The organism is Halopelagius longus (genome assembly GCF_900100875.1).
Lineage (GTDB): Archaea > Halobacteriota > Halobacteria > Halobacteriales > Haloferacaceae > Halopelagius > Halopelagius longus.
The window spans coordinates 1-54,350 of record NZ_FNKQ01000003.1 but is presented as its reverse complement, the minus strand read 5'-3'; the positions used below and the strand labels follow the sequence as shown (position 1 = coordinate 54,350).

The 54,350-nt window shown below is 68.1% G+C and carries 57 protein-coding genes and 1 pseudogene (1 of these 58 running past the window's edge); 26 read left to right on the top strand and 32 right to left on the bottom strand.

Features of this window, described 5'->3' with window-relative positions:
- Both BLS11_RS10945 and BLS11_RS10940 read left to right on the top strand, forming a co-directional pair.
- A protein-coding gene (locus BLS11_RS10945; protein ID WP_092537391.1) for a heavy metal translocating P-type ATPase crosses the window boundary here: on the top strand, nt 1–1,908 show its 3' portion. Its footprint begins 495 nt before the window's first position; the window shows 1,908 of its 2,403 coding nt (coding positions 496–2,403); the start codon falls outside the window, past its left edge; its stop codon occupies nt 1,906–1,908.
- Between the two features lie 87 nt (nt 1,909–1,995).
- The gene (locus tag BLS11_RS10940; protein ID WP_092537389.1) at nt 1,996–3,180 is read left to right on the top strand and encodes a 3-dehydroquinate synthase II; all 1,185 of its coding nucleotides are present in this window, start codon (nt 1,996–1,998) and stop codon (nt 3,178–3,180) included.
- Nucleotides 3,181–3,208: 28 nt separating this feature from the next.
- On the opposite strand, the gene BLS11_RS10935 is transcribed toward BLS11_RS10940, so the two are convergent.
- The 3 genes from BLS11_RS10935 to BLS11_RS10925 all read right to left on the bottom strand — a co-directional run bounded on the left by BLS11_RS10935 (nt 3,209) and on the right by BLS11_RS10925 (nt 5,584).
- Nucleotides 3,209–3,646, bottom strand: a complete 438-nt coding sequence (locus tag BLS11_RS10935) for a zinc ribbon domain-containing protein (RefSeq protein WP_092537387.1) — start codon at nt 3,644–3,646, stop codon at nt 3,209–3,211.
- A 26-nt stretch (nt 3,647–3,672) separates the two neighbouring features.
- Nucleotides 3,673–4,377, bottom strand: coding sequence for a type I 3-dehydroquinate dehydratase (locus BLS11_RS10930; protein ID WP_092537385.1), 705 nt, complete (start codon nt 4,375–4,377; stop codon nt 3,673–3,675).
- 154 nt (nt 4,378–4,531) lie between these two features.
- Nucleotides 4,532–5,584, bottom strand: coding sequence for a transcription initiation factor IIB (locus BLS11_RS10925; RefSeq protein WP_092537383.1), 1,053 nt, complete (start codon nt 5,582–5,584; stop codon nt 4,532–4,534).
- A gap of 217 nt (nt 5,585–5,801) precedes the next feature.
- Here BLS11_RS10925 and BLS11_RS10920 point away from each other — a divergent pair, with 217 nt between their 5' ends.
- Entirely contained in the window at nt 5,802–6,578 is a 777-nt protein-coding gene (locus tag BLS11_RS10920) for a helical backbone metal receptor (RefSeq protein ID WP_092537381.1), read from the top strand.
- A gap of 48 nt (nt 6,579–6,626) precedes the next feature.
- Nucleotides 6,627–7,136, top strand: a complete 510-nt coding sequence (gene yjjX, locus BLS11_RS10915) for an inosine/xanthosine triphosphatase (protein ID WP_092537379.1) — start codon at nt 6,627–6,629, stop codon at nt 7,134–7,136.
- A gap of 138 nt (nt 7,137–7,274) precedes the next feature.
- Here the strand turns inward: yjjX and BLS11_RS10910 are convergent, their stop codons facing one another.
- Entirely contained in the window at nt 7,275–9,125 is a 1,851-nt protein-coding gene (locus BLS11_RS10910; protein WP_092537377.1) for a flippase-like domain-containing protein, read from the bottom strand.
- A 229-nt stretch (nt 9,126–9,354) separates the two neighbouring features.
- Here BLS11_RS10910 and BLS11_RS10905 point away from each other — a divergent pair, with 229 nt between their 5' ends.
- The gene (locus BLS11_RS10905) at nt 9,355–9,597 is read left to right on the top strand and encodes a DUF7123 family protein (RefSeq protein ID WP_092537375.1); all 243 of its coding nucleotides are present in this window, start codon (nt 9,355–9,357) and stop codon (nt 9,595–9,597) included.
- Between the two features lie 123 nt (nt 9,598–9,720).
- On the opposite strand, the gene BLS11_RS10900 is transcribed toward BLS11_RS10905, so the two are convergent.
- The 8 genes from BLS11_RS10900 to BLS11_RS10865 form a co-directional block, all read right to left on the bottom strand.
- Nucleotides 9,721–10,344 carry a winged helix-turn-helix transcriptional regulator gene (locus BLS11_RS10900; RefSeq protein ID WP_092537373.1) on the bottom strand — a complete coding sequence of 208 codons (624 nt, stop codon included), beginning with the start codon at nt 10,342–10,344 and terminating at the stop codon, nt 9,721–9,723.
- A 94-nt stretch (nt 10,345–10,438) separates the two neighbouring features.
- The gene (locus BLS11_RS10895) at nt 10,439–11,665 is read right to left on the bottom strand and encodes an SPFH domain-containing protein (RefSeq protein WP_394327397.1); all 1,227 of its coding nucleotides are present in this window, start codon (nt 11,663–11,665) and stop codon (nt 10,439–10,441) included.
- 120 nt (nt 11,666–11,785) lie between these two features.
- The gene (locus BLS11_RS10890) at nt 11,786–12,370 is read right to left on the bottom strand and encodes an NfeD family protein (RefSeq protein WP_092537369.1); all 585 of its coding nucleotides are present in this window, start codon (nt 12,368–12,370) and stop codon (nt 11,786–11,788) included.
- Between the two features lie 95 nt (nt 12,371–12,465).
- On the bottom strand, nt 12,466–13,596 hold the full coding sequence (locus tag BLS11_RS10885) for a restriction endonuclease (protein WP_092537367.1): 1,131 nt from the start codon (nt 13,594–13,596) through the stop codon (nt 12,466–12,468).
- Nucleotides 13,597–13,693: 97 nt separating this feature from the next.
- Nucleotides 13,694–15,472 carry a DUF7282 domain-containing protein gene (locus BLS11_RS10880; RefSeq protein ID WP_092537365.1) on the bottom strand — a complete coding sequence of 593 codons (1,779 nt, stop codon included), beginning with the start codon at nt 15,470–15,472 and terminating at the stop codon, nt 13,694–13,696.
- A 143-nt stretch (nt 15,473–15,615) separates the two neighbouring features.
- Nucleotides 15,616–15,894, bottom strand: a complete 279-nt coding sequence (locus BLS11_RS10875; RefSeq protein ID WP_092537363.1) for a DUF7312 domain-containing protein — start codon at nt 15,892–15,894, stop codon at nt 15,616–15,618.
- Nucleotides 15,895–15,970: 76 nt separating this feature from the next.
- The gene (gene pyk, locus BLS11_RS10870; RefSeq protein WP_092537361.1) at nt 15,971–17,731 is read right to left on the bottom strand and encodes a pyruvate kinase; all 1,761 of its coding nucleotides are present in this window, start codon (nt 17,729–17,731) and stop codon (nt 15,971–15,973) included.
- Between the two features lie 121 nt (nt 17,732–17,852).
- Nucleotides 17,853–18,188: a hypothetical protein gene (locus BLS11_RS10865; protein ID WP_092537359.1), complete on the bottom strand. Its 336-nt coding sequence runs from the start codon at nt 18,186–18,188 to the stop codon at nt 17,853–17,855.
- A gap of 128 nt (nt 18,189–18,316) precedes the next feature.
- Between BLS11_RS10865 and BLS11_RS10860 the strand changes: the two genes are divergently transcribed.
- Nucleotides 18,317–18,547, top strand: coding sequence for a hypothetical protein (locus tag BLS11_RS10860; protein ID WP_139172795.1), 231 nt, complete (start codon nt 18,317–18,319; stop codon nt 18,545–18,547).
- Between the two features lie 33 nt (nt 18,548–18,580).
- On the opposite strand, the gene metG is transcribed toward BLS11_RS10860, so the two are convergent.
- The 5 genes from metG to mfnA all read right to left on the bottom strand — a co-directional run bounded on the left by metG (nt 18,581) and on the right by mfnA (nt 23,575).
- Nucleotides 18,581–20,650: a methionine--tRNA ligase gene (metG, locus tag BLS11_RS10855; protein WP_092537355.1), complete on the bottom strand. Its 2,070-nt coding sequence runs from the start codon at nt 20,648–20,650 to the stop codon at nt 18,581–18,583.
- Between the two features lie 257 nt (nt 20,651–20,907).
- Nucleotides 20,908–21,192, bottom strand: a complete 285-nt coding sequence (locus tag BLS11_RS10850) for a hypothetical protein (RefSeq protein WP_092537353.1) — start codon at nt 21,190–21,192, stop codon at nt 20,908–20,910.
- Nucleotides 21,193–21,367: 175 nt separating this feature from the next.
- Nucleotides 21,368–21,628: a hypothetical protein gene (locus BLS11_RS10845; RefSeq protein WP_092537351.1), complete on the bottom strand. Its 261-nt coding sequence runs from the start codon at nt 21,626–21,628 to the stop codon at nt 21,368–21,370.
- Nucleotides 21,629–21,792: 164 nt separating this feature from the next.
- Nucleotides 21,793–22,380 (bottom strand): YqaA family protein, encoded by a 588-nt coding sequence (locus BLS11_RS10840; protein ID WP_092538574.1) that lies wholly within the window; start codon nt 22,378–22,380, stop codon nt 21,793–21,795.
- Nucleotides 22,381–22,507: 127 nt separating this feature from the next.
- Nucleotides 22,508–23,575 (bottom strand): tyrosine decarboxylase MfnA, encoded by a 1,068-nt coding sequence (mfnA, locus tag BLS11_RS10835; protein WP_092537349.1) that lies wholly within the window; start codon nt 23,573–23,575, stop codon nt 22,508–22,510.
- Nucleotides 23,576–23,701: 126 nt separating this feature from the next.
- Between mfnA and BLS11_RS10830 the strand changes: the two genes are divergently transcribed.
- Nucleotides 23,702–24,274: a cupin domain-containing protein gene (locus BLS11_RS10830; RefSeq protein ID WP_092537347.1), complete on the top strand. Its 573-nt coding sequence runs from the start codon at nt 23,702–23,704 to the stop codon at nt 24,272–24,274.
- 99 nt (nt 24,275–24,373) lie between these two features.
- Here BLS11_RS10830 and BLS11_RS10825 read toward each other — a convergent pair whose 3' ends face one another.
- From BLS11_RS10825 to BLS11_RS10815, 3 genes are all read right to left on the bottom strand, one after another.
- Nucleotides 24,374–25,129, bottom strand: coding sequence for a CPBP family intramembrane glutamic endopeptidase (locus BLS11_RS10825; protein WP_092537345.1), 756 nt, complete (start codon nt 25,127–25,129; stop codon nt 24,374–24,376).
- Between the two features lie 62 nt (nt 25,130–25,191).
- Nucleotides 25,192–27,522 (bottom strand): phosphoenolpyruvate synthase, encoded by a 2,331-nt coding sequence (gene ppsA, locus BLS11_RS10820; protein WP_092537343.1) that lies wholly within the window; start codon nt 27,520–27,522, stop codon nt 25,192–25,194.
- Between the two features lie 104 nt (nt 27,523–27,626).
- Nucleotides 27,627–27,875: a DUF8075 family protein gene (locus tag BLS11_RS10815; protein ID WP_092537341.1), complete on the bottom strand. Its 249-nt coding sequence runs from the start codon at nt 27,873–27,875 to the stop codon at nt 27,627–27,629.
- 150 nt (nt 27,876–28,025) lie between these two features.
- On the opposite strand from BLS11_RS10815, the gene BLS11_RS10810 reads away from it, so the two are divergent.
- On the top strand, nt 28,026–28,634 hold the full coding sequence (locus tag BLS11_RS10810) for a J domain-containing protein (RefSeq protein WP_092537339.1): 609 nt from the start codon (nt 28,026–28,028) through the stop codon (nt 28,632–28,634).
- A gap of 7 nt (nt 28,635–28,641) precedes the next feature.
- On the opposite strand, the gene BLS11_RS10805 is transcribed toward BLS11_RS10810, so the two are convergent.
- On the bottom strand, nt 28,642–28,935 hold the full coding sequence (locus BLS11_RS10805; protein ID WP_139172794.1) for a hypothetical protein: 294 nt from the start codon (nt 28,933–28,935) through the stop codon (nt 28,642–28,644).
- Nucleotides 28,932–29,738, bottom strand: a complete 807-nt coding sequence (locus BLS11_RS10800) for a DUF7839 domain-containing protein (RefSeq protein ID WP_092537335.1) — start codon at nt 29,736–29,738, stop codon at nt 28,932–28,934. The genes BLS11_RS10805 and BLS11_RS10800 overlap by 4 nt, the downstream gene beginning before the upstream one ends.
- A gap of 123 nt (nt 29,739–29,861) precedes the next feature.
- Here BLS11_RS10800 and BLS11_RS10795 point away from each other — a divergent pair, with 123 nt between their 5' ends.
- On the top strand, nt 29,862–30,566 hold the full coding sequence (locus BLS11_RS10795) for a metallophosphoesterase (protein WP_092538573.1): 705 nt from the start codon (nt 29,862–29,864) through the stop codon (nt 30,564–30,566).
- Nucleotide 30,567: 1 nt separating this feature from the next.
- Here the strand turns inward: BLS11_RS10795 and BLS11_RS10790 are convergent, their stop codons facing one another.
- On the bottom strand, nt 30,568–31,845 hold the full coding sequence (locus BLS11_RS10790; RefSeq protein WP_092537333.1) for an NAD(P)/FAD-dependent oxidoreductase: 1,278 nt from the start codon (nt 31,843–31,845) through the stop codon (nt 30,568–30,570).
- A gap of 131 nt (nt 31,846–31,976) precedes the next feature.
- Here BLS11_RS10790 and BLS11_RS10785 point away from each other — a divergent pair, with 131 nt between their 5' ends.
- The 5 genes from BLS11_RS10785 (at nt 31,977) to BLS11_RS10765 (ending at nt 36,735) form a co-directional block, all read left to right on the top strand.
- Nucleotides 31,977–33,152, top strand: a complete 1,176-nt coding sequence (locus BLS11_RS10785; RefSeq protein ID WP_092537330.1) for a pyridoxal-phosphate dependent enzyme — start codon at nt 31,977–31,979, stop codon at nt 33,150–33,152.
- A gap of 88 nt (nt 33,153–33,240) precedes the next feature.
- Complete coding sequence (locus BLS11_RS10780; RefSeq protein WP_092537328.1) at nt 33,241–33,954, top strand: metal-dependent transcriptional regulator; 714 nt, start codon at nt 33,241–33,243, stop codon at nt 33,952–33,954.
- Entirely contained in the window at nt 33,951–34,655 is a 705-nt protein-coding gene (locus BLS11_RS10775) for a TMEM165/GDT1 family protein (protein ID WP_092537326.1), read from the top strand. Before BLS11_RS10780 ends, BLS11_RS10775 begins: the two co-directional genes overlap by 4 nt.
- Before the next feature lie 245 nt (nt 34,656–34,900).
- Nucleotides 34,901–35,578 carry a LysE family translocator gene (locus BLS11_RS10770; RefSeq protein WP_245698924.1) on the top strand — a complete coding sequence of 226 codons (678 nt, stop codon included), beginning with the start codon at nt 34,901–34,903 and terminating at the stop codon, nt 35,576–35,578.
- A gap of 110 nt (nt 35,579–35,688) precedes the next feature.
- A complete protein-coding gene (locus BLS11_RS10765) occupies nt 35,689–36,735 on the top strand; it encodes an NAD(P)-dependent glycerol-1-phosphate dehydrogenase (RefSeq protein WP_092537322.1) in 1,047 nt (348 codons plus the stop codon).
- A 205-nt stretch (nt 36,736–36,940) separates the two neighbouring features.
- On the opposite strand, the gene BLS11_RS10760 is transcribed toward BLS11_RS10765, so the two are convergent.
- Nucleotides 36,941–37,198, bottom strand: a complete 258-nt coding sequence (locus BLS11_RS10760) for a hypothetical protein (protein ID WP_092537320.1) — start codon at nt 37,196–37,198, stop codon at nt 36,941–36,943.
- 149 nt (nt 37,199–37,347) lie between these two features.
- Between BLS11_RS10760 and BLS11_RS10755 the strand changes: the two genes are divergently transcribed.
- The gene (locus BLS11_RS10755; protein ID WP_092537318.1) at nt 37,348–37,971 is read left to right on the top strand and encodes a DUF420 domain-containing protein; all 624 of its coding nucleotides are present in this window, start codon (nt 37,348–37,350) and stop codon (nt 37,969–37,971) included.
- Between the two features lie 95 nt (nt 37,972–38,066).
- Entirely contained in the window at nt 38,067–39,125 is a 1,059-nt protein-coding gene (locus tag BLS11_RS10750; protein WP_092537316.1) for a glycosyltransferase family 4 protein, read from the top strand.
- A gap of 229 nt (nt 39,126–39,354) precedes the next feature.
- Here the strand turns inward: BLS11_RS10750 and BLS11_RS10745 are convergent, their stop codons facing one another.
- Nucleotides 39,355–40,032 carry a plastocyanin/azurin family copper-binding protein gene (locus BLS11_RS10745; RefSeq protein ID WP_092537314.1) on the bottom strand — a complete coding sequence of 226 codons (678 nt, stop codon included), beginning with the start codon at nt 40,030–40,032 and terminating at the stop codon, nt 39,355–39,357.
- 205 nt (nt 40,033–40,237) lie between these two features.
- Here BLS11_RS10745 and BLS11_RS10740 point away from each other — a divergent pair, with 205 nt between their 5' ends.
- Nucleotides 40,238–40,861, top strand: a complete 624-nt coding sequence (locus BLS11_RS10740; RefSeq protein WP_092537312.1) for a DUF8071 domain-containing protein — start codon at nt 40,238–40,240, stop codon at nt 40,859–40,861.
- A 39-nt stretch (nt 40,862–40,900) separates the two neighbouring features.
- Here the strand turns inward: BLS11_RS10740 and BLS11_RS10735 are convergent, their stop codons facing one another.
- A complete protein-coding gene (locus tag BLS11_RS10735; protein WP_092537310.1) occupies nt 40,901–41,956 on the bottom strand; it encodes a M42 family metallopeptidase in 1,056 nt (351 codons plus the stop codon).
- 110 nt (nt 41,957–42,066) lie between these two features.
- Between BLS11_RS10735 and BLS11_RS10730 the strand changes: the two genes are divergently transcribed.
- The 7 genes from BLS11_RS10730 to BLS11_RS10700 all read left to right on the top strand — a co-directional run bounded on the left by BLS11_RS10730 (nt 42,067) and on the right by BLS11_RS10700 (nt 48,484).
- Nucleotides 42,067–42,330: an MTH865 family protein gene (locus BLS11_RS10730; protein WP_092537308.1), complete on the top strand. Its 264-nt coding sequence runs from the start codon at nt 42,067–42,069 to the stop codon at nt 42,328–42,330.
- A gap of 64 nt (nt 42,331–42,394) precedes the next feature.
- Nucleotides 42,395–42,649, top strand: a complete 255-nt coding sequence (locus BLS11_RS10725) for a DUF8151 family protein (RefSeq protein ID WP_092537304.1) — start codon at nt 42,395–42,397, stop codon at nt 42,647–42,649.
- Between the two features lie 58 nt (nt 42,650–42,707).
- Entirely contained in the window at nt 42,708–44,507 is a 1,800-nt protein-coding gene (locus BLS11_RS10720) for a S9 family peptidase (RefSeq protein WP_092537302.1), read from the top strand.
- Nucleotides 44,508–44,610: 103 nt separating this feature from the next.
- A complete protein-coding gene (locus tag BLS11_RS10715; RefSeq protein WP_092537300.1) occupies nt 44,611–45,834 on the top strand; it encodes a GAF domain-containing protein in 1,224 nt (407 codons plus the stop codon).
- A 42-nt stretch (nt 45,835–45,876) separates the two neighbouring features.
- A complete protein-coding gene (locus BLS11_RS10710; protein ID WP_092537298.1) occupies nt 45,877–46,308 on the top strand; it encodes a cobalamin B12-binding domain-containing protein in 432 nt (143 codons plus the stop codon).
- Nucleotides 46,308–47,426: a methylmalonyl Co-A mutase-associated GTPase MeaB gene (meaB, locus tag BLS11_RS10705; RefSeq protein WP_092537296.1), complete on the top strand. Its 1,119-nt coding sequence runs from the start codon at nt 46,308–46,310 to the stop codon at nt 47,424–47,426. Before BLS11_RS10710 ends, meaB begins: the two co-directional genes overlap by 1 nt.
- Nucleotides 47,427–47,554: 128 nt before the next feature.
- Entirely contained in the window at nt 47,555–48,484 is a 930-nt protein-coding gene (locus BLS11_RS10700) for an alpha/beta fold hydrolase (RefSeq protein WP_092537293.1), read from the top strand.
- Nucleotides 48,485–48,493: 9 nt separating this feature from the next.
- Here BLS11_RS10700 and BLS11_RS10695 read toward each other — a convergent pair whose 3' ends face one another.
- Together BLS11_RS10695 and BLS11_RS10690 are read right to left on the bottom strand one after the other, a co-directional pair.
- Complete coding sequence (locus tag BLS11_RS10695) at nt 48,494–48,880, bottom strand: Zn-ribbon domain-containing OB-fold protein (protein ID WP_092537292.1); 387 nt, start codon at nt 48,878–48,880, stop codon at nt 48,494–48,496.
- Nucleotides 48,877–50,043: a thiolase domain-containing protein gene (locus BLS11_RS10690; RefSeq protein ID WP_092537290.1), complete on the bottom strand. Its 1,167-nt coding sequence runs from the start codon at nt 50,041–50,043 to the stop codon at nt 48,877–48,879. The genes BLS11_RS10695 and BLS11_RS10690 overlap by 4 nt, the downstream gene beginning before the upstream one ends.
- Nucleotides 50,044–50,175: 132 nt before the next feature.
- Between BLS11_RS10690 and BLS11_RS10685 the strand changes: the two genes are divergently transcribed.
- Together BLS11_RS10685 and BLS11_RS10680 are read left to right on the top strand one after the other, a co-directional pair.
- Nucleotides 50,176–51,483, top strand: coding sequence for a M28 family peptidase (locus BLS11_RS10685; RefSeq protein ID WP_092537288.1), 1,308 nt, complete (start codon nt 50,176–50,178; stop codon nt 51,481–51,483).
- A 136-nt stretch (nt 51,484–51,619) separates the two neighbouring features.
- Nucleotides 51,620–52,423, top strand: a complete 804-nt coding sequence (locus BLS11_RS10680) for an NAD(+)/NADH kinase (RefSeq protein ID WP_092537286.1) — start codon at nt 51,620–51,622, stop codon at nt 52,421–52,423.
- Nucleotides 52,424–52,534: 111 nt separating this feature from the next.
- Here BLS11_RS10680 and BLS11_RS10675 read toward each other — a convergent pair whose 3' ends face one another.
- From BLS11_RS10675 to BLS11_RS10660, 4 genes and pseudogenes are all read right to left on the bottom strand, one after another.
- On the bottom strand, nt 52,535–52,981 hold the full coding sequence (locus BLS11_RS10675; protein ID WP_092537284.1) for a DUF7313 family protein: 447 nt from the start codon (nt 52,979–52,981) through the stop codon (nt 52,535–52,537).
- A 145-nt stretch (nt 52,982–53,126) separates the two neighbouring features.
- Nucleotides 53,127–53,402 (bottom strand): DUF7314 family protein, encoded by a 276-nt coding sequence (locus BLS11_RS10670; RefSeq protein WP_092537282.1) that lies wholly within the window; start codon nt 53,400–53,402, stop codon nt 53,127–53,129.
- Nucleotides 53,395–53,778, bottom strand: a complete 384-nt coding sequence (locus BLS11_RS10665; RefSeq protein ID WP_092537280.1) for a DUF7315 family membrane protein — start codon at nt 53,776–53,778, stop codon at nt 53,395–53,397. The genes BLS11_RS10670 and BLS11_RS10665 overlap by 8 nt, the downstream gene beginning before the upstream one ends.
- A gap of 215 nt (nt 53,779–53,993) precedes the next feature.
- Nucleotides 53,994–54,350, bottom strand: a pseudogene (locus BLS11_RS10660) (cytochrome bc complex cytochrome b subunit); the annotation flags it as partial.

Genomic DNA, 54,350 nt, shown 5'->3' with positions numbered 1-54,350 from the left:
ATCCCCGTCGTCCGAAGCGGCTACTACTCAGCGAAGAACCGGAGCCTCGACATCGACCTGCTGATGGGGACGGCCATCGTCGCCGCGACGGGCATCGGCTACTTCGTCGAGGCGGCGACGCTCGCCGTCCTGTTCAGCATCGCCGAACTCCTCGAAGACTACGCGATGGACCGGGCTCGGGACTCCCTGCGGGAACTGATGGAACTGTCGCCCGACGAGGCTACCGTCCGGCGCGACACCGGGTCGTCGGAGACGCCCCGAGGAGACGGCGAAGCCGTCACCGACGAGGAGGTGACCGTCTCCGCCGAAGACGTGGCCGTCGGCGAGACGGTCGTCGTCCGTCCGGGCGAGAAGATTCCGCTCGACGGGACGGTTCTGGAGGGGGAGTCTGCCGTGGACGAGTCGCCCATCACCGGCGAGAGCGTTCCCGTCGATAAGACCGCCGGCGACGAGGTGTACGCCGGCGCAATCAACGAGGAGGGGTACCTCGAAGTGGAGGTCACCTCGACGGCGGGCGACTCGACGCTCTCGCGCATCATCGAGATGGTGCAGGGCGCGCAGGCGAAGAAGACCGAAACCGAGCGGTTCGTCGACCGGTTCTCGGGGTACTACACCCCGGCCGTGGTCGCCTTGGCGATTCTGACCGCCGCCGTCCCGCCGTTCGTCGTCGGCGAGCCGATTTCGGTCGGCGCGGCGGGGTACGCGTTCACCTTCGCCGGCGATTGGCAGACGTGGTTCGTCCGCGGCCTCACGCTGTTGGTCATCGCCTGTCCCTGTGCGTTCGTCATCTCGACGCCCGTCTCCGTCGTCTCGGGCGTCACCAGCGCCGCGAAGAACGGCGTCCTCATCAAGGGGGGCAACTACCTCGAGGCGATGGGCGACGTCGACGCCGTCGCCGTGGACAAGACGGGGACGCTCACCGAGGGCGAACTCGCGGTCACCGACGTCGTCGCCCTCGGGCGGACCGACGAGTCGACGCTCCTCCGGCACGCCGCCGGACTGGAACGGCGCAGCGAGCACCCCATCGCCGCGGCGGTCCTCGCCCGCGCCGACGAGGCGGGCGCGGGCGACCCGCCCGAACCGACGGCGTTCGAGAGTCTGACCGGCAAGGGAATCCGCGGAGATATCGACGGCGAGACGTACTACGCCGGAAAGCCCGCGCTCTTCGAGGAGTTGGGATTCGACCTCTCGCGGACGCGCGCGGCGACCGACGGCGGTGTCGTCCCCGAGGACGCGGCCGGACCCGGCGGCGGCGCGTTCGCCGAGGATACCCTCGCCGCGTTGGAACGGGAGGGTAAGACGGTCGTTCTCGTGGGGACGGAGACCGAGCTTCTGGGCGCTATCGCCGTCGCCGACGAGGTGCGTCCGGCGTCGAAGCGGGCCGTCGAGCGTCTGCGGGAACTCGGCGTGGAGCGCGTCGTGATGCTGACGGGCGACAACGAGGGGACGGCGCGGGCCATCGCCGAACGGGTCGGCGTCGACGAGTACCGCGCCGAACTCCTCCCCGAGGAGAAGGTTGAGGCCGTCGAAACGCTGCAGGCCGAGTACGGCGACGTGGCGATGGTCGGCGACGGCGTCAACGACGCGCCCGCGCTGGCGACGGCGGAGGTCGGCGTCGCCATGGGCGCGGCGGGGACGGACGCGGCCCTCGAAACCGCCGACATCGCGCTGATGGGCGACGACGTCGGGAAGCTTCCCTACCTGTACGCCCTGTCGCAGACGGCCAACGGCGTCATCCGACAGAACATCTGGGCGAGCCTCGGCGTGAAACTCCTGCTCGCGCTCGGCGTTCCGCTCGGACTTGTGAGCGTCGCACTCGCGGTCGTCGTCGGCGACATGGGGATGAGCCTCGGAGTCACCGGGAACGCCATGCGGTTGGCGCGAATCGACCCCGAGCGGTTCGAGTGACCGCCCGCCTCCGCACTCGAACCCGTCGCCCGGCAATTCTGTTGAGAGTCGCCACGTTCAAGCCCTACTGACGTGTCGGTTCGCACAATGACTCGGAGCGTCTGGCTCAAGGCCGACGACGCAGTCGGCGACTGGGAGACGAGGAAGCGACGAATCACCGCGGGTCTCGAAGCGGGCGTCGATTGGGTACTCGTAGACGAGGAGGACGTCGAACGCGTCCGTTCGCTCGGCGACGTGAACGTGGCCGCCTTCAGGAACGGCGGGGACGTTCGCCTCGTCGACGACGTCGAGGAGGCCGAGAACGAATCGCCGGACGCGAACGCCGACGCCTACTTCGTCGGCAAGGACGGCGAGGGCGACGGCACCGTCGACCTCCCCTCCGACTTCTCCGGGTCCGCGGACCTCACGACGCTCCGCCGCGACGACGAGAGAGCCAACGGCGCGTACGTCCGCATCCTCTCGAAGGACTACGAGTCGTTCGCCGAGGAGGCGGCCTTGGACGCGGACCACACCATCGTCATCGGGGACGACTGGACGATCATCCCCCTGGAGAACCTCATCGCACGCATCGGCGAGGAGACGGAACTCGTCGCGGGCGTCACCTCCGCCGAGGAGGCGAAGACGGCGTTCGAGACGCTCGAATCCGGCTCCGACGGCGTCCTCTTGGACAGCGACGACCCCGACGAGATTCGCCGGACCGTCGAGATACGCGACGAGGCCGAACGCGAGTCGCTGGAACTCCGGTGGGCCGAGGTGACGGCCGTCGAACGGACCGGCATGGCCGACCGGGTCTGCGTCGATACGGGCAACCTGATGGAACACGACGAGGGGATGCTCGTCGGCAGCATGGGTCGGGGTCTCTTCTTCGTCCACGCGGAGACGGCCGAGTCGCCGTACGTCGCCTCCCGACCGTTCCGCGTCAACGCCGGCGCGGTCCACGCGTACGTCCGGACGCCCGACGGCGGGACGAAGTACCTCTCGGAACTGAAAAGCGGCGACGAGGTGCAGGTGGTGGACGAAAGCGGCCGGACGCGGGAGGCCATCGTCGGGCGCGTGAAGATAGAGAAGCGGCCGATGTTCCGCGTCGAGGCCGACGTGGACGGCGACAGGGTGGAGACGCTCCTGCAGAACGCAGAGACCATCAAAGTCCACACGCGCGAGGGCCGCACGTCGGTCACGGACCTCGAAGCCGGCGACGAAATCCTCCTCTACTACGAGCAGACCGCCCGCCACTTCGGCGAGGCGGTCGAAGAGAGCATCATCGAGAAGTAGTCCGCCGGCCGCCCGTCGCCGCGTCCCTCTACTTTACCTCGTCGCCGCGTTCCTCGACGTCGACGTTCTCGACGCCGTCGGGCCGACCCTTCAGTTCCGTCGCGCACCACGGACAGAACGTCATCTGCGCGTCGAGTTCGCCGCCGCAGTTCGGACACCGCGGGCCGGACTCCCCCCGGTGGCCGCGCGCGGCGACGTAGTAGGCGTCCACCGTGCTGAGAAACAGGAGCGCGAACACCGGACCGGTCACCTCCGTGGGGAGGGCCGAGGGGTCCGACACGGACACCGTCGTCGGGTCGGCGAACGCGAACACGAGTGCCACGCCGACGGCGACGACGAACGTGAACCACGCGAGTGCTCTCCGCCATCGCCGCAGGTAGACGTGCCCAGCGCCGGCGATGCCGACGCTCGCACCGAGTACGCCCACGAGGGCGGCGACCATCGCTCGCCGACGCGTATCAGCCATGTCGTGGCCCGAAGCGGTCCCGCCGCTTAAGTGTCCGGATTTCTTTCGAGGTCGCCGACGAGTCGAGAAAGCGTCTCCAAGTCGTACTGGCCGGGCGCGGTGGCCTCCGCCGGTCGGACGGGGGCGTATCCGATCTTCGACCCGTAGACGGGCGCGACGGCGCGCGTGTGTCTTCCCGCCTCGCCCATCGCCATCGTCGCGACGGTGTCGCCCCACGTCGTCGCGGCGTTCGTCGCTTCGAGGAGTCGGAGGGCGTCGTGGTCGTCCGTCGCCGTCACCGCGACTTTCCCCACGTCGCCGACCGTCGCCGCCTCGTGGAGCGTCTCGCGGAGTTCGGAGGCGGCGGGCGTCCCCTCGAAGTCGTGGAACGAGGCGACGACGGACGCGCCCGCCTCCCGAACTCGGTCGGCCGCCGTCGCGCCCCGGGGGGTGAGGAGGCTGTCGAGTTCGATATCGACGGCCGCCACCGCGTCCCGTTCGGCCGCCCGTTCGAGCGTCGCCAACCGGTCCTCGTCGTCGTCGTCGCAGTCGCCGCCCTCCCACGAGGCGCGGTTCGTCGCGACGAGGGGAACGTCGCCGTCGTAGGCGCCGAGGGCCGACTCGGGGTCCGAATCCGCCAGATCCATCCGGAACTCCACGGCGTCTGCGTGTTCGCCGACGCGGGGGTCCGCGGCGTCCGAGAGGTCGGCCGTCGCCGCGGCCAGCACGAACGAGTCGAACGAGAGGTCCATACTCGAAGGCGGAAGGCCGGCGACTAAACGCTTACCCGGCGCGCGAAATCGGCCGGAACTCCGGAGGTGACACGCCGTCTCCGCGGCGGACGCGGCGCGGCGCCGTCGCTCCCGGGCAGAGATAAACCGAAACACCGCTGAGAAGCGTCGTCGGTCAGGCGAGGCCGATGCTGTCCTCGGCTTCGAGGAGTTCGTGGTAGCGGTTGCGGATGGTGACCTCGGAGATGTCCGCAACGTCGCTGACGGCGGCCTGCGTCGTCTTCTCGTTCGTGAGGAGGGCGGCGGCGTAGACGGCGGCGGCCGCGAGGCCGACCGGCGACTTGCCCGAGTGGACGCCCTTCTCCTTTGCGTTCTTCAGCAGTTGGCGCGCGCGCATCTTCGACTCGTCGGAGAGTCCCAGCTCCGAAGCGAAGCGCGGGACGTACTGCTCGGGGTCGGCGGGCTTGACTTCGAGCGACAGTTCGCGGGCGATGTATCGGTACGTTCGGGCGACTTCGCTCTTCTCGACGCGGGAGACGTCCGTAATCTCGTCGAGGGAACGCGGGACGCCGGCCATCCGCGCGGCGGCGTACGTACAGGACGTGGCGACGCCCTCGATGGAGCGTCCCGGCAGCAGGTCGTCGTCCAGCGCGCGGCGGTAGATGACCGACGCCGTCTCGCGGACGTTCTCGGGCAGGCCCAACGCGGAGGCCATCCGGTCGATCTCGCCGAGCGCCTGCTTCAGGTTGCGCTCCTTGGAGTCGCGGGTGCGGAATCGCTCGTTCCACTTGCGGAGACGCTGCATCTTCTGGCGCTGGTTCGACGACAGCGAGTTGCCGTACGCGTCCTTGTCGCGCCAGTCGATGTTGGTCGACAGCCCCTTGTCGTGCATCGTGTTCGTCGTCGGCGCGCCGACGCGGGACTTGCTGTCCTTCTCTTGGGCGTCGAAGGCGCGCCACTCGGGGCCGCGGTCCACGGAGTCCTCGGTGATGACGAGGCCGCAGTCGTCACAGACGGTCTCTCCGTGTTCGTCGTCGGTGATGACGTTGCCGCCGCACTCCGGACACGTTAGCTCCTCGTCGGTCGTCTCCGACTCCGTCTCGGATTCGTCCGCCGGTCGCCCCCACTTCTCTCCCGCGGAGTCGGCGCTTCGTTCCTCGCCGGTCCGCTCTTGCGGTTCCTCTCTCGTTCTCGCAGTTCTGCGAGTGAAGGTGCTCTTCTCGCTCATTGGTACAGCGACGAATGCCTCGGTGCGGAAACACGGCCGAGAAAGCCCGAGGCGGTCCGTATTCCAAAGAGCGAGCAAGACCACATAAGCCGTTCGGAATCCCCTTCAGATTCGCCCGGTATCGCCCGATACCCGGCGTTTGTGAACGTGTATCGTTCACGTTTATATACTATTGGCTTCGCGTAACTCCTTTGCGCTCACACGTTCGAGAGGGGGTATGGAGGGCGACCCGGAGAGAGCACGCGAGGCCGAGGGGGGACCGCGCGTCGTATCGCTCGCGCCGAGTTCGACGGCGACGCTCGCGGCGATGGGCGCCGAGGACGCAGTCGTCGGCGTCACGGCGCACTGCGAGTTGGACAGGCCGGTCGTCGGCGGGTGGTTGAACCCGGACTACGACCGCATCGCCGAACTGGACCCCGACCTCGTCTGCACGAGCGACGGCCTGCAGGCGGACGTCCGCGACGAACTCCTCGACCGCGGGTTCGAGGTCTGCCACGTCGAACCCGACGGGTTGGCGGCCGTCGTCGACTCCTTCGAGACGCTGGGTCGCGCCGTCGGGCGACCGGAGGCGGGGGCCGAACTCGCCGCGGAGGCGCGGGACCGACTCGCCGCCGTCCGCGACACCGTCGCCGCCGAACTCGGGGGCCGTCCGCGCCCGGTGGTCTACTGCGAGGAGTGGTCCGACCCGCCGATGGCCGCGGGCAACTGGGTCCCCGAGGCGGTGGAGGCGGCGGGCGGGCGGTACCCGTTCGTCTCGCCCGGCGAACGCTCCCGAGAGGTGTCTCGCTCCGCGGTCGAAGTCGAGGGCCCGGACCACGTCGTGTTGCACGTCTGCGGCCACGGCGACAGGGTGGACCCCGAGTCGTTCCGCGCCCGCGGGTGGGACGTCGACGCCGACGTTCACGTCGTCGACGACGACCTGTTGAACCAACCGAGTCCCCGCCTCGTCGAGGGCGTCGAGACGCTCTCGACGCTCCTTCACGACGACGAGTGAGTCGCCGAAAGCGACACGCACATCCCCGCCGACGCGGAACCGACGGGTATGCGAGTCGCAGTCGGGAGCGGAAACCCGGTGAAACGTGACGCGACGGAACGCGCCTTCGAGGCGGCGACTGTTGAGTCCGAATCCGTACCCTCGGGCGTCTCGGAGCAACCGACGGGGCACGCGGAGACGCGAACCGGCGCGGGGAACCGCGCCGTCGCCGCCCTCGACGCGGGCGCGTACGACTTCGGCGTCGGCATCGAGGGCGGGGTGGCCTCCTTCGAGGGGTCCGAGGACCTCTTTTTGGTGATGTGGGCGGCCGTCACCGACGGCGAGACGACGGGGTACGGCGCGGGGCCGAGCCTCCGCCTCCCCGACCGAATCGCAGACAGGGTGCGAGACGGCGAGGAACTCGGCCCGGTGATGGACGACGTTCTCGGGACCGAAGACGTGGCGAAAAAGCAGGGCGCGGCCGGCGCGTTCACCGGCGGTCGGATGTCCCGGACGGACGCCCTCCAGTCGGCCGTGACGGCGGCCCTCGGGCCGTTCGTGAGCGAGTTGTATCGGTAGTTAGCTGTAAGAGCGTCCGCGTGCCGGAGGCGCGCGGTTCACCGACGAAGCCGTCTTCGACGGCTGAGTCGGCCTTTTTGGTCCAGATTTTTGCGGTGAGGGTGTGCGGAGCGCACCCGAACCGGAAAAAGGTGGGTTTTAGTCGTCGTCGAGTTTCGCCGCGGCCTCCGGGGAGTCTTTCACGTCGCGCGTCTCCTCCACTGCGGTCGTCAGCGAGACGTTCAGACCGATCATCGAGGCGTACCCGCCGATGATGGTGACGACGTTCTTCACGGCGTGGTCGAGAACCGCCGCGCCGATGGCGATGGGGTAGCCCACCGGGGTGAGGCCGATGACGAGGAGGGTGAACGCGCCCTCGTAGAGGCCGACGCCGCCCGGCGAGAGGGGAAGCACTTTCGCGAGGTTGCCGACGCTGACGGCGAAGAAGCCGACCGCGAGGAGTTCGACGAGGCCGAGTCCCGGGTCGAACGCCGCCAGGATGATGACCGCCGTGATGACGTCGAGCGTCCAGATGACGACGCTCGACGCGCCGACGCGGGCGAACCCGCGGCGCGTCCCCGCGACGGTCTGGAGGTCGCCCGCGAACCGTTCGACGACGCCCGCGACGTACTCCGCGTAGGAGTCGGAACTCGCCCGGCGGACGAGGGTCCCCGCGAAGTTGTTGTCCGACCGCGCGGTGAGGGCGATGACGGCGACGGCGGCGACGGCGGCCAGACCGACGAGCGTCGCGACGACGACGGCGACGCGCCCCGCGCCCTCCGCGCCGACGAGCGTCTCAGCCAGTTCGGCGGTCTGTCCGGTCGCGGTGTAGCCGACGAGGACGACTCCCGCCATCCCCGCGATGGTGAGGAGGTCGAAGACGCGTTCGGCCGCGAGGGAGGCGAACCCCGTCGGGTAGGGGATGCCCCGCCGCGCTTTCACCACGTACGCGCGGATGAGGTCGCCCGCCCGCGCGGGGAACACGAGGTTCCCGGTCTGACTGATGAACACCGCGCCGGTGAGGAACCCCGCCTTCTCCCGGTAGCCCAACTCTTCGAGGATGTCGCGGTAGCGGACGCCGCGGACCGGCCACGAGAGGAGGTAGACGACGGTGGCGACGGCGACGAACGCCACGTCGGCCTGCCTGACCTCCGAGAGGACGGCCCCGAAGTCGATGTACTGCGTCATGAGGAGCATCGCGGCGACGGTCAACACCGCACCGGCGACCAACGCGACTCTGCGGGTGATGCGCGGGCGAACGGACAGTTGCCACCACGCGCGGAGTATCTGGCTCCCCATGCCGAACACGTCGCGGACGAGGTCGACTTTCGTGTCGCCCTTCGGCGTCCAATCGACGGCGAACTCCTCGACTTCGAACCCCTCGCGTTGGGCGCGGACGAGCATCTCCGTGTCCCAGAACCAGTGTGCGTCCTCCACGTCGTCGCGAAGCGTCTCGAACACCTCCCGCGAGAACGCCTTGAAGCCGCACTGGTGGTCTCGGAGGTCGGAGCGGAGGAAGAGGCGCACGAGGCCGTTGTACGCGCGACTCGGCACGCCGCGCTTGGCGGGCCGGTCGGCGACGTTCTCCGGCATCCACCGCGACCCGGTGGCGACGTCGCAGTCGCCCGAGCGCACGCGTTCGACCAGTTCTTCGAGGTGGCGCATGTCCGTCGCGAGGTCGGTGTCGAAGTAGACGAGAACGTCGCCGTCGGCCGCCTCGAAGGCGTGTTCGAGTGCGCCGCCGCGGCCCAACCGTTCGTCGCTGTGGAAGTGGCGGACGCGTCGGTCGGCGGCGGCCATCTCCTCGGCCAGTTCGGGCGTTCGGTCCGAACAGCCGTCTTCGGCGACGATGACCTCGAAGGCGTCGTCGGGGAGGAACGAAGAGAGCGCCGAGAGTGTCGTCTCGACGGTCCGTTCGATCGTGCTCTCTTCGTTGTAGGCGGGCAGGACGACGCTCACTTCGACGGCGCGTGAAGCGTCGACCGCGTCGCCTGCGGTCGGACGACCCATTGTATACCCCGTGGACGGCCCGCAGGTATGAATTTTCTGTCTTCGTATTTGGCCGTCAAACGCACCCTGAGCGCCTGACAGTCTCGATTATGGTACTGTTAGACGACTGTACCTGCAACGGACCGTCGCCCCACCGGGCGGGGGGGTCGGGGGCGGAAAATCGCTCGACGGCGGCGTGTTAAGCACTCGTACCAAACCCCTCATACCCCATTGTCGCCTTTCCCGTAGTATGAGCACCACCGCCTCTGCCGCGACGACCGACCTCAGCGAGAAACAGCGTCGTATCCTTCGGTACCTCGAATCGAACGCGCCCGAACAGATGTACTTCAAGTCCCGCCTCATCGCGGAGGACCTCGGCCTCTCCGCGAAGGAAGTCGGCGCGAACATGCGAGCGCTCCTGTCGGACGAGTTCGACATCACCGTCGAGAAGTGGGGGTACTCCTCCGGCACGACGTGGAAAGTGACCGTCTAAGCCCACGTTAACTGACCGTACCACCGCGACAGGACGACGAGACGAAACGGCTCCCGACCGTTCGGGGCGCCGTCGCTCTCACGCGTGCTCGTTTTTCGAGAAAGTACCGCCCGAGAGCGACGCCTACGGGTCGAAGCGGATGAACCGCGAGGCGTCGTCGGCGAAGGCGGCGGCGTCGGAACCGAACGAGTCCGCGTAGCGGATCAACAGCGTGATGACCGTCTCCGGGCGGCGCACGGCGTACCCGTCCTCGCGGGAGAGCAGTCCCGCCTCGTCGAGTTCGCGCGCGTAGGTGCTCACCGTCGCGCGCGAGACGTCGAGTCGGTCCGCGAGGTCGGACCCGGTGGCGTCCGGGTCCCGGAGCAGTTCGACGAGCATCCCGCGCGGCGTCGAACGGCGCAGGTAGCCCAACGACACCTGCTCGAACTCCTCGAACCGGCCCGTCGGGAAGAACCGCTTGTAGTCCCCGTCGCGGCGCGACTCGACGACGCCCTCTTCGAGGAGGTGTCGCAGGTGGTACTGCGTCTCTCCCGTCCCTAGCTTCAGGTCGTCGCGTACCTTCGAGAAGTGCGCTCCCGGCGTCGCGGCCACGTACCCCACGATCGCGTCGCGCGCGTCGCTTCCGGACTCCCCCGATTCGCTCTCGCTCTCGTCGTCGCCGAACCCCACGAGCGGCGTTGCGGCCCCGAGTGCGGCGAACCGCCGCAGCGTGGCCCGTTTTTCTTCGTCTACCCCGTTTTCTTCCATCAGTACTACCTCAAATACGGGAGGTCGAGTGCAAAAGCGCTTCGCTCCATCTTGTAGTGAGGCGTTAATACGTATGAATCCGTGACTTTCAGGCCTATTCGAGCTCTCGTTCGACCTCCGCGTCCTCGTCGGGCGCGGTCCCGCCCGCCGACGTTCCGGCGGCCGCGTCACCCGAACCGTCGTCTACGACCTCCTCGGAGTCGCGGATGTCCGCTTTGTCCTCCGCGTCGGCCTCCGTGATTATCTCGTCTGCGCTCTTGATGTCGGGGTCTGCGCCCTCCTTGATGGCCTGCGCCTCCTGTTCGAGTTCCTCGACGTCCATCTCGGCGGCTTCGTCTATCTGGCCGAGAATCTCCTCGATGTCGTCTAAGCCGATGAGCTCCCGCGTCTCGGCGTCGAAGTCGAGGCTGTCGAGGCCGGCCTGTTCCTGCACGTCGCTGTTGGAGAGTTGGCGGCCGTAGCGGCCGAGGAGCGAGGTGAGCTCCTGCGGGAGGACGAACGTCGTGGACTCGCCCTGCCCGATGGTTTCGAGCGTCTCCATGCCCTTCTCGATGATGGCGCGTTCGCCCATCGACTCGGCGGACTTCGCGCGGAGGACCGTCGAGATGGCGTCACCCTGCGCTTCGAGGATCTGGCTCTGCTTTTCACCCTGCGCGCGGATGATGTTCGACTGCTTCTCACCCTCGGCCGTCTCGACGGCGGAGCGACGCTCACCCTGCGCTTCGAGAATCATCGCGCGGCGGCGGCGTTCCGCGGAGGTCTGTTGCTCCATCGCCTGCTGGACGTCTTGGGAGGGGTTGACCTCGCGGACCTCGACGCTCTCGACGCGGACGCCCCACTCGTCGGTGGGTTCGTCGAGTTCCTTCCGGATGCGCGCGTTGATCTCCTGGCGCTTGTTCAGCGTGTCGTCGAGTTCCATGTCACCCAGCACGGCGCGGAGCGTCGTCTGCGCGAGGTTCGACACGGCCTTCTTGTAGTCGTCGACTTCGAGGAACGCCTTCTTCGCGTCCATCACCTTGATGTAGACGACGGCGTCGGCGGTGACCGGTGAGTTGTCGCGCGTGATGGCCTCCTGCCGGGGCACGTCGAGCGTCTGCGTCCGCATGTCGAAGGCGTACGTCCGCGAGACGAACGGCGGGATGAAGTTGATCCCCGGTTCGAGCAGTTTTCGGTACTCGCCGAACACGGTCAGCGCCTTCTTCTCGTAGGCGTCGACGATCTCCACCATCTGGTAGACGGTGACGACCGCGAGAAGGAGGACTAACAGTCCGACGGCGAACGATCCGAAACCGAGACCGAGTTGGAGTGTTACGGGGTCCAATACCATACCGAGGGGTTAGTGAGTTGTGCGGATAAGTGTTAGCCCGAGACAATAACGAACGACCCTCGGACGGGACCGGCTCCGCCGGTCGTCGCGTGGTTCGGGTGCGGTCGGCCGCCGTCAGGTGCGTTCGGTTTCCGACTCGACGCCCGCGTCGCGTTCGGTGCGGGCGCGCCCCCGCGCGAGTTCGCGGTCTATCTCGTCTTGCGGCGCTTCGAGCGATTCGACCGTGACGACGTTGCCCCCGCCGGGGTCTACGATGATGACCTCAGTGCCCTCGTCCATCTCTCCGCTCACCGAGCGCGCGGCGTAGTACGGGTTGAACCCGCCGCCTTCGAGCAGTTTTATCTCGCCGCCGGTCGGCGTCACGCGTTCGGTCACGCGGCCAGTCTTCCCGCGGAGCGACGTCGAGTCCGACGTCTGGCCGGTTCCCTTCCCGCCGTAGATGTCCAGTTCGCGGTAGCCGTACAGCGACAACGCTCCGAAGACGAGGACGAGGACGCCGAGGACGACGGGGCCCGCGAGGGGTCCGAGGACGAGTCCGACGAGGCCGGCCGCCAGGAGGGCGATGCCGAGGACGATGAAGTGCGCGCCCGGCGCGAACGCCTCGGCGAGGGTGAGACCCAATCCGGCCGTGACGAGGAGAAGCGGCAACGCCTCCGGCCCGATGGAGAACTGCAACAGCGAGAGCGACGACCAGAGCATAGCGGACCTATGGAACGCTCCCGATTAAGGATTGTCACGCCCGCGCCGAATCGTCCGCCGCGGCCCGCCGGAGGGAGAGAACGGTCCTCGGGCCGTCACAGTTCGGTCGCTTCGGCGGAGACGGAGGTGTCTCTCGTGAACCGCACGCCCGGGACGTCCTCGCCCGACCGGACGAGGAGGGTTCCGCTCTCGGCGTCGGCGGGGACGGCGAACACCGTCCACACCTCCCGCGTCTCGCCCGGCGCGAACAGGCCCCCCGCAGGGAAGCCGGTGGTGTTCCGGAGCGGTTGGTGGCCGTACCGGTCGCCCGCCACCTCGAGCGCCAACTGCTTTTGGGACAGTTGTTCGGGCGAGTCGGAGAGGCTCGTCACGTTCATCCGGACGACGACGAACGTCTGGTTCTCCGGCGCGTCGTACGCCGTCCCGTTCACGGTGATGCTGTCCGTCGTCTTCGCGTTCCAGCGGATATCGAGGGCCGCGTTCGCACCGGCAGTCGAGACGGCCGAAACCGCCGTGTCCGAACCGCTACCGCCGCCGCCTATCCCGGGGACGGTGAGCGCTCCCATGGCCGACCCGGCGACGACCAGAAGCACCGCCGCGACGACGACGGGGAGGAGCGTCCGCGGCGACACCGGAAGCGCGTCCAGTCGCCCGCCGCCGTCCCCCTCGTCGTCCGGGGGCGGCCCGTCGGCGTCCGAGTCGTCGGATCCGTCGCTGTAGCCGCCCAGTTTGCTCCGAACCCGCGCCTGCATCTTCGCCGGGTCGAACGGCAACTCGACGGGAAGCGTCTCGGGCACGGGCAGTCCGAGCGCCCTGAGTTTCGCCAGAATCGGGTCCAACGGGCCGCCACCGGTGTACTCCCGGAGGACGTCGTGGAAGCCGCCCTCCTCGACGGTGCCTTCGAGGGTGGACCGATCGAGGAGGTGGATGCCCTTCGCGTCGGCTATCTTTCGCGCCTCGTCGGCGTACGCGCCTTGCGTGGCGACGACGGCCACGTCGACGCCCTTCTTCCCGCAGAGCGTCACGAACCGGCGGAGGTGCTGGCCGGAGACGTGCGATTCGGTCGTCGGGAAGACGAAGAGGACGCCCCGCCTGCCGTCGCCGCGTTCGCCGATGATGAAGTACGTCCCGTTCGCTCGCTCCTGCACCGTCGTGTCCCACCCGCGTTCGCCCCAGAGGTCGCCGAGGAACGACACGAAGTCCTCCGGTTCCAGTTCGGGAATCACCGCCCGTCACCTCCGCGTCGCGGCGGGGCGTGCGATGTCGTCTCGGCGGGGTCGGTTCGACGCGTCGGGGTGGTAGGTACTGGCTGAAACACGGTCATCAGGTCTCCCTCCGTCGGGCGAGGAGGAGTGCCGCCGCGAGGAGTGCGGTCAGAGTGACGGGTATCGGAAGCGGGATGCTCGACTTCGACGCCTCCGAGGGGTCCAACGGCGTCTGCGTCAGAATCGGGTACTGCGTCGTCGTCGGTTCCGGCGTCGGCGTCGCAGTCGGTTCCGGCGTCGGCGTCGCGGTTTCGGTCGGTGCCGCGGGGAACTCGACGTACGCGGTGTCGTTCACGACGGAGTCGTTTCGGCGGTACGCGGTGTCGTTTTCGGCGTCGTACGCGCCGTCGCCGTTCCGGTCGGCGACGAGTTCGGCGCGTATCGTCTGAGAGTCGTACAGAGGCATCGAAAGCGACGCCGAGACGTTCTCGTGGCGGCCCGGTTCGAGGTAGTTCGACCGCCCGACGGCGGCGCCGTCCTCGTCGACGAGTTTGACGAACCCGCCGTCGGGCACTTCGACGCGCGCGACGGTCAGTTCGGGGTCGTCGCCGGGGCTTTGGTCGTGTATGGTGACGCTCGGGTCGGGGGCGACTATCGCCACCTCCTGCATCGTCTGCAGGTAGTGGTCGCGCACCCACATCGTCGCGTTCGCGCCCCGGGAGACGTCGCCGAGGTTGAACGCCGCCCCGAACCGTCCGTTTTCGTCGACCGTCGCCGGCTGAATCTGGAGGAAGGCGTTCGGGTCGGGCGACCGCATCCGCACTTCGAGCGTCGTGCCCGGCGCGAGGTTCGTTCGCCCGGAGACGGCGTACGACCCGTTCTCCCACGGGAGGTGGACGTGGTCCGTCTCGGGGGCGAGACTCATCGTCGGGCGGACCAACTGGACGGGCGTCGTCGCCACCACCGTCTCCTCCTCTACCAGCGTGTTCCGCTTCGTCAGCGTGAGTCGGGCCTCGTATCGGTTGCGCTCGGACTGCCGCGAGAGCGAGACGTTCGAGGTGTCCCACAGGACGTACACCTGGTCGCTCTCGAACGCCGGGTAGACGGTCACGTTCGCCTCCTTCGCTCCGCCGCCCGTTCCGTGCGCGAGGTACGACGTGGGGTCGCGGTTCGGACCGGGGGCCGTCTGCGTGAAGTTCAGCTTCACGCCGTTGGCCGCCTCACCGCCGCTCAGGTCGCTGGCGTTGAGCGCCGTCTCCAATCCGCTCTCTTCGATTTTCACCACTACGTAGTCGCCCTTCGCGACTGTTTCTCTCGCCGAGGCGATGTCGGTGAGGGGACCGACGTTCGCGTTCCCCTCCTCGCTCGTGTCGACGGACGTGGTGTCGAACTCGCCGGGGGCGACGAGCGTCTGTGCGCTCATCCCCGTGCGCGGTTCGACTGTCAGCGTCGCGATGTCGCGTTCGACGCCGTCCACGTTGACGCGCATGAGGTAGTTGCCGGGTTCGAGCGGTTCGTCGAGACCGTTCGCCGGCTCTACCAACGTGGCGTCGCCGCCCGTGACGTACGTGTCGGGGTCACCGCTCGTCGTCGCGTACGTGTCGATGGTAATCTCGTCGGTGCCGGAGCCACCGAGTCGGACGCGGAGGTGATAGCCGTAGTCGGGACCGCCGATGGTCACGTTCGCGGGGGCCGAGTGACTGACGCTGAACGTCACTCTGTCGCCGCGAGTGACCGTCACGTTGCCGTCCGGGAACGAACCGGAGGCGTCGGCGGCGGCGTAGACGGTGGCGTCGTTCGAACCGGAGGCTGTCGTGAGGGCGTCTGCTGGGACGGGAACCGCGGCGACGACGAGTATCGCCGCCACCACCGTCGCGAGTATATGTGTGCGTCTCATCGGAATACGCGGCGCGGGACGTTACGCACCTCTACCCGGCATCACCCATAAAAGACTACGGTCGGGTACTCAGAATTGATAATTCGGCGGGGCGAACTCCCTCGTTTCGGCGGTTTCGGACTCCGTGCCGGCAGTTCTCCGGCTCAGAGCGGCGAGACGGCGGTCAGGACGAGGGCGACGGTGCCGAGTGCGCCGAGGACGACGAAGAGGACGTTCTCGGGCGACGGTCGCCCGGGTTCGAGCGGTTCGAGTTCGGGCGGTTCCCCCTCGTCTTCGGCGGTCCAGAACAGACCGGCGGTGCCCTCGGTGGGCGTCGAACCCTCCTCGCTCGTCCGCGCCTCCTCGTCCTCGGAGTCGGACTGCGCCCGAGTCGAGGGCTCTCGTCCCTCGCGGGCGGATTCTGCGTCGTCGGGTCGGTCCATCGTCGGACCGTAGGAGGTGGGTCGGGAAATGCCTACCGACCCCGGGAGGGCACTCGGTCGGCGGCGTCCGCGTCCGTCAGCGCTGTCCCTTCGCGCCGTGTTCGATGACGTTCCCCTCGTAGACGACGCCGCGTTCGGCGTGAAGCGTCACCTCGGTGCCCGCGGCGACGCTCTCGGGGATGGGCGCGCCCGATATCATCGGGATGTCGATTTCGCGGGCGACGAGTGCGGGGTAGCCCGTCATTCCCGGCCGCGCGTCGATGATTCCGGCGAGTTTCGTCGTATCGCCCTCGAACTCGTCGTCGAAGTCGGCGGGGAGTGCGAGAATCGCGCCCCTCGGCACGTCCGTCAGGTCGCCGTCCGGGGCGTACGCGAGGTGGCCGGCGACGCGCCCGCCGACCACCTTCCGCCCGGTGGCGACCGCTTCCGCGGCGACGTGGACCTTCAGCATGTTCGTCGTGTTCGTCCCCTCCAGTTCGGTCATCATCCCCGAGAGGACGACGATTGTGTCGCCCGAGGAGGCGACCTCCGTGTCGAGGGCGGCGTCCACGGCGTCGTCCATCATCTCTTCGATGCCGTCGCGGTAGGCCGAGTACGTCGGGATGATGCCCCACGAGAGCGCGAGTTGACGGCGCACGCGGTCGTTCGGCGTCGTGGCGACGACGGGGACGGCGGGCCGGAACTTCGCCGTCTTCCGCGCGGTGTACCCGGACTCGGAGGCGGCGACGATGGCGCTGGCGTCGACGTCGCGGGCGAGGTAGCGCGCCGCCCGGGCGAGCGCTTCCGTCCGCGAACTGTCCTCGGCGGTCGGGATGTGCCCCTCCGTCGTCTCGTCGTACTCGGGACTCGCCTCGACCTGCCGCACGATGCTGTCCATCGTCTCGACGACGCGGACGGGGTCGTCGCCGATGGCCGTCTCCCCCGAGAGCATCACCGCGTCCGTCCCGTCGAGGACGGCGTTGGCCACGTCCGAGGCCTCCGCGCGGGTGGGTCGCCGCGCGTGGACCATCGAGTCGAGCATCTCCGTCGCCGTGATGACGGGCGTCCCCGTCGCGTGGCACTTGCGGATGATGCGCTTCTGGATGATGGGCACGTCCTCCAACGGCATCTCGACGCCGAGGTCGCCGCGGGCGACCATCACGCCGTACGACGCCTCGATTATCTCGTCTAAGTTCTCGACGGCCCCCGCGCGCTCTATCTTGGCGACGACGGGGATGTCCGCGCCGAGGTTCTCCAGTTCGTCGCTGATGGTGTAGACGTCGTTTGCGGTGCGGACGAACGACGCGGCGACGAAGTCGGCCTCCTTCTCGGCGGCGACTTCCAGTTCGCGGCGGTCGCCCTCGGTGATGAGGTCGATGTCGAGGCTCACGCCGGGGACGTTCACGCCCTTGCGCCCGCTGAGTTCGCCGCCGGAGTCGATGCGGGCGACGACGGCGTCGCCGTCGACCCGTTCGACCGTCGCCTCGATGCGGCCGTCGTCGAGCAGAATCGTGTCGCCCGCCTCCGCGGCGGCGATGGAGTACGACAGACCGACCTCCTCGGGCGTCGCGTCGTCGCCCTCGACGAACCGCACCTCGGACCCGGTTTCGAGTTGGATGGACTCGTCGAGGGGGGCGGTCCGAACCTCCGGCCCCTGTAAGTCCACCATCGCCGCCAACGGCGCGTCGGTCGAGTCGTCCACGTCGCGGATGCGGTCGATGACCTCCGCTCGGTGTTCGGGCGTTCCGTGACTGGCGTTCAAGCGTCCGACGCTCATCCCGGCGTCGGCGAGTGACCGAATCGTCTCTCGGTCGTCGGACGCTGGTCCCAGCGTACAGACGATCTTCGCGTTTCTCATGCGTCGAGTTACTCCCGATTGGATAAAAAAGCCCGACGATGACGCTCGTCCGTGCCGAAAAACAACGCACGTTCTGACCGACTCGCCCGCACTCGGACGAACGAGAGGTCGGCGTCGCGGCCTACTCCCCCTCCGGGATACTGTCGGGCACCCAGTCGGGACGCTCGTCCCTGAACCGGACCTTCCACTGGCCGTACCGGTCGCCCTCCGCGAGTGACGCGCAGATCTCTTCGAGAACCGTGCGCTCTACCACGTACGCGCCGTCGGTGTGCCCGGTGAAGCGCACGTCGTAGGTATCGTCGCCTTGGTCGTGTACGGTGACGTGTTCGATTCCCTCTCGTACGCCTCGGCTACTGTCCGCGACGAAGTAGAAGTGAGCGACCGCCAATCGCTCTGAGAGACGAACGGGCGGCCCCCGTTCAACTTTGACGTCCTCGCTCGTGAGACCGAAGAACATGGCCGGTCTCTCGCCTAGGGTGAGAAAACCGTTTCGTGTCCGTCCGATTCGTGTGAACTACCTGAACTGAACGGCCGACTGACGGGTGTGCCACCAGCCTTTCGGTTCTCTCGCCCCTCGGGTCGGGTATGCAGCAAGTGACCGAACGACTCGTCGGAAAGACCGTGATCGGCCCGAACGACGAACCCATCGGCCGAATCACCGGCGTCGAGGAGAACGAGGCGATAATGAAGACGGACGCCCCCTCGGTCGCCGACCGGGAGGAAGCGGTCTCCGAGGGGTCCGGCGAACTCGCGTTGACGGCCGAACAGATAGTCGCGGTCACCGACGACGAAGTGCAGGTGTCGATGGAGGAGTAGACGCGGCGCGCGGCGCGCCGCGGGGAAGACTCGTTATCTGACCTTCGTTCCGGGGACGGCGTCGCCGTGGGTCGTCAATAGGTCGGCCTGTTCGCCCGCGGCCAGCACCATCCCGTTGGACTCGACGCCGAACAGTTCCGCCTTCTCTAAGTTCGCGACGACGACGACTTTCGTGCCGGGCAGTTCCTCCAAGTCGTGGAGTTGCTTGATGCCGGCGACTATCTGACGCTCCTCGACGCCGATGTCGACGGTCAGCTTGGCGAGTTTGTCCGCGTCCTCGATGCCCTCGGCGTCGAGAATCTCGCCGACGCGGAGGTCGAGTTCTTGGAACTCCTCGAAGTCGATTCGCTCGTCCAGTACGGGTTCGAATTCGTCGCTCACGGTGGATTCACTCTCGTCGTCTCCGTCGTCAGTTTCGGTTTCCTCGTCGCTCTCTTCGACGCGGGACTGGAGCTTCTCGTTGAGTTCCTCGACGCGTTCCTCGGGAATCTTCTCGAACAGTTCCGAGGGTTCGCCGAAGGACTCGGCGGGGGCGTCGAGTGCGGCGTCGGTCTCTACTTCGTGGACGTCGCCCTCCTCGTTCAGGTCCGCCCACAGGGCCTCCGCCTTGCCCGGCGCGACGGGTTCGAAGAGGACGGCGACGGCCTTCGCCACCTGCACGCAGTCGCGGATGACCTGCGCCTTCTGCGGGTCGTCGTCGTCGAGTTTCCACGGTTCGTTGCGCTGGATGTACTCGTTGCCGAACTGCGCGAGTCGGACGGCGGCGTTGCCCGCCTCGCGGACGGAGTAGTCGTTGACTCCGGCCTCGAACTCCTCTATCGCCCGTTCGATGCGGTCGCGCACCTCCTCGGAGAGGTCGGCGTCCGGCGCGCCCTCGAACTCGCGGTAGGCGAAGAGCAAAGACCGGTAGGCGAAGTTGCCGACGGTACCGACGAGTTCGTTGTTCACGCGTTCGCGGAAGCGGTCCCACGAGAAGTCGACGTCCTGTTGGAACCCGCCGTTCGTCGCGAGGTAGTAGCGCAGGAGGTCCGGGTGAAAGCCCTCGTCTACGTACTCGTCGGCCCAGACGGCGCGGTTCCGCGACGTGGAGAAGCCCTTGCCGTTGAGCGTGATGAAGCCCGACGCCATGACGGCGCGCGGTTCGACGAACCCGGCGGCGCGCAGCATCGCGGGCCAGAACACCGTGTGGTGCTGGATGATGTCGCGTCCGATGATGTGGGTCACCTCGCCGTCGTCGCGCCACGCCCGTTCCCAGTCGAACTCGTCGCTTCCGACGCGCTCTGAGTACTGCTTCGTCGAGGAGATGTACTCGATGGGGGCGTCGACCCAGACGTACAGGACCAAATCTTGGGGGTTATCCCCGGGGTAGTCGATACCCCAGTCCATGTCGCGGGTGATACACCAGTCCTGCAGTTCACCCTCTATCCACTCTCGAGGTTGGTTCTGCGCGTTCGGCGTCCCCTCCAGTCGGTCGATGAACTCTTGGAGGTACTCCTGCAGTTCCGACACCTCGAAGAACTTGTGGGTGCGCTCGCGGTACTCGGCGGGGTTGCCCGTCAGCGCCGAGGTGGGCTCCTCTATCTCGCCGGGTTCGAGGTGGCGGCCGCACCCCTCGTCGCACTCGTCGCCGCGGGCGTGTTCGCCGCAGTACGGGCAGGTGCCCTCGACGAACCGGTCGGGAAGCCACTGGTCGGCGTCGGGGTCGTAGGCGACCTGAATCTCCTTCTCGTAGACGTACCCCTCGTCTTCGAGCGTTTCGACGACGTCCGTCGTCAGTTCGGTGTTCGTCTCGTCGTGGGTGTGGCCGTAGTTGTCGAACTCGATGCCGAACTCGGGGAACGTCTCCTCGTACTTCTCGTGGTGGCGGAGGGCGAACTCCTCGGGCGTGACGCCCTCCTTCTCGGCGTTGACGGCGACGGGCGTGCCGTGCATGTCCGACCCGCTGACGAAGGCCGTCTCCTGTCCGAGTTTGCGGAGGGCGCGGCTGAAGATGTCGCCGCCGACGTACGTTCGTAAGTGACCGATGTGCAGGTCGCCGTTCGCGTAGGGCAACCCGCACGTCACCACCGCTGGCGTCTCCGTGGGGAAATCCTCGTGGCTCATGTATCGTGTGTGGTTCGGGGGCGGGACCAAAATCCCGCTGGTTTCGGAAGCGTCGCCCGGGTGCGAAACCGCGCGCCCGAGGTTCGCCGGGCCCGACCGCCGGCCGCGTTACCGACCGCCGACCGCGCCTCGGGTCCACCCGGCGCTAAAAGGAGGTTCGCACGCGCATACGGCGGTCCGGACGGACGAGCGTCACGACTCCCCGTACTCGCGCGCCGAAGAAAAGTGAACCGGGTCCGTCCGCGCGCCGCGCCGACTCAGGCGTTCGCCAACCGCGAGGAGGACGGAATCTCCTCGTCGTAGTCGCGGCATATCTGGGCCGCCCGTTCTTCGACGGCGTTCTTCGACGGGAGCGACTCCTCGCCGCGAACCTCGCCCGATATCCACCTGACGACGTCTTCGACGGCGCCGCCGCCGGCGATGCTCTCGACTTCCTTCAGCACCTGTCGGTACTCCGACTCCGTCCCCTCGTCGTAGTTCTGCGCGCCGACGTTGTTCCGAACCGCTTCGTCGACCTGCCGCATGCCGGTCTCTACGTCCATGTGCGGTGACACGACTCGAAACGGGATAAATCCGCTCGCCGTTCGGCGCTTCGTCCGAACCGGAATCGACGATCATCCTCGAAACGTTACATTCCCGATTCGGGTTCGCTTGCGAGGGAGACGCGTCCGTCACCGCCGGGGCGAAGGATGCGGAAAAAATCGTCGGGGCCGAGGCTCAGTCGTACTTGCAGTGTCCGACTCGCTGTCCTGGCTTTTCGGGGTTTTTCTCGTCTTTGTCGTGGGCGTCGCCGCCCGGGTCGCCCTCGTCCTTGTCGTGACCCACTGCCTGTCCGTTCTCGTTCCCCGGTTGTTCCTCGCGGTTGCCGAACTTGTTACAGTCGTGGGTCTTACACCCCGCGAGAGCGGTTCCGCTCGCTCCCGCGACGGCACCGGTTGCGATGGCGGTTCGGATGAACGCTCGTCTGCTTCGTTCCATGGTAGCGCATAGCATCGTCGGTCGGTTACCACATAGTTATTTCTGACGACGTTTTGAACGTATTCGGCGCGGACCGGTCGTGAGACGGCACTTACTGGGTGTATTGGAACTCCTCGTGAGAGGGACTGCCTCGATAGTCGTCGCGTCGCGCGCCTCGGTTCCGGCTACACCCATCCGACCGCTAGGACTGCCTCGACGCCGACGAGCGTTATGACGAGGCGGCCGACGCTGCCGACGAACGTCGCCACCGCGAACTTCAGGTAGTCCTCTTCGAGGACCGAGAACGCGTAGATGGAGAGCGTGTCGGGGAACCCCGGCACGCAGAGCGCCGCCGCCAACCCGGCGTACCCCCACTTCTGTGCGAGTTCGACCGTCCGCTTCTCCGACCACTCCACCACGTCGAACCGCGACCGGCGGAGGGCGCGGACGATGGGTCCGGCCTCCTTGGCCTCCTGCCCGATGTGGAAGGCGAAGACGCTCCCCGCGGCCTTCCCGACTCCGCTGACGAAGATGATGACGGCCATCCGTTGCCAGTAGGTCAAGCCGAGTTCTATCGGCGCGAGGAGGACGACTTCGCTCACGCCGGGGAGGGCGAAGGCGATGAGAAACGAGTAGACGAAGACGACGAGGAGGCCGAACAGGCCGGTTGCGTGCCGGACCATATCGGAGAAGCCGAACTCCGGCCAGACACTCGCGCCGACCGCCGCGGGGTCGACTGCGTGGCCGACGTGGACCGCTCCCTGAGCGAACATCTCGATGACGGCGGCGAGGGACACCTTGCTCATTCCTCCCAAACGAGAGGTTGTAAGTCTTGAGATTCCCGTCCCGGTGACGGGGGGCGCACCGCCCGACGACGCCGTCGTCCTCGCGGGACTCGGGTCAAGGGGGAGACGGCCGACGCTCGTCGATATCCGCGAGGAAGGCGACGAGCATCTCGCGGGTGACGTGCGGCATGCAGACCACCCGGAGTTCCCCCGACTCGGTGCGCGAGATGCGCCATCCCGCCTCGCGGAGACGCTCGAAGAGCGACTCGGGCACCGAGGCGGCGACGATAGGGAGTTCGACGTCGGCCACCGCGAACCCGCGTTCGCGGAGTTCCGACGCGAACCACGACGCCAGTTCCGCGGCCCGTTCGTACTCGCGGCGGTAGCCGTCGGGCCAGAGGGCGTCCATCGCGGCGGCGGCGGCGGCGACGCCCGCACCGCTTCGGGTGCCCGTCAGCGTCGCCTGCGACGTGGATTCGAGATACGGCGTATCGACCGCCAAGGCGTCGAGTCCGGCGCGTTCGCGGAACAGGAGTCCGCCCGCCGGGACGGCGGCTTGCCCGCACTTGTGGGGGTCGATGGTCATCGAGTCCACGGGCGCGTCGGCGAACCCCCACTCGTGGTCGGTGAATGGGAGGTAGAACCCGCCCCACGCGGCGTCGACGTGGAGGAACGCGCCCGCCTCGTGGGCGACGTCGGCGAGTTCGGGGACGGGGTCGACGCGTCCGAACTCCGTGCTCCCGGCGACGCCGACGACGAGGACGGTGTCGTCGTCCGCGGCGGCGCGGACGGCCGACACGTCCGCGCGGTGGTCCTCGTCCGTGGGCACGCGGCGGAGTTCGACGCCGAGGACGTCTGCGGCCTTGGTGAAGGAGAAGTGCGCGCTCTCGGGGACGACGACGTTCGGGTCCTCGACGCGGCGGCGGTTGCGCGCCGACCGGACGGCTTGGATGTTCGCCTCCGTGCCGCCGCTTGTCACGTACCCGTGCGGCTCCGAGAGGCCCGCAATCTCGCCGAGCGTCTCGACCGCCCGCTCTTCGAGTCGCGCGACCGTCCGGTACGTCGCCGGGTCGCCCGGATTCGTCGCGAGAAACCGCTCGGCGGCGTCCCGCGCCGCCGGGTGCGGTTCCGTGCACATGGACGACAGAACGCGAGTGAACTCCTGCGGGGCGGCCCGCTGCATGGACGCTCTTACCCCGCGGCGGCGTTTATCAATTCCGTTGTCTGTTCGGACGGCTTCGGTGTCGGCGCGGCGTCCGACGCGGGCCCCACCCGGACGCATATGGGCGCTCCGCCCCGTCGAAGGACCATGGAACGCGTCTCTCTAGACGACGCTGAATCGGACTCTCTCGGCGACGGGAGCGAACGGCACCGCCTCTCGGCGGCGTTGGGGACGACCGGATTCGCCCTCAACCGCTACCGACTCGCGCCGGGAGACGGCTTCCCCGGCGGACTGCACGCCCACGCCGACCAAGAGGAGGTGTTCGTCGTCGTTCGAGGCACCGCGACGTTCGAGACGATGGACGGCGAAATCGCCGTCGACGCCGGCGAGGCGGTGCGCTTCGCCCCCGGCGAGTTCCAGTCGGGGCGAAACGACTCCGACGGCGTTCTCGTGGCGTTCGCGATGGGCGCACCCCGACAGACGGACGACGTTCGAGTCCCGGTCGAGTGTCCCGACTGCGGCCGCGACGACGTGCGCGTCGAGGCGGGCGGGGACGGACCGACGTTCGTCTGTCCCGACTGCGGTTCCGAACGCACCCCGCGGCCGTGCCCCGACTGCGGCAGTCCGGAACTGGAGGTGACGCTCGGGGACGAGAGGCGGACGGTGACCGCCTGTCGGAACTGCGGCGCGGAGTTCGACAGTCCGCCGAGTCGGGAGTGAGGCACCCGTGATTCGGGGAGAGGCTTCTGATTCGGGGGTGGCTCCCCGCGAATCGGGGAACTGAAGGTCCCACGAACCGGTCGAGTTCCGCGTCGCCGGTCAGACGACGCCGACGACGGAGAGGTAGGAGACGACGGCCAAGGTGGCGTTGTACGCGCCGTGGACGGCCACGGGGACGGCGAGGTTGTCGGTCGTCTCGTAGACGCCGCCGAGGACGAGCGAAACGACGAAGATGGCCCCCAACGGCACGATGACTCCGACCGGCCGGTCGAAGGAGACGAAGTTGAACACGTGGACGCCCGCAAAGAGGACGCTGGCGACGCCGACGCTGGCGGCCGGCCCGAACGCCCGTCGGAGGCGGCCCTGAAGGACGCCGCGGAAGAACGCCTCCTCGGCGGGCGCGACGACGAGTATCGAGAGGGGAGCCAAGAGGAGAAGCGCCGACGGGTCGGCCTCCGTCGCCGGGTCGAACGCGCTGGAGACGGGGCTGACGCCGGCGGCGTTTCCGACGGCGAAGATGGCCGTCGCGGCGACGACGGTGACGACGGAGCCCGCGAGAACGAGGGCGGCGTCGCGCCGCGTCGGGACCCGAACCGGGACGGGGAGTTCTCTGATGTGTGCGTACGCGACGGAGACGGCGAGGTACACCGCCTCCGTCGGAATCACCGCCGCGAGGAGGACGAGAGCGATCGACCGTTCGCCCGGGGGTTCGGCCGCGACGACCGAGAGGACGACCACCGCCCCGGCCGCCGCCGCGACGACGAGCGTCACGGCGAGGAGGACCGAGACGACGACTACGGCGACGACTGCGGGCCACACTCCGCGGCGGGGCGACGAGGAGGGCGTGGAGGGCATGAGGTGTGCGGTCGTACGGCCGAGTGAGAGATAAAACCGGGTGAGGGGGTGTTACGCGACGCTCAGCGCACCGAGTCGAGGATGAGACGCTGTTCGACGCGCTTGACCTCGTGTTGCACGTCGCGAACGGCGTCGATGTTCGCCGAGATAGAGGAGACGCCCTTCTCGGCGAGGAACTGGACCATCTTCGGCTTCGACCCGGCCTGCCCGCAGATGCTCGTCTTCACGCCGAGTTCGCGGCACGTCTCGATGGTGTCGCCGATGAGTTTCAGCACCGAGGGGTGGAGTTCGTCGAAGCGGTCGGCGACGTTCTCGTTGTTGCGGTCCACCGCGAGGGTGTACTGCGTGAGGTCGTTCGTCCCGAAGGAGACGAAGTCGATGCCCGCCCCGGCCATCTCCTCGACGCCGAGTGCGGAGGCGGGCGTCTCTATCATCACGCCCCAACTGCGCTTGTCGGGGTCGATGCCGGCCTCGCGCATCAAGTTCTTCGCGCGGTAGACGTCCTCGGCGTCGTTGACGAGGGGGAACATTATCTCGACGTTGTCGTACCCCATCTCGAACATGCGGCGGAACGCCTCCAGTTCGTGCTTGAACACCTCGGGGTTGTCGAGCGAACGCCGGATGCCGCGGTAGCCCAGCATCGGGTTGTGCTCCTTCGGTTCGTCGTCGCCGCCGTCGAGTTGGCGGAACTCGTCGGTCGGCGCGTCGAGCGTTCGGATGCGGACCGGCCGGGGGTAGAACTCCTCCGCGGCGGTTCGCATCCCCTCGACGAGTTGGTCGACGTAGGCGCGTTCGCCGTTGTCGGAGATGTACTTCGCGGGGGTCTTCCCCGTCGAGAGAATCATGTGCTCCATCCGGAGGAGTCCGACGCCGTCCGCGCCCGTCGCGGCGGCGCGTTCGGCCGCCTCGGGGATGGAGACGTTCACCTTCACCTCCGTCGCGGTCATCGGTTTGACCGGCGTCTTCGGGCGCGCCTCCTCGATGGGTTCGCGTTGGACGTCCTCGGACTCGACGACGCCCTCGCGGACGGTGCCCTTGTCGCCGTCGATGGTGATGGGTTGGTCGTCGTCGAGTTCGCGGGTGCCCGACCCGGTGCCGACGACGGCGGGGACGCCGAGTTCCCGGGAGACGATGGCGGCGTGGGAGGTCATGCCGCCCTCGTCGGTGACGATGCCCGCCGCGCGCTTCATCGCGGGCACCATGTCCGGCATCGTCATCTCGGTGACGATGATGTCGCCGTCGCCCACCTGGTCGAGGTGGTCGAGTTTCGTGACGATGCGCGCCTCGCCGGAGGCGATGCCCGGACTCGCGCCGAGTCCCTGCACCAGTACGTCGCCGTCGCCCGACGCGCCGTTCGCGCCGTCGCCCGACGCGCCGTTACCGGCACTCGCCACCTCGGCCCCGCCGTCGCCGGCGGCCTCCACCGTCTCGGATTCGGGGTTCGTCCCCGACTCGGAGATGGTGGTGATGGGCCGCGACTGGAGCATGTAGATGTCGCCCTCGTAGACGGCCCACTCCACGTCCTGCGGTTCGCCGTAGTGTTCCTCGACGCGTTCGCCGAGTTCGACCAACTCCGAAATCTCCTCGTCGGAGAGGACGCGGGCGTTCCGTCGGTCCTCCTCGACCTCTCGTTCGACGGTCTCGCCCGTCTCCTCGTCTTTCTCCATCATCACCTTCTTGTCGGCGACGGTCGCCGTCTCGACCGCCTTCGTCCCGCGGTCTACGACGTAGTTGTCGGGGGAGACGGTGCCGGAGACCACCGCTTCGCCGAGGCCCCACGCCGCCTCGATGATGATGCGCGGTTCGCCCGTCGAGGGGTGCGACGTGAACATCACGCCCGACTTCTCGGCGGCGACCATCTCCTGGACGACCACCGCGATGTCCACCTCCTCGTGGGGGAAGTCCTTCCGATTCCGATAGTATATCGCGCGCTGAGAGAACAGCGACGCCCAACACTCCTTGACGCGTTCGACCAAGTCGTCGGCTTGGACGTTGAGGTACGTCTCCTGTTGTCCCGCGAAGGAGGCGTCCGGAAGGTCCTCCGCCGTCGCGGAGGACCGCACGGCCACGAAGGCGTCCTCGCCTATCTCCTCGTAGGCGGCGAGAATCTCCTCGCGTACCTCCTCGGGGACGGGCGTCTCCACGATGAGTTCGTGCGCGCGTTCGTGCGCTTCCTTCAACGCGGCGGAGTCCTCGTGGTCTACGTCGACGGCCTCGAACAGTTCCTCGTCGATACCGGCGTCCTCGATGAATGCCCGGTACGTCTCTGCGGTTACGACGAACCCCGGCGGAACGGGAAGCCCTGCCGCCGTGAGTTCGCCGAGCGAAGCCGCCTTGCCGCCGACCGTACCTAAATCGGCGGCGCGTACGTCGTCCAGCCAAACTACAGCCATTAGCGTTTGGTACTCATCACAGTTCGTAATAAGTACTTTCCAAACAACCCACTGATGAATAAAATACTACTCGGCCGCGAGTACGTTAGGTTCGGAGAATGCGACTACTCCTCCCGTCGGGCCGAACCGTGGGTTTCACAGAGTATCTCGCCGGTTTCAGGGTCGAGATAAAACGGTTTGCCGGCGCTTACTTCCTCGCCGCAGACGGCGCACCCGTCGTCGTGGCGGAGGAAGTACTTCCCCTCCGCGCGACCGGTCTCCAACCGGCCCGCGGCGACGGCGGGTCGGGTCAACCCTTCGCCTATCTGCGTCCGTTCCGCCGAGTCGGCCTCCTCGAATCGTATCGGTCGCACGGGACCGGGTAGGCACCGCAGACAGTAACGTCCGTCGCGCGGCGAGGGCGGCGTCCTGGGCCGACGCGAGGCGGCCAAACACCCGATTGCGCCGGGGAACGCACCCCTCGTCCCGAGAGTTTCTTTATCCTCGATGACCTCTGTTCGGTCGTGCAATCGGACTTGGTGTCGCTCACCCCGCCGTGGCTTCTCCTCGGCGTCGTTGGGGGTATCGTCGCCTCTCTCGTCGTCGCCGGGGTGTTCCTCGTCGGGGGGCGACTGTTCCCGGACGACGCGGTACCCCGCGGTCCGAACGTCGACGGGGCGGGTCGCCGCCGGACCGAAATCCGCGACTACCTCCGGACGATAGGCGAACCGTTCGTCGAGGACCACGCCCTCCACGGCGAGACGGTGGCGTTCTACCTCCCGCAACGCGACGTCGCCCTCACCTTCGACGCGCAGGCGTACTTCCGACTCGAACGGGCGGGGACGTACACCGTCCTCTGCGAACACGAGATGCCCGCGCACGGACTCGGGCGTCGTCTTCCGTTCGAGGTGCCGGAGTTCGAACCCGCGACGCCGACGCGCGAGAGTCCGGTGACCGCGGCGTTCGACTACCTCGGCGTGCCGACGACGGCCGACCCCGCGGAGGTGAAACGCGCCTACCGCGACCGGGTGAAGGACGTCCACCCCGACCACGGGGGATCCCAATCGGAGTTCAAGGAGTTACAGGAGGCGTACGCGACGGCGAGAGAACACGCCGAAGGCGCGGCCGCCTAGAGGGACGTCACCGGCTCCGCCGCCCGTTTCTCACCGCCCACCAGGACCGTCCCCGCGTCCGCGCGCCGTAGAGCGAGAGTGCGTACAGGACGAACGCGGCGTCGCTCACCCTCCTCGTCACCGCGGCGAACAGTCCGGTGAGAAGAACCAGTCCCGTCCAGAGAAACGCCTCCGCGTTCGGAAGGCGGTCTCGCGCGTCGTCGCACACCCACGACGCCGAGAGCACGACGGCGAACGCCATCGCGTACCACGCGGCGTCCGCGAGCGAAATCGGCCCGATCGGTCTAACCGACCCAATCACGCTTCCTCCTCTGACTCCACCTGCGCCGCCTCGGTGACTTCGTAGAGGGCGTCGCCGTCGCGGAGGGCGTCCGTCACTCGACCGACGAGGTCGGCGGTCGCGACCACCGTCGCGTCCAACCCCCGTTCCGCGGCGGCGGCGGCCACCTCGCCCGCCGCGAACGCCGTCTCCGATTCGACGTTCGCCTTCCGGAGGGCGACGACCGCTTCGACGCCCGCGGCGACGACCACGTCCGCGCCGTCGCAGGCGGTTTCCAGCGCCGACGGTTCGACCGCGGCGCTCCCGCCGGACCGCGCGGGCGGTATCTGGACGACCGTCACCCGGCCGGGGGCGATTTCGATGACGCCCTCGAACCCCGTGACGCTCACGTCGTCGCCCGCCTCGGCGTCCGTCGTCGCCACGCCCGTCGCCGGGCCGGACGACCCGGGGACGGCGTGGAGGAGGCCTTCCCGGACCGACAGCGTCACCGTCTCGCCGGCGGAGACGTCCTCGGCGGCGATTGCGGCGTCCTCTTGGACGCTCTCCAGTACGTCGTCGGCCACGTGGTCGGCGAAGCGCCGGAGGTCTTTCACCTCCTGAAACAGCCAGTCGACCCCCTCCTTCGTGACCCGGTATCGGGACCGCCCTTCCTTCTCGACGTACCCGTCCTCGACCAGTTCCCGAATGTACTCGCTGACGGCCTGACTCGTCACGCCCACCGCGTCCGCTATCTCGCCTTGGCTCACCGCCGGTTGTCTGTCGGCTATCTCGACGAGGATGCGGAGTCGGGTGGCCGTCCGCTTATCTTCGAGGGCCCCGCTCATGCTCCGTCGCACGGACCGAGCGGTGAAAAATCCAGTCGCCCCCGCGGGCCGTCTCCGTCCCGTTCGTCGGCCCCGCCGCCGCCGAACGGTACCGCTTTGGGCGTCGCGGCCCTCCCTCGCACCGTGTTCGAGGTCGTCTACCGCGACAGGGCGGCGTACCTCCCCGGCGCGGACGCTCTCGTCGTCGCGGACGTGCACGTGGGGCGAGACGAGGCGTCGTCCGTCGAGTTCCCCCTCGGTGAGCGTCGCGACCTGCGGGAACGCCTCGCCGACCACCTCGCGGCCCGGTCGCCCGAGACGGTCGTCTTCGCGGGCGATATCCTCCACGAGTTCGGGTCCGCGACGGCGCGGGCGCGCGAGGGCGTCGCCGACCTGACCGCCGCGTGCCGCGAGGCCGGCGCGCGTCCCGTCTTCGTCCGCGGGAACCACGACGCCGCCCTCGACTACGTCTTCGACGGCACCGTCCACGACGAGTACGTCCTCGGCGAGGCGACGGACGCGCCCGTCGTCGTCTGCCACGGCCACGCCGTCCCCGACCGGGAGGGGTCGCTGTACGTCGTCGGGCACGACCACCCCGCGATAACCATCGAGGGGACGCGCCGGCCCTGCTTTCTCTACGGCGAGGGGGCGTTCCGCGACGCGGACGTGCTGATGCTCCCGGCGTTCAACCGCCTCGCGGCGGGCGTGGTGGTGAACCGACTCCGAACGCGGGACGTGCAGTCGCCCCTCGTGACCGACATCGACGCGTTCCGCCCGATACTGTACGACGAGAGCGCCGACGAGGCGCTGACGTTCCCGCCGTTGGGCGAGTTCCGCCGGATGCTGTGAGTCAGAGTCTGAGGTCGTACGCCACCGCCTCGGCGGCCTTCCGACCGCTTCGCATCGCGCCCTGTATCGACGACCACTCGGTGAAATCGCCCGCGAGGTACGTCCACCCGCCCGGGTCGCGGTGGTTCGGCAGTCGGTCGTGGACCCCCGGCGGTTGGTCGAACTGCGCGAACTCGATGCGGTCGGTGTGGATGGACTGGACCTTCTCTATCGACCCGTCGGGGTACCACGAGTTGAGTTTCCGCCTCGTCTTTGCGGCCAACTCCATCGCGCTCTGTTCTGCCGCCTCCTTGCCGAGGAACGTCGCGGCGATCAGTTCGTAGTCGCCGGGCGCGTACTCCGGCGCGATTTTCGACATCGGCGCGATAGTGTTCGGCGCGTCGCTACCGGCGTTCAACAGGAGTTTGCGCCCGGTTTCCAAGTCGGTCCCCGCCGGAAGCCGGTAGTACTGGGTCGTGGACGTCCGCGCGATCGTCGGTATCTCGTCGACGCCGGAGAGTCGGAGCGACTCCTTCGGGTCGGCGGCGACGACTGCGGCGTCGGCTTCCACCGTCTCCGCCGTCGTCCGCACGGTCACGCCGTCGTCGTAGTTCTCGACGGACTCGACGTCCGTCTCGAGGCGAATCTCCGCACCCGCCCGTCGGGCCTTCTCGGCGAGCTGCCTCGGAATCTCCTGCATCCCCTCGGCGGGGACGACGATGCGGCCGTTCGAGAGCGCTTTGAACGTCGCCTCGAAGACGCGCTTGGAGGTGGTGAGCGACCGGTCCAGCGTGATGCCGCCGTAGAACGGCGCGACGAAGTTCTCGATGTACTTCTCGGAGAACCCCCACTCGCGGAGGTACTCTCGGATGCTCGTGTCCGGTCCCTCGAACAGGTGACGCTCCGAGGTGCCGCGGACGTGTTGGCGAAGCGCCATCGTCCGAACCTTGTCCGTGAGGGTCACCTCGTCGTTCCGCAGGGTCGAGAGGAGCGATTTCGGGTCGCGCAGGGGGTCCGACAGCGTCGAACGCTCGCCGGGACGGGCGATGACGGCCCCCGGGGAGAACTCCCGAACGTCGAGTTCGTCCACGTCGAGTTCTCGCTGTACCGCCGGATAGCCGGTGAAGAGCACCTGAAATCCCCGGTCGAAGGTGAACCCGTCTCGTTTCTGCGTCCGGACCCGACCGCCGACTTCGTGGCGCCGTTCGTACACTGTCACGTCGGCACCCTCGTCGGCGAGGTGACGCGCCGCGACGAGGCCCGCGAGGCCCGCGCCGACGACGACCACGGTTTCGTCCATGCCCGGTCCATCTCGCGCACCGCACTAATGTACTGTGCGCGACAGTCAGTCGGTGCAGGTCGGCCGCGCGCGGCGAAGCGTCGGAAAGACCGAATGGCTAGGGATTTGTCGCTCGCGCCGCAACGCCCGATATGGAGACTAGCGAGGCGTTTCTCGGGTTGCGCTGCGCCGAGAGCGACGAGGAGTACGAGGCGACGACGACCGGCGAGAGCGACGCGGGCGCGCATCTCGACCCGGCCTACGACCTCGACGCCGTCGAGTGGGGCGACGGCGGGTTGGCTGACGCGCCGACCGACACGATGTGGCGGTACGCCGACCTCCTGCCGTTCTCGAACCCGTTGACCGCAGACGAGGGGGCGACGCCGTTGGTGGAGACGCCGGCTCTCGCGGACGAACTCGGCGTCGGGGCGCTTCGAATCAAAGACGAGGGGCGGAACCCGACCGGCACCGTCTTGGACCGCGGCCTCTCGCCGGCGGTCACCGCCGCGCGCGAGGCGGACGCGGAACTCGTCGCCCTCGCCACGCCCGGCAACGCGGGCCAGTCGGCGGCGTCGTACGCGGGGATGGCGGACCTGCGGTCGTACTCGTTCGTCCCCTCGCGCGCGCCGTTCCCGAACAAGGCGATGGTGAACGTCCACGGCGGGGAGATGCGCGTCGTCGGCGGGCGCTACCCCGACGCCGAGGAGGCACTCCACGAGCAACTGCAGTCCGACTGGCACACCCTGCAGGAGTTCGACAACCCGTACCGCCACGACGGCATCAAGACGGTGGCCTTCGAGGTTGCCGAATCGCTCGACTGGACGGTTCCGGACGCCGTCGTCGTCCCCGCGGGGACGGGGGAAGTCGTCGCGGGCGTCGCGAAGGGCTTCCGCGAACTCCGCGAGGCGGGCGTCACCGACGACGTGCCGCCGGTGTACGCCGCGCAACCGTCCGGATGCGCGCCCATCGTCACCGCCCACGAACGCGGCGCAGAGGAGGTGGAACCGTGGTCCAGTCCCGACACCATCGTCGGCGAACTCGAAATCCCGAACCCGAAAGGCGGGGCCGCCGCCCTCGCCGCACTCGCGGAGACGGGCGGCGACGCCCTCGCGGCGGACGACGACGAGATACTGGAGAGCGCAGTCGCCGCCGCGCAGAACGCCGGACTCGAAGTCGGCGCGGCCGGCGGTGCCGCCGTCGCCGCCGCGTGGCGACTCGCCGAGGACGGCGTCGTCGGCGCCGACGACGAGGTGGTGGTCGTGAACACCGAATCGGGGACGAAGACGGCCGACATCCTCCGCAGTCACCTGATGGGGAAGGGCGTCTAGCGCGACCGATTCGCAGGGCCGACTGTCGCCGGGGCCGCACGGTTTCGAGGCCCGAGGATATTTACTTTAGACTCGTCTAATTCGGGGTATGTTGAGCGACGTGATGGAGGACTACCTGAAGGCCATCTACCAGATTCAGGCCGAGAGCGGGCCGCCCGTCTCCACCTCCGCCATCGCCGAGTACCTCGGGAAGACGCCGCCGACGGTGACGAGCATGCTCGGGAAGCTGTCGGATCGCGGCCTCGTCCACCGCGAGAAGTACAAAGGAGCCGAACTGACGGAGGAGGGCGAGACGGTGGCGCTCGAAGTCCTCCGTCACCACCGCCTGCTCGAGGCGTACCTCGCGGAACACCTCGATTACTCCTGGAGCGAAGTCCACGACGAGGCGGACGCCCTCGAACACCACATCTCAGAGGAGTTCGAACGGCGCGTCGCGGACGTCCTCGGGAACCCGACGGTGGACCCGCACGGCGACCCGATTCCCTCGCCCGATCTGTCCCCCCTCGACCACGAGGAGACGACGCGACTGTCGGACCACTCCGTCGGCGAGACGGTCGTCGTCGCGCGGGTCAGCGACCGCAACCAAGAGGAACTGGAGTACCTCGCCGACGCGGGCATCACCCCCGGAACGAGCATCGAGGTGACGGACATCGCCCCGTTCGGCATGGTGACCGTCCGCATCGGTGACGGCGACGGAGTCGAGGGCGACGAACAGAGCCTTCCGGACGCCGTCGCGGCGTCGATTCGCGTTCGCGCGGCGGGCGGTTCGGACGGCGAGAGCGAGGAGGTACCCACGACGTGACGAGCTACCTCGAAGTGCTCACCGTCGCGTTCGTCGCGCAGTTGCTGGTGTTGCCCGGCGAGAAGGTGCAGTTCATCATCGCCGGCCTCTCGACGCGGTACAACCCCCTCGTCGTCGTCGCCGCCGCGGGGTCGGCGTTCGCCGGGTGGACCGCCCTCGAAGTGTGGTTCGGGCAGGCGCTACAGGACGCGTTCTCGCCGGTCGTCCTCGACGCCGTCACCGCGATACTGTTCGTCACCTTCGCCGTCGTCCTCTACCGGTCCGCGCCGGAACCGGGGACGACCAGAGTGGACGCCGAGACGGACGGCGGGACGGGGGGACTCGTCTCCGAACGCGACCTTCCCGCCCCGATAGACCGCATCGCCGGTCACTTCGGCGGGTTCGTCCCCATCTTCTCGATGATGGCGGCCGGCGAGTTCGGCGACAAGACCCAACTCGTCACCGTCGGGTTGGCCGTCCAGTACGGCGCCACGTCGGCCATCTGGGTGGGCGAGATGCTCGCCATCATCCCCGTGAGCCTCGCGAACGCCTACTTCTTCCACACGTTCGCCCACCGGGTGGACATGCGGAAGGCCCACCTGTTCAGCGCGGTGCTGTTCCTGTTCTTCGGCCTCGACACCGTCCTCTCGATGGTGACGGGGTTCTCCGTCTGGGAGACGGTCGTCGGCGGCGTCTCCTCCGTCGTGACGGGTCTCCTCTAACCCCCGGCGGCGTTCGGTTCGCCCCGGTTCGCTCCGGTCGTGTACGGTTCCGTCCGCTCCGGACCGGTTCCGTCGGCTCGAACCCGAATCCGTCCGACTCTCCCCGTCGGCGCACCGCGGTCTCCCGTTCTGTCTCCGTGTTCTTTTTGTACGGTCTCGCGTAGTCGCCTGACGTGACGAATCTCGCTCCCTCTCTCCTCGCCGGCGTCGTCTTCGGTCTGGCGCTGGCGGCCCCGCCCGGCCCGATGAACGCGATTATCGCCGAGGAGAGCGTCCTCCGCGGGTGGGTCGCCGGGTTCAAGGCCGGACTCGGCGCGATGACGGCGGATATCATCTTCTTCGTCCTCGCGGCCCTCGGCGTCGTCGCGTTCGTCGAGCGGTTCCCGACGGTCCGCGCGGCGATGGTCGGCGTCGGCGGCGTCCTCATGCTCTACTTCGCGTACGGCGCGGCCAAAGACGTCCGAAGTTCGTTCCGACCGGACGCCCGCGGCGACGGCGGTCAGAGCGACGGTACCGCGGACGGCGACGGCGGTGCAGACGGCGCGGCGGGGGCCGTAGAGTCGCGGGCGACCACCGGCTTCGGCAAGGCGTTCCTCCTCGCTCTGACGAACCCCTACCAGATTCTGTTCTGGCTCACGATGGGCGTCGGACTCCTGAAACCCGGCACGCTGGACGTTCTCGCGGAGACGCCGTACGTCGGCGGCGAACTCGCCGGGACGCTCGTCGTCGAGACGGGGTCGCCGGCGCTCGTCGTCGGCTTCTTCGGCGGTATCGTGCTGTGGGTGACGGGCTTCCCGGCGGCGCTCGTGGGCGCGGAACGGCGCGTCGACGCCTTCGCACCCATCGTCGCGGGCGTCAGCGCCGTCGTCCTCGCGGGGTTCGGCGTCGTCTTCCTCTCGCAGGCGGCGGGCGGACTGCTCTGACCCGGTTTTCGGTTCCGTCCGAGCGCTCTCCCCGCCCCTCCGCCGTTGCCACCGCCATCGGTCGTTCCGGACGAGAAAAGCGTATGAACCACCGCCGAAGAGAGGCACGTATGTTCGACAAATCGAAGTGGATTCAGCTCCCGCGGAACGTCCTCGTCGGCCACGAGGTGTTGGAGGAGCTCTCCGCGGCGGTGAGTGAACTCTACCTCTCGGGGCGGCCGCTCTTGGTGACGAGTCCGACGCCGAACGAGATAGCGGGCGACCGGGTTCGCGCGCAGTTCGACGACCCGGCGACGGTCACCATCTCCGAGGCGAGTTTCGACTCCGTCGAACGCGTCATCGAGGTCGGCAACGAAGTCGGCGCGGGCTACCTCGTCGCCCTCGGCGGCGGCAAGGCCATCGACACCGCGAAGATGGCCTCCGACAGCCTCGACTGCGGGTTCATCTCCGTGCCGACGGCGGCGAGTCACGACGGCATCGTCTCCGGGCGGTCGTCCATCCCGGAGGGCGACACCCGCCACTCCGTCGCCGCCGACCCGCCGTTGGCCGTCGTCGCCGACACGGAGATTCTCGCGGACGCGCCGTGGGAACTCACCACCGCGGGCTGTGCGGACATCATCTCGAACTACACCGCGGTGAAAGACTGGCAACTCGCCCACCGCCTGAAGAACGTCGAGTACTCCGAGTACTCGGGCGCGCTCTCGCAGATGACCGCCGAGATGCTCGTCGGCAACTCCGACTCCATCAAGAAGGGCCTCGAGGAGTCGGCGTGGGTCGTCGTGAAAGCGCTCGTCTCCTCGGGCGTCGCCATGTCCATCGCGGGCTCTTCCCGTCCGGCCTCGGGCGCGGAACACCTCTTCTCGCACCAACTCGACCGCTTGGTTCCGAACGGCGCACTCCACGGCCACCAAGTCGGCGTCGGCTCTATCGTGACCGAGTACCTCCACAGCGGCGAACAGGGCGAGTGGCGCGACATCCGCGACGCCCTCGACACCATGGGCGCGCCAACCACCGCCGCGGGCCTCGGCATCTCGGACGAGACGGTCATCGAGGCGCTGACAACCGCCCACACCATCCGCGACCGGTACACCATCCTCGGCGACGGCGTGAGCGAGGAGGCGGCGATAGAGGCCGCGACGTTCACGGGCGTCATCTAACCACCCACCTTTTTCGAGGGGGTCCTCGCGTGCCTCCGGCACGCTCGAACCCCCTCAAAAAATCTGTCTCCGCGAGCGAAGCGAGCGGAGGCTCGGCAGAGCGAAGCTCTGCCGGTGGACCAAAAAGGCCGCGCCTCGCTCGCTGGCGCTCGCTCGCCGCGGTACAGTGCGGGGCGTCACCTCACCGCGTCTGAACCGCTACACCTCACCGCTGACCGCTCGACGCCGTATCGGACAGGATGCGGTGCAGCGAACCGACGAGTCCGCCGACGACGAGTGCCGTCCCGCAGAGCAGGAAGGGGAGTTCGAGGAGGGTCTGGAACGGTTCGACGTCGACGACGAACTTCGACCAGAACATCGTCTCCTTTAGGACGACGTATCCGACGAAAACCGCTCCGTACAGCTTCAGCAACTCCGGATTGAGGGCGTACTTGAACGAATCTGCGGCTGGACCTTCGGGCATCGAACCGTAATTTCTCCTTCGTTCACATATTCCTTGGCCCCCGGGGTCGTGATTCTCCCGCGCGTGTCGGTTCTCCGCGACGCCGTTCGTCTCCCGAATCCCCGCCCGGAATCCGAAGACGGAAGGCGGTACCTTTCGAAGTCCCCCGCATGGCAACCGCGAGCGCCGACAATCCGGTGAAGGAACATCCCGCGGCGGTGACGGCGGTGCTCTCCGTCGTGGGCTACGGCCTCGTCGTCGGCACCTTCCTCGGGTACGTCCCCGGCACCGTCTTCCCCGACCTCTCTCTGGCCGAGGTGAACCTGCTTTCGGACGCCATCGCCCTCGTGAACGCGGTGAACGTCGTCGTCATCGCCGCCGGGTGGCGGTGGATTCGGCGCGACGAGGTGCGGAAGCACGCCGTCGCTATGGTCGCCTCGTTCGCCCTCATCCTCGTCTTCCTCGCGATGTACCTCACGAAAATCGGCGGCGGCGGGACCAAGGAGTTCGTCGGCCCGACGTTCGTCTACTACCCGTACCTCGCGATGCTGGCGATTCACATCGTCCTCTCCATCGTCGCCGTGCCCGTCGTCCTCTACGCACTCGTCCTCGGACTCACGCACTCGCCGGGCGAACTGCGCCGCGACACGCCGCACCGACGCGTGGGTCGCATCGCCGCCGGGTCGTGGCTCCTCTCTCTGTCCTTGGGCGTGGTCACCTACTTCCTCCTGAACCACCTCTACGGGTGGGAGTACGTCCAGTCGGCGGCGACGCTGGTCGCCGTCCCCCTCTGACGCCGGCGACCGACCGCCGAAATCGCTCGAACCGCACCCGAATCCGACGCGGAAATGCTGAGGGTTTTTTATTGGGCGGAGACAAGCCGTCGGGTATGCGAATCGCGTTCGTCTCGATGTACACCGAGCAACGTCGCACAGACGGTGCGACGAGACGGACGCGGCGGACGGCGGAACTCCTCGCCGCGCGCGGCCACGACGTGACCGTCCTCTGCGCGCAGTGGTGGGAGGGCGACGTGCCCGAGTTCGAACAGAACGACGTGACGTACGTCGCCGTCACCGAGACGCCCTCGGTGGGGTCGTTCGCCTCGAAACTCCCCTTCGCCCTCCGGCGCGTCAAACCGGACGTGATACACGCCGCCAACAGTCCGCCGTCGCACGTCACCGCCGCGAAGACGGCGGCGCGGTTCCTCCGGACGCCGGTGGTCGTCGACTGGTGGACCGAACGCGAGGAGGACTCGACGGGCGCGAGCAAACGCGCCGCGCGCGCGGCCAAGCGCGTCGTCACCCCTTCCCGGATGGTCAAGACGCACGTCCGGGAGTACGGCGTCGCCGAGGAGGCCGTCCGCGTCGTCCCCGAGTCCATCGACTTCGACCTCGTCCGCGAGAGCGACGTGGACTCCCGCGCGGACATGGTGTACGCCCGCGACATCGACGAACACGCGAACGTGGAGTCGTTCTTCCTCGCCCTCGCGGAACTGCGCGACAGGGACTGGCGCGCCGCCGTCGTCGGCGACGGTCCGGAACTCGACGCCGCCAAGCAGACGGCGGCCGAACTCCGAATCGACGACCGAGTGGAGTTCCTCGGCGACCTGCCGCCGGAGGAGTTCGTCCCCATCATGAAGGGCGCGCGGGTGTTCGCTCAGACCGCCGCCGTCGAACCGTTCGCCACCAACCTGCTGTGGGCCCTCGCCTGCGGGTGCGTCGGACTCGTGGAGTATCAAGCCCGCTCTAGCGCGCACGAACTCGTCGAGAACTGCGACCGGGGCGTCCGCGTGACGAGTCCGCAGGAACTCGCGCGCGAGATCGCCGTCGCCGCCCGCGCCGACGACATGACGGTCAACGAGGCGTTCGCCGACTACGACCACTCGACCGTCGTCCAACGGTACGTCGACTGCTACACCGAGGCCATCGAGGACTACGGGTTCTTCTAACCCACCTTTTTCGAGGGAGTCCTCGCGCGCCTCCGGCACGCTCGAACCCCCATCCAAACATCTGTCTCCGCGAGCGAAGCGAGCGGAGGCTCGGCAGAGCGAAGCTCTGCCGGCGGACCAAAAAGTGCCGCGAGGCGAGCGTAGCGAGCCCTCGCAGTACGATACAGGACGGCACCGCCGAAGCCGACCGCTCTCGGTGGGCGAAAAGCCGCAGAAAGACGGCGTCGGATTACTCCTCGTCTTCGAGTTCGTAGTCGCCGCCGTACTTCAGGAAGAAAAAGGCGAGACCGAGCGTGGCGACCATCGCGAACGTGGTGGCGACGCCGAGCGTCTTCGCCGAGTCGGGGACGGACGGCACTTGCTCGGGCGCGGGCGTCGAGATCGACTCGACGACTTCGATGGTGCCGACCATGCCCGCCGTCTCGTGGGGGTCGCAGTGGTACTCGTACGTGCCGAGAACGTCGAAGGTGGAACTGAACGAGAAGCCGGAGTTCTCGATGGGTTCGTGACCCTCCCAGCTTGCGTCGTCGGGTTGGCTGTCGACGACTACGTTGTGGTTGTCGGACTCCCAGACGAACTCGACGGTCGTTCCGGGGGTTATCTGTAGCGGCGAGTCGGTGCCGGGCGAGAAGACGAGTTCGCCGTCCGGACCGACGGCGACGGTTTCGGTTCCACCGCCGCCGCCACCGCCACCGCCGCCACCCTCGGAGGTGCCGGTTCCCTCGCCGCCCGCGGTGCCGGTACCGGTGCCTTCGCCGCTTGCGGTACCGGTCCCTTCGCCGCCGGACGCCGTGCTCGTACCCGTTTCCTGGGCCGCGGCGGCCCCTGACGCACCCGCGACGGCCGCCGCCCCGGTGGCGGTCCGAAGGAACGCGCGACGGGACATCTCCGCGTTGCCGTCAGTCATGGACGGGGGTTGGGAGTCGGCTGTAGTGAATACTTTGGTTTGGTCCGACCCGCGACCGAAAACAGCCCCGCCGAGAACGGACGGGCGTCGGAGACCGTTCTCCGTCGAACCCGCGGAAGTGGGCCGCGAGCGCCGGTTCCGACCGCCGGTCGCTCGCCCGAGAGAAAACCATATTTGGCTCTGATTGTATATTTTGTCTGTCAATATGGTCTCCAAGACAGACGAACGTCCGACCGGCTCTGCCCTCGAAAGCACCCGCAAGCGCATCCGACGCGGGATAGTCGGCACGCGGCGGCGAACGTCGGCGATTGCGGTTCTGTCCGCCCCGATAACGGCGGTAGTGACCGGATTGCTCGTGAGCGCAACGTACGGGTATAGCAGTATCGAACGGTTGGTTATCGGCGACAACCACCCCTACAGTCTCGGACGGTGGGTCGTCGATGCGTTGTTCGGCGCGGGCCCGCGGACCGTCGCTCTCGTCGGACTGTTCCTGCTCGTGGCGTTCGCTGCGGGTTTCGCCGCGAAGAACTCCGGTCTGATACCGACGATTACGCTCGTGGCGGGGCCGATATTCGGTATCGGCCTCGCGCGGTACGGGACGACGGTCGAACACTTCTCGCCGAGTAACCTCCACCGCCTCTTCGGCGCGACGGCGATGCACTTCGAGACGGTCGGCCCCGTAGAAACGTTCGGAACCGCCCTCTTCGTCGCAGTTCTGTGGGGCGTCCCTATCGGCGTCCTCGGCTTCGCGGTCGGAACTCTCGGTCGTCGTTTCGGCGGCGGCCGAACGCGCCGCCGTCTCGGCGGGGGCGCGTCGTCGGGCCGATAATAACCGACTCGCCGGTCCTCCTCGACGGGGGTCACGCGGTCAGTACGCGTAGTCGTGCTCGCCCGTCTCCGTCTCTAAGAACGCCGTCAGGAGGTCTATCGTCGCGTCCACGTCGGCGACGTGCGCGCTCTCGGTCACGGTGTGGAGGTACCGCGTCGGCACGGAGATTGCGCCGACGGGTTTCGCCCCGTGAGTGTTCTGAAAGCCTGCGGTGTCCGTCCCGCCGGCGGGCAAAATCTCCATCTGGTGGGGGATGTCGGCGTCCTCGGCCACCGAACGGAGGCGGCGGTGGACCTTCGGACTCGTGATGACGCTACCGTCTTTCAGCTTTATCGCCGTCCCCTCGCCGAGTTCGGTCACGTGGTCGCCCGCCTCGAACCCGGGCACGTCGTTGGCGACGGTCACGTCGAGGGCGATTGCGAGGTCCGGGTCGATATCGACGCCGAGGGCCTTCGCCCCGCGGAGTCCGACCTCCTCTTGGACCGTCGCGGCGAAGTGGACGGTCACGTCGGGGTCCTCGATTCGCTTCGCCGCTTCGAGCATCGAGAACAGACAGATCCGGTCGTCGAGGGCCTTCCCCGTCACCGTCTCGCCCATCTCCACCGTCGTCTGCTCCATCGTCACTAAGTCGCCGACGGACACCGCCTCGTTGGCGTCCTCGGCCGAGAGGCCCACGTCGACGTGGACGTCCTCGACTTTCGGGTCTTTCTCCTTCTCCTCCTCCGAGAGGGTGTGCGGCGGCGGCGACCCGATGACGCCCGGCACGTCGCCGTCCTCGGTGTGGATGCGGACGCGTTGCGCCTTCAGGACGCGCGGGTCCCACCCGCCGAGGGCGTCGAGTTGGACGAACCCGTCGTCGGTGACGTGCCGCACCATGAAGCCGATCTCGTCCATGTGGGCGGCGACGGCGACGGAGTAGTCCCCGTCGCCCTCGATGGTGCCCACGACGTTGCCCATCGCGTCCGAGCGAACCTCGTCGACGCTGGATTCGAACTCTCGGCGAACCACGTCGCGGACGCGGTCCTCGTACCCGGGGACGCCGCTGGTCTCCGTCAGTTCCTTCAGGAGGTCGAAGTCGAACTCGTAGTCGGCCATGGATTTTCCTTCCCGACGCCGCCGCAAAAAGACTCGCGTCCCGGTAGAACGGTAAACTCGTTTGTCGTGGTTCCGGAACGCTTTTGCGCCTCATGTGACCATTAGGAGCCATGGCAGACGCCGAAGCGGAACTCCGCTCCGAATTTCGAGCCGCGTTCGAAGGTGCCGACTTCCCCGTGAAAAACCAGATGGACCTCGTTCCCGCACTTCCGAACGGGCCCGGAACCCGTTTCGAGGCGAACGACGGCGAGGTGAGTTTCACCGCCATGGAGATGGCGGCGAAACTCGGGAGCCACCAGAGCTTCCCCTACGAGGACGTCGACTCCCTCGTAGACGACGTCATCGAGGGTCTGAAGGCCGAAGGGATGCTCTGAGTCCCGCTCGAATCGCGTCGGACGACCGAAAGAACTTCGGTCGGTCGCTCGGGACTCGTCGGTCATGACGACTGCGTTACTCGAACTACTGCCCGAACTTCTCGAGCTACTGGTCTACGGCACCGGTTCGCTCGGCCTGTCGGCGGCGGCGCTCTACGCGGAGTCGTTCGCAGTCGCCACCGCGCAGGGCGGCCAACCGAAACTCGGCGCGTGGGCGGCGGTCATGGGCGCCGTCGCGCTCTCTTTCGCGTACCTGCTGGCGACGGACAAGCTCCGCCCGAAACTGACCGAGGTCAAAGGCGAGTTCCGGGGCCACTGACGGCGGACGGGAGTTCGACCACCCGAAACGTTTCGTCGCCGGCCCCCGACGTTCCCCCGTGCACGACATCGAGCGGTATCTGAACGTCAGAAGCGCCTACGGCGCGTCGTTCGGCCCCGAGGGGGAACGGCTCTCCTTTCTCATGGACACGACGGGCGTGCCGCAGGTTTGGACCGTCGAGGAACCCGGCGCGTGGCCCGAACAGCGGACGTTCTACGACGAACGCGTCACGTTCGCCTCGTGGTCGCCAGAACGCGACGAACTCGCCTTCGGGATGGACGAGGGGGGCAACGAGCGGCAACAGCTGTTCCGTTACGACCCCGGGACGGGCGAGGTGACGAACCTCACCGGGATGCCGGACGCCAAACACCGCTGGGGCGGGTGGAGTCACGACGGCGAGCGAGTCGCGTTCACCTCGAACCGCCGCGAGGAGTCCGTCTTCGACGTGTACGTGCAGGGCCGCGACGAGACGGGCGAGGAGGCGGAACTCGTCGTCGAGGGCGACGGCTGGCTCACCCTCGGCGGGTGGTCGCCCGACGACGCGAAGCTCATCGTCTCGGAGGCGTACTCGAACTTCGACCAGGACGTCTCCGTCCTCGACGTCGAGTCGGGCGAACTGACCCACCTCACGCCCCACGAGGGGACGGTGCGCTTCCAGTCCGCCTCGTGGGGGCCGGACGGCGAGAGCGTCTACCTCGTCTCGGACCGCGAGAGCGACACGCTCGACCTGTGGCGCGTCGATATCGACACCGGGGAGTTCTCGCTCGTCGTCTCGGACGAGGAGTGGGAGATAGACGGCGTCTCGATAGACGAAGACTCCCGCCGCGTCGTCTACTCGCGGAACGTGGACGGCTACACCCGACTGACGGCGGGCGAACTCACCGCGCCCGACAGAATCGACCCGTCCGCCGAACCGGACGTGCCGCGCGGCGTCGCCGGCGGCGTCTCGTGGGGCCCCGACGGCGACCGGTTCGCCCTGACGGTGACGACGAGCACCGACGCGACGAACGTGTACGTCGTGGACGCGAAGACGGGCGAGGCCGAACGCTGGACGCGCGCGGCGACGGCGGGCATCCCGCGGGACTCCTTCGTCGAACCCGAACTCGTCCACTACCCGACGTTCGACGACCGGGATATTCCGGCGTTCTTCTCGCTGCCCGACAGCGCCGCGGGCGATGGCGATACGCCCGTCATCGTGGACATCCACGGCGGCCCCGAGTCCCAGCGCCGCCCCTCGTTCAGCGCGGTGAAGCAGTACTTCCTCGCGCACGGGTACGCCGTCTTCGAACCGAACGTCCGAGGCTCGGCGGGGTACGGCAAGGCGTACGGCCACTTAGACGACGTGGAGAACCGCATGGACTCCGTCGCCGACATCGAGGCGGCGGTGGAGTGGCTTCACGACCACCCCGCGGTGGACCCGGACCGAGTCGTCGCGATGGGCGGGTCCTACGGCGGGTTCATGGTGCTTGCGTCGATGACGGAGTACCCCGAACTGTGGGCCGCGGGCGTCGACATCGTCGGCATCGCCAACTTCGTCACCTTCCTCGAGAACACGGGCGAGTGGCGGCGCGAACTCCGCGAGGCGGAGTACGGTTCCCTGGAGGATGACCGCGAGTTCCTCGAGTCCATCTCGCCGTTGAACAACGTCGAGAAGATTCGCGCGCCGCTTTTCGTCCTGCACGGCGAGAACGACCCGCGCGTTCCCGTCTCGGAGGCGCACCAACTCGTCGAGGAGGCGAGCGAACACGTCCCCGTCCGAGAACTCATCTTCGAAGACGAGGGGCACGGCTTCTCGAAGCTTGAGAACCGCGTCGAGGCGTACTCCCAAATCGTCGAGTTCCTCGACGAGCACGTCTGAATCGGGGAGGCGGCTCACCTGCGGTCACGAGAGCCTCCCTAACAGGCGCGAAATCCGTCTCAGTAGAACGGTTTAAGGCAGAGTAGGCGTGATACGTATCAGAATGGCCTCCGGACCGAGCGATACCCGGGTTCTCGTCGTGACGACCGGCGGCGACGCCGCCGGTGAGGAGTCCGACGTGGCGTCGTCCCTGTCGGCGCACCTCCCGGGTCAGACCGTCGTCAGGTCGAGTTCGACCGCCGCGGAGTACCTCCGCGAGTTGGGCCCGACGGTGGACTGCGTCGTCGCCGTGGGCGCAGACGCCGACGTCGTCTGGACGATTTCGGAGACGGACCCCTCGATTCCGTTGGTCGTCTACGGCGAGGAGGTGCTCTACACCCACGTCGACGCCGTCATCCCCTCGACTGCGAGCATCGACGACTTGGTCGCCCGCGTCCAGACGGAAGTGTCCGAGAGCAGGGAAACGAACCACCTCGAAGAGGTCAACGCCAAACTGACGGCGCTCTCCCGGTACGCAAAGCAGATAACCGGCTGTGAAACCGTCCACGACGTCTGCGACCGAACCGTCGAGGCGACCCACGACGCGTTGGACTTCGACTTCTGCGTCCTCGCGTTCGTCGAGGGCGACCAGATAGTCCCGTGCTGTTCGACGCTTCCGATGGATGCGGAACGGCCCATCGACCTCGGCGAGGGCGTCGCCGGTCGGACGCTGGAGACGGGCGAACCGCAGGTCGTCGCCGACATGCAGTCGGACCCGGACGCGACGTTCAAAGAGCGGGAGTTCCGCTCCGTCGTCAGCGTCCCCGTCGGCGACCGAGGCGTCCTTCAGGTGGTTGCGGACGAAGCGGACGCCTACGACGAACAGGACGTGGAGTTCCTCGAAATTCTTGCGGGTTACACGAACGAAGCGCTCGCCCGCCTCGAACGGGAGACGGCGCTCAGAGACGAACGGGACCGGTTCCACGCGTTCTTCGAGGCGCTTCCGGTGCCCGTCGCGTACGTCGAAGCCGAACGGAGCGGGGAGGCGTCCGTCCGCGAGATAAACGCCGCCTACGAGCGGACGTTCCCCCAAGCGGCGGACGCCCTCGGGGAGGACGCGGCCGACGCGTTCCCGACAACGGGCGAACGGCGACTCGTCTCGGACCGCCTCCGCGACGCCGACCCGGCGGACCAGCAGATCGAACGGTCGGTCCGCGAGGCGGGGGTCGAACCGTTCACCGTGGTGCTCGTCCCGTTGGAGCGCATCGGCCTGTCGGCGTCGGGCTACCTCGTCTACGTCCCCGGGACGGTGCCGAGCGACGAGACGCGGACCGGGTATTCATCCTGAACGTCCGTTAGAGTCAAACGGACCGGCGGCGAAACGTCTCCCATGAGCGCCGACGCAGAACGCGGCCAACAACAGCGCACAATCCGCTGTCTCATCGCAAAGGTCGGTCTCGACGGGCACGACCGAGGGGCGCACGTCATCTCCCGCGCCTTCCGAGACGCCGGTTTCGAGGTCGTCTACTCCGGCCTCCACCGCTCGCCGGACGAAATCGTCCAAGCGGCCGTCCAAGAGGACGTGGACGTCCTCGGCCTCTCCATCCTCTCGGGGGCGCACAACACGCTCGTCCCGAAGGTGATAGACGGTCTCAAGGAGTACGGCGCGTTCGAGGATACGCTCGTCCTCGTCGGCGGCATCATCCCCGACGACGACCGCCCGAAACTGAAGGAGATGGGCGTCGCGGCGGTGTTCGGTCCGGGCACCTCGATGAAGGAGACCATCGAGTTCGTGCGCGAGAACGCCCCCCGCCGCGACTGATGGCCGGACCGGACGGCGGAGACGGGCGCGACGCCGAGGCGGACGCCGACCCGGACCTCGTGGACGAACTCCTCGACGGGAAGCACCGCGCACTCGCGAGAGCCATCACCAAGATAGAGAACCGCTCGCCGGGGTACAGGGGGCTCGTGTCGAGTCTGCACGCCCACACCGGCGGCGCGGACGTCATCGGCATCACGGGGAGTCCCGGCGCGGGGAAATCGACGCTCGTGGACAAACTGGCGAAGGCGTACCGCGACGCCGGACTGACCGTCGGCGTCATCGCGGTGGACCCCTCCTCGCCGTACTCCGGCGGCGCGGTCCTCGGCGACCGAATCCGCATGGCGTCGAACGTCGGCGACATGGACGTGTTCTTCCGGTCGATGAGCGCGCGGGGACAACTCGGCGGCCTCTCGACGGCCACCTCCGACGCCGTGAAGGCCCTCGACGCGTTCGGCAAGGACAAGATTATCGTCGAGACGGTCGGCGCGGGCCAAAACGAGGTGGACGTCGTCCGCACCGCAGACACCGTGACCGTCCTCGTGCAACCCGGAAGCGGCGACGACGTGCAGATGCTCAAGGCGGGCATCCTCGAAATCGGCGACGTCTTCGTCGTCAACAAAGCCGACATGGACGGGACGCCCCGGACCGTCGCCGAACTGGAAGAGATGATACACCTCCGCGACAACCCCGGCGCGAGACTCGATTCCGGACACCACGGAAGCGACGCCTTCGGCGGCGACGAGGCGTTGGACGACGGAGACGGAAACGAGGACGGAGCGAGTGACGAGACGGAGACGTGGCACCCCGTCGTCGTCGAGACGGTGGCGACGACGGGCGACGGCGTCGACGAACTGGTGGAGACGCTCGACTCGCACGCGGCGTTTCTCGACCGGACCGGCGCGCGCGCGGAACTGGAGCGAACGCGCTACGCCGAGGAGATACGCCAACTCCTTCGGAGCGACGCGAACGCCCTCGTCGAGGAGGAACTGCGGCGGCGCGGCGGCGCGGAGGCGTTCGCGGAACGCGTCGCCGACAGGGAGACTGACCCCTACGCCGTCGCCGAGGACGTTCTGCGGCCGATTCGGGACTGCGTCGAGGCGCGGCGCGACGACGCTTGACCCGGCCGGCCCTCGACCATCACTCGGAGACGCGAACCGCCGTCGGACGCCTAATGGGCGCCTAACTCCGACGGTTCGGTAGGGTTTGGCGTGACAATATAAGAGCGTCGCAGCCGTACGCTCCTCGCATGAGACTCCGAAACGCAGTCGGCGCAGTCGTCGCCGGTGTGGGCATCGCCGCCGCCGCGAACCGCGTCCTCTCGCGTCGGACGCCGCCGTTGGACCCCGCGCTCTCCGGCGACCAGCGCACGTTCCGGTGGCGCGGCATCGACGTCCACTACACCGAGGCGGGCGACGAGGAGGCGCAGGACCTCGTTCTCCTGCACGGCGTCAACGCCGCGGGGTCCTCGGGCGAGTTCCGCGAGATATTCGACACGCTGGCGGAGGATTACCACGTCGTCGCGCCGGACCTGCCGGGGTTCGGGATGTCCGACCGGCCGCCGCTTCGGTACTCGGCGGCCCTCTACGAGGACTTCGCCGGCGACTTCCTCTCGGAGTTCGACGACCCGGCGGTGGTCGCCTCCTCGCTCACGTCGGCGTACGTCGCCGCGGTGGCCGACGAGGCGAACGTCTCGCAGTTGACCCTCGTCTGCCCGACGACGCGCGGCGGCCCGGAACCGACCGAGACGGTCCGCGAACTGCTCCGCGTCCCGGTGGTCGGCGAGGCACTCTTCAACCTGCTGGGGTCGAAGCCCGCGATTCGCTACTTCAACGCCGACCACGGCTACTACGACCTCTCGAAGGCCGGCGAGGAGTGGATGGAGTACGAGTGGCGGACCGCCCACCAACCGAACGCGCGGTTCGCCCCGGCGTCGTTCGTCAGCGGCTATCTCAACTCCGAGGTCGATCTGAGCGAGGCGCTCTCCGAACTCGACGCGCCGACGACGCTCGTGTGGGGCCGAGAGGCGGATATCACCCCGCTCCGCGAGGGGCGCGTCCTCGCCAGCGAGGCGGACGCGAAGCTCGTCGTCTTCGACGACACGAAACTCCTCCCGCACGTGGAGTTCCCCGAGCAGTTCGTCCGCACCGTCCGCGAGGATCTGACGGTCCCTGCCTGAGCCGACTTCTCACACCGGTCGGAGGACGACCACGGACTCGCCCGTGTTCGGGTTCTCCTCCGTCCCGACGCGCACGCTCTGCCCCACCGACGGGTCCGGTCGGTCGCCCGCGTCCGACAGACCGCCGAACGCGCCGGTCAGTCTGACCGGTCCGAACGACGCGATAGCCGTGACGTACGGCGTCAGTCCGTCGAACTCCGGGCCGGCGACGTGCACCTCGGTGTACGTCTCGACGCTCCCCTCCTCGGGGAGTGGTTCCGCCGTCAACGCCGTCGCGCCGCAGTGCGGACACGTCCGGCGGGGCGGCAAGGAACCGTGCCCTTCGGGACAGGCGAGGTAGAACCCCTCCCCCTCCGCGAGGGCCGCAACCCACTCGTCGAACTTCGAGTCCGTCATCCGCGCACCTCCAACACGTGGACGACGGCGCTGGCGACCGTCCCGCCCGCGTTGTGGGTGACGCCGACGCACGCGTCGGGCACCGCGTCGCTGTTCGGGTGGTCACCGCGGAGGACGCGCGTCATCTCGGCCACCTGCGCGCACCCCGTCGCGCCGACGGGGTGCCCCTTCGCCTTCAGGCCGCCCGAGAGGTTCACCGGGAGGCGACCGTCGCGGGTCGTCTCGCCGCGTCGCGCCGCGCCGATGGCCTCGCCGTGGCCGTACAGGCCGAGTCCTTCGAGGGCGAGCACTTCGGCGATGGTGAAGCAGTCGTGTACCTCCGCCACGTCCACGTCAGACGCCCCGATTTCGGCGTCGTCGTACGCCTCGTCAGCGGCGTCCGCCGCGGCGGGCGTCCGGTTCAGCCACTTGCGGTCCTGCAAGGCGAACTTGTCGCCGCCCTGCCCGGTTCCCGAGACGGCGACGGGGGCGTCTATCCCCTTCTCCTCCGCGTACTCGTCGCTGACGAGGACCACCGCGCTCGCGCCGTCGGTGATGGGACAGGAGTCCATCAGGTGGAGTGGGTCGGCGACGGGCGGACTGTCGAGTGCCTCCGCTACGCTCACCTCGCGGCGGTACTGCGCGTACTCGTTCTCGACGGCGTTCGCGTGGTTCTTCGCGGCGACGTGCGCCAAGTCCTCGCGCGTCCCGCCGAACTCCTCGAAGTACGCGCGGGCCATCAGGGCGTACGCGCCCGGGAACGTCATCCCCGCGCGCACCTCGAACAGTTCGTCGGCGGCGATGGCCAGCGACTCTGTGACCGCGGCCGTATCGAGGTTCGTCATGCGCTCCATCCCGCCGGCGAGGACCACGTCGTGGTCGCCCGAGCGGATTCCCCGCACCGCCTCGCGGACGGCCACGCCCGACGAGGCGCAGGCGGACTCGTGGCGCGTCGCCGGCGCGTCCAACCCGGCGGCTTCCGCGACGAGAGGGCCTTGGTGTCCCTGTCGCTCCGCGAGTGCGCCCATGAAGTTCCCGTAGTGGACTGCCTCGAAGTCGTCCCGGGGCGCGCCGGCCTCCTCGCGGGCCGCCAGTGCGGCCTCGGCGAACAGGTCGCGGCCGGTCCGGTCGGACTGCCGACCGAACGGCGTGAGGCCGACGCCCGCGATTCGAACATCTGTCATGGCGGAACGTACGTGATAAATGAGGTAAGAACCTGCCGGTCGCGGGCACCCCGACCCGACGGCGAGGGGAGAAACCGGCGCGCCGAGTGGGACACCGTAACGGGTATTCGTGCGTCGGGAGGACGGGGTGGCATGGCAGAGTGGATTGCGGAGACGTTCACGAGCGACGTCGGGTGGGACCACCTCCAGTCGCTGGTGGATATCGGCGACCGGATGGCCGGTCACCCCGGAGAGCGCGAGGCGATGGAACTGACGCGGGACGCCCTCTCGGCCGTCGGCGCGCGCGACGCGCGCATCGACACGTTCGAGATTCAGGGGTGGTCTCGCGGCGACAGCGCCGTCCGCGCGGGCGACACCGAACAGGACTGCATCGCCCTCCCGCGGAGTCCGTCCGAGGAGGCGTCCGGGGAACTGGTCGATTTGGGCTACGGCCTCCCAGAGGACTTCGAGCAGGACCTCTCGGGGAAGGTGGCGATGGTCTCTTCGACGGTTCCGGACCACTACGAGCGGTTCATCCACCGCCGCGAGAAGTACTACCACGCCGTCGAGGCGGGCGCGGCGGCGTTCGTCTTCCGCAACCACGTGGAGGGCTGTCTCCCCTCGACGGGGAGCGTCGGCACCGAGGAGTCGCCCATCGGCGACGTCCCCGCCGTCGGCGTCAGCAAGGAGGTGGGCGCGCGACTCGCCCGCCGGTTCGAGGGCGAGGCGGTGACCGTCTCCGTCGACTGCGAGGCGTACCCCGCCGAGAGCGGCAACGTCCACGCCGAACTCGGACCCGACACCGAGGAGGAGGTTCTCGTCACGAGCCACCTCGACGCCCACGACATCGCGGAGGGCGCGTTGGACAACGGCGCGGGCACCGCCGTGGTCGTCGAGGTGGCGCGCGCACTCGCCGCCCGCGAGGACGAACTCGACACGCGCGTCCGGTTCGTCTGCTTCGGCGCGGAGGAGGTGGGCCTCGTCGGGTCGGCCCACGAGTCCGAGCGGATGGGCGAGGACCGAGAGCGAATCAAGGCCGTCGTGAACAACGACGGCGTCGTCGAGGGGCGGACGCTCTCGTTTTACACGCACGGCTTCGACGTCCTCGAAAACGCCGTCGAGGCGGTGTCGGACCGCTTCGACCACCCGATGTCAACCGTCCCCCAACAGATGCCGCACAGCGACCACTGGCCGTTCGTCCAACACGGCGTGCCGGGCTACATGGTCGCGAGCGAATCGGAGGGCCGCGGGCGCGGGTGGGGCCACACGTTCGCCGACACCCTCGACAAACTCGAACCGCGGACGCTCCGCGAACAGGCCATCCTCCTGACCGAACTGACGGTCGACCTCGCCGCAGAGGACGCCGAGGTGCCGCGGAAGGACCCGGAGGACATCGCCGCCGCCCTCGAAGCCGAGGACCACGCCGAGGGCATGAAGATTACCGGCGACTGGCCGTACTGAGAGACGGTGCGCCGCGGACGACTCGGTCCGGGAACACTCCGTCGAACCGCCGACTCTTTTACCGCGTCGCGGCGTACCCGGTGACGATGTCTCGCATCTGCGAGCGGGGGACCGCGGCGTCGGCGGGGGGACGAACGTGAGCGGCGAGGACGCACCGGCGTTCGTCGTCCGCGGCGATTCGGAGGCGTCCGCGGTGGCCGCCGCCGTCGAAGACGCGGGCGGCGTCGTCGCCGCCGAAGTCGCCGCCGACGTTCCGTTCGACGCCGTCTCGCTCGACGGCGACGCCGACGACGCGGACGCCGTCCTCGCAGTCGGCGAAGCGGCGCTTCTCTCCGCCCTCGACGGCGAAACCCCGCCCGTTCTCCCCGTCGACGCCGGGTACGGCCGCTACTCGCTCGACCGGTCGGCGGTCGGAACGGCCGTCGAAGCCGTCCGCTCCGGCGAGGCGTGGACGGTCCGTCACCCGACGGTGAGCGTCCGCGTCGACGGGGAGACGGCCGGACGCGCGCTGACGGACGTGACGCTGATGACGAGCGAACCCGCTCGAATCTCCGAGTACTCGGTCGCGGAGCGACGTCCGTCGGACGGCCCGACGGACGCCGGGGGGAGAGCGGAGGTGGACTCGTTCCGGGCCGACGGCGTCGTCGCGGCGACTCCGCTCGGAAGTGCGGGGTACGCTCGTGCCGCCGGAGGGTCCGTCCTCGACGCCGACGCCGGCCTCGCCGTCGTCCCCATCGCTCCCTACGCGACGACGACGGACTCGTGGGTGCTCCAATCGCCCGTCACGCTCTCGGTGCGGCGCGACGACGCCGCCGTCTCGCTCATCCTCGACGACGAGGTGGCCCGGGACGTTCCCCCGGACGTACCGGTCGAGATCGACGCCGACGGGGAGATTCCGCTCCTCCGCGTCCCGGGATCGGCCGGTCGGACGCGGTCTTGATCCTGTCCGAACGCGAACTACAGAAGAGGCTCCGAACGTAGACCGCTACGGCGAGTCGCCGGTCCGCGTCGGTCGGACCGGGCGTCTCCCGCTCAACGGACGAACGCGCGTTCAGACGACGGCGTTCCAGTAGTCCGCCACGAGGAAGAAGAGGGCTTGGAACGCGGCGTACATGAGCAGGAGCACCGAGGCACCGACCGCGGCCTTGGGCTTCTCGATTTTCTTGTCGGTGCGGGCTTCGACGCGGCGCGATTCGTACTCGAAGAAGTCCGTGAGCAGCAGTCCGAGCGCCAGCACGGACATCACCATCCCTCCGTGCGGTTCGAGGAGCAGCATGATGAACGACGCGAGGACGAGTAACACCGTCGTCACGCTGTGTGGGAGGAACCGCGAGAGTTCTTCGTCGTCATCGCCGTCTTCCGCTTGGTTCACGTGCTTCCGGTGCGCGAGAATCCGCGTCACCATGTTGACGAGGACGAGACCCAAGATGATGTAGGTGATGAACGGCTCTAACACCTCGAGGGCGTCGAGCGGGACAGCGAACTGTAGCGGTTGCATACTCCATTCTCGGTAGACGAGTCATTAGAGTTTTTCCAATCGCGTCAGGGCGACGGCCGACGACGGGGCGACGAGCGCGGCCGACGGCGGCGACTCGCCGTCGGGCCGCGACGTGACGAATCGGAGAAGGGGTGGTCGGCGTCGGTTACTGCGCGCGCCGGTCGTCTATCGCCCGCTTGGCCTCTCGACCCGCCGGGATGAGCACCCAGAACGTGAGCGGACCGAGGATGGCGAACCAGAGGAACGCGTCCAAGAGGGTGACGCCGATGGTGTCGAAGAGGGTCAGCGACTCGGCTTGGACGGGCTCGATGAGCTGTTTGGTGCTCTCGAAACTGCTCGTGCGGTACCAACCCGCGAGGACCATCCACGCAAGGCCCGCCCCGGTGAAGATACCGAGCCCCTTGATGAACTCGTCAGCCATTGTTGTCTGAATCTTCGTTGGAGTCCTCTTGAGACTTTCCCATTCCGCGAGCGCGGAATCTCGTCCCGAGGGTGTAGACGCCCGCCCCGAACCCGATGACCCCGAGGGCGACGACGGCCAACACCGTGCTCAGGACGCCGTCGCCGACGGAGAGTCCGAGCGCCGAGAGGCCGGCGCGAACGATGCCGCCGAGGAAGCTGACGTTCAGCGTCGCGGCGTCCAGAAGCATGAAGCCGAACACGACGCAGACGACGGCGATGAGCGTCGAGAACACCGTCACCGTCTTGTACAGTCGCATCGGGACGACGACGTCCCGCCGCCCGTCTCGCGTCGTCGAACCGGCCGCGGAGTCGCCGGGGCCGTCTCCGTCTGTCATCGACGAGAGTACGCACAGGGGGCAGAAGGACCTTTCCGTGTGCCGCCGCGCCGACGCGGTCCGCGGAGCGCGTCAAACGCTCGAATACGGACGGTGCGGGGCGTCTGCCCCGGCGCGGAACTCGCAGGGGAGTGCGACGACTACTCGATGCGTCGTCTCTCGAAAAAGCGTCCGGCCCGATTCCGGCGCGACCCGAGAAAAGAACGGCCCGTCGATTACCGCGGCGGGCGGAGGCGGTAGTAGCGCTTGTTGAGGCCGTACATGTACCCCTCGCGCATCGTCTTCAGCACCGCGTAGGTGACGAAGAACGCGACGATGGGGAGGATGAACGTGAGGTCGAACAGCAGGTCAACGTTCATCGGCATCAGGTTCTTGATGGCCAGAATCGAGATGGTGAACGCGAAGACGACGCCGCCGACGCCGACGGCGGACCAGAACGGTTGCTCGACGGGGCGTCGGGCGCTCCCCTTGTTGAGGAACGGCACCATCGCGATGATGCCGACGACGACGACGTTCGCGAGCACTCCGTACGTCCGGTCGGCCGTCAGCTTCTGCCCGCCGAGGACGGCCAA

What these genes read in the sequence shown, in the direction of transcription:
- BLS11_RS10940 (WP_092537389.1), top strand. Translation starts at nt 1,996, where the DNA reads ATGACTCGGAGCGTCTGGCTCAAGGCCGACGACGCAGTCGGCGACTGG.
- BLS11_RS10935 (WP_092537387.1), bottom strand. Translation starts at nt 3,646, where the DNA reads ATGGCTGATACGCGTCGGCGAGCGATGGTCGCCGCCCTCGTGGGCGTA.
- BLS11_RS10930 (WP_092537385.1), bottom strand. Translation starts at nt 4,377, where the DNA reads ATGGACCTCTCGTTCGACTCGTTCGTGCTGGCCGCGGCGACGGCCGAC.
- BLS11_RS10925 (WP_092537383.1), bottom strand. Translation starts at nt 5,584, where the DNA reads ATGAGCGAGAAGAGCACCTTCACTCGCAGAACTGCGAGAACGAGAGAG.
- BLS11_RS10920 (WP_092537381.1), top strand. Translation starts at nt 5,802, where the DNA reads ATGGAGGGCGACCCGGAGAGAGCACGCGAGGCCGAGGGGGGACCGCGC.
- yjjX (WP_092537379.1), top strand. Translation starts at nt 6,627, where the DNA reads ATGCGAGTCGCAGTCGGGAGCGGAAACCCGGTGAAACGTGACGCGACG.
- BLS11_RS10910 (WP_092537377.1), bottom strand. Translation starts at nt 9,125, where the DNA reads ATGGGTCGTCCGACCGCAGGCGACGCGGTCGACGCTTCACGCGCCGTC.
- BLS11_RS10905 (WP_092537375.1), top strand. Translation starts at nt 9,355, where the DNA reads ATGAGCACCACCGCCTCTGCCGCGACGACCGACCTCAGCGAGAAACAG.
- BLS11_RS10900 (WP_092537373.1), bottom strand. Translation starts at nt 10,344, where the DNA reads ATGGAAGAAAACGGGGTAGACGAAGAAAAACGGGCCACGCTGCGGCGG.
- BLS11_RS10890 (WP_092537369.1), bottom strand. Translation starts at nt 12,370, where the DNA reads ATGCTCTGGTCGTCGCTCTCGCTGTTGCAGTTCTCCATCGGGCCGGAG.
- BLS11_RS10880 (WP_092537365.1), bottom strand. Translation starts at nt 15,472, where the DNA reads ATGAGACGCACACATATACTCGCGACGGTGGTGGCGGCGATACTCGTC.
- BLS11_RS10875 (WP_092537363.1), bottom strand. Translation starts at nt 15,894, where the DNA reads ATGGACCGACCCGACGACGCAGAATCCGCCCGCGAGGGACGAGAGCCC.
- pyk (WP_092537361.1), bottom strand. Translation starts at nt 17,731, where the DNA reads ATGAGAAACGCGAAGATCGTCTGTACGCTGGGACCAGCGTCCGACGAC.
- BLS11_RS10865 (WP_092537359.1), bottom strand. Translation starts at nt 18,188, where the DNA reads ATGTTCTTCGGTCTCACGAGCGAGGACGTCAAAGTTGAACGGGGGCCG.
- BLS11_RS10860 (WP_139172795.1), top strand. Translation starts at nt 18,317, where the DNA reads ATGCAGCAAGTGACCGAACGACTCGTCGGAAAGACCGTGATCGGCCCG.
- metG (WP_092537355.1), bottom strand. Translation starts at nt 20,650, where the DNA reads ATGAGCCACGAGGATTTCCCCACGGAGACGCCAGCGGTGGTGACGTGC.
- BLS11_RS10850 (WP_092537353.1), bottom strand. Translation starts at nt 21,192, where the DNA reads ATGGACGTAGAGACCGGCATGCGGCAGGTCGACGAAGCGGTTCGGAAC.
- BLS11_RS10845 (WP_092537351.1), bottom strand. Translation starts at nt 21,628, where the DNA reads ATGGAACGAAGCAGACGAGCGTTCATCCGAACCGCCATCGCAACCGGT.
- BLS11_RS10840 (WP_092538574.1), bottom strand. Translation starts at nt 22,380, where the DNA reads ATGTTCGCTCAGGGAGCGGTCCACGTCGGCCACGCAGTCGACCCCGCG.
- mfnA (WP_092537349.1), bottom strand. Translation starts at nt 23,575, where the DNA reads ATGCAGCGGGCCGCCCCGCAGGAGTTCACTCGCGTTCTGTCGTCCATG.
- BLS11_RS10830 (WP_092537347.1), top strand. Translation starts at nt 23,702, where the DNA reads ATGGAACGCGTCTCTCTAGACGACGCTGAATCGGACTCTCTCGGCGAC.
- BLS11_RS10825 (WP_092537345.1), bottom strand. Translation starts at nt 25,129, where the DNA reads ATGCCCTCCACGCCCTCCTCGTCGCCCCGCCGCGGAGTGTGGCCCGCA.
- ppsA (WP_092537343.1), bottom strand. Translation starts at nt 27,522, where the DNA reads ATGGCTGTAGTTTGGCTGGACGACGTACGCGCCGCCGATTTAGGTACG.
- BLS11_RS10800 (WP_092537335.1), bottom strand. Translation starts at nt 29,738, where the DNA reads ATGAGCGGGGCCCTCGAAGATAAGCGGACGGCCACCCGACTCCGCATC.
- BLS11_RS10790 (WP_092537333.1), bottom strand. Translation starts at nt 31,845, where the DNA reads ATGGACGAAACCGTGGTCGTCGTCGGCGCGGGCCTCGCGGGCCTCGTC.
- BLS11_RS10785 (WP_092537330.1), top strand. Translation starts at nt 31,977, where the DNA reads ATGGAGACTAGCGAGGCGTTTCTCGGGTTGCGCTGCGCCGAGAGCGAC.
- BLS11_RS10780 (WP_092537328.1), top strand. Translation starts at nt 33,241, where the DNA reads ATGTTGAGCGACGTGATGGAGGACTACCTGAAGGCCATCTACCAGATT.
- BLS11_RS10770 (WP_245698924.1), top strand. Translation starts at nt 34,901, where the DNA reads ATGAACGCGATTATCGCCGAGGAGAGCGTCCTCCGCGGGTGGGTCGCC.
- BLS11_RS10765 (WP_092537322.1), top strand. Translation starts at nt 35,689, where the DNA reads ATGTTCGACAAATCGAAGTGGATTCAGCTCCCGCGGAACGTCCTCGTC.
- BLS11_RS10760 (WP_092537320.1), bottom strand. Translation starts at nt 37,198, where the DNA reads ATGCCCGAAGGTCCAGCCGCAGATTCGTTCAAGTACGCCCTCAATCCG.
- BLS11_RS10755 (WP_092537318.1), top strand. Translation starts at nt 37,348, where the DNA reads ATGGCAACCGCGAGCGCCGACAATCCGGTGAAGGAACATCCCGCGGCG.
- BLS11_RS10750 (WP_092537316.1), top strand. Translation starts at nt 38,067, where the DNA reads ATGCGAATCGCGTTCGTCTCGATGTACACCGAGCAACGTCGCACAGAC.
- BLS11_RS10745 (WP_092537314.1), bottom strand. Translation starts at nt 40,032, where the DNA reads ATGACTGACGGCAACGCGGAGATGTCCCGTCGCGCGTTCCTTCGGACC.
- BLS11_RS10740 (WP_092537312.1), top strand. Translation starts at nt 40,238, where the DNA reads ATGGTCTCCAAGACAGACGAACGTCCGACCGGCTCTGCCCTCGAAAGC.
- BLS11_RS10735 (WP_092537310.1), bottom strand. Translation starts at nt 41,956, where the DNA reads ATGGCCGACTACGAGTTCGACTTCGACCTCCTGAAGGAACTGACGGAG.
- BLS11_RS10730 (WP_092537308.1), top strand. Translation starts at nt 42,067, where the DNA reads ATGGCAGACGCCGAAGCGGAACTCCGCTCCGAATTTCGAGCCGCGTTC.
- BLS11_RS10725 (WP_092537304.1), top strand. Translation starts at nt 42,395, where the DNA reads ATGACGACTGCGTTACTCGAACTACTGCCCGAACTTCTCGAGCTACTG.
- BLS11_RS10715 (WP_092537300.1), top strand. Translation starts at nt 44,611, where the DNA reads ATGGCCTCCGGACCGAGCGATACCCGGGTTCTCGTCGTGACGACCGGC.
- BLS11_RS10710 (WP_092537298.1), top strand. Translation starts at nt 45,877, where the DNA reads ATGAGCGCCGACGCAGAACGCGGCCAACAACAGCGCACAATCCGCTGT.
- meaB (WP_092537296.1), top strand. Translation starts at nt 46,308, where the DNA reads ATGGCCGGACCGGACGGCGGAGACGGGCGCGACGCCGAGGCGGACGCC.
- BLS11_RS10700 (WP_092537293.1), top strand. Translation starts at nt 47,555, where the DNA reads ATGAGACTCCGAAACGCAGTCGGCGCAGTCGTCGCCGGTGTGGGCATC.
- BLS11_RS10695 (WP_092537292.1), bottom strand. Translation starts at nt 48,880, where the DNA reads ATGACGGACTCGAAGTTCGACGAGTGGGTTGCGGCCCTCGCGGAGGGG.
- BLS11_RS10690 (WP_092537290.1), bottom strand. Translation starts at nt 50,043, where the DNA reads ATGACAGATGTTCGAATCGCGGGCGTCGGCCTCACGCCGTTCGGTCGG.
- BLS11_RS10685 (WP_092537288.1), top strand. Translation starts at nt 50,176, where the DNA reads ATGGCAGAGTGGATTGCGGAGACGTTCACGAGCGACGTCGGGTGGGAC.
- BLS11_RS10675 (WP_092537284.1), bottom strand. Translation starts at nt 52,981, where the DNA reads ATGCAACCGCTACAGTTCGCTGTCCCGCTCGACGCCCTCGAGGTGTTA.
- BLS11_RS10670 (WP_092537282.1), bottom strand. Translation starts at nt 53,402, where the DNA reads ATGGCTGACGAGTTCATCAAGGGGCTCGGTATCTTCACCGGGGCGGGC.
- BLS11_RS10665 (WP_092537280.1), bottom strand. Translation starts at nt 53,778, where the DNA reads ATGACAGACGGAGACGGCCCCGGCGACTCCGCGGCCGGTTCGACGACG.